Below are 57,671 nucleotides of genomic sequence, written 5' to 3' on the forward strand. Positions count from 1 at the left end.
AACGCGTGCTCGATCAATTCCAGATGAACGCTTTTGGCGCCCGTGCGATGCAGGAGTTCATCGGCATAGGAGCGAACCATTGCGTGCAACGATGCGTTTGCCGCTTGGTAACCCCGTTCAACCGCAACGCGCTCCGGCGCCATCGGCGGCAAGTTTTTCTCGGCCATCTGATGGGCTTCGTCGATCTGATCCACCGGACCGTATAACATGTTGAGATGCTCGGCGAGCATGAAATAACGATGATAGAGCAGTCGGGGCCGCTCCTCGGCCAGATTCGGGAACACATCTTCGCGCTTCGAGCCGTCGGGCATTTCAAGCTGGTACCGCACCAGATGGCTTGCGCCCGGCTCAGGGCCGAAAAAGCGATAGCCGTGGTCCAGATCGGCCATTTCGATATAGCCTCGGAATGGCCTGGCGAGCGCTTGCCACAATTTGCTCTCACCGCCCGATTCCACGCTCAGCGGCGGCAAAACGACGGCCGTCAAATGCAGTAAGAGCAAGAGGGTGACAACGACACGCGGCCGTCGGCCCCACACGATCGGCGGCCGATCGGCTCGAGCGGGAACGAGAAGCTCAGAGACCGGTGCAGCGTGTTGCGCAGCCGAAGCGGCCGGTTGATTTCGGCCGGCCGGCGTCTTCGAACTCGCGCGATGTTGCCTAGACCTTGCCATAAGCAAATTTTATCGACCATGCCGCCGCGGTTTCTCGAAGCAACGCGAAGCGGCCGTTGCAATCGGACGCGGCGAGAGATGGATAGCTCAACGCGAAACCGCAAGCGAGCGTCATACCGCGGTTGGCATTGCGGCTCGCTTGCGGTTTCGCGCGTTGCCATCGACGAAAACGCCCTCGCGCGGCTTTCGCAGCGCGAGGGCGAAGTTTGCAAATCTAATCGATACGGCAATTACACCGATCGCCTAACGAGCGACCGACGCCACTTTCGGAGCGTCGAAGTTGAACGTCAACTCACGGCTGTCGCCGCCCGCAAGCGAAATTGTCTGTTCACGGCTCTCGCCGCCTTTGACAACGCGGACCGTGTAGTTATCCCAAGTTGAACCGGCCGCGAGCTTCGTGGTTACGAATTCGCGATCGGCGCCCGTGGCCGTCATTTCATGGCCGGCGATGAACACATGGGCATCGGCCGGAACATGCAGCAGCACGGCCGTCTTCGGAGCGGCGCCGGTCTTCGCAGTCTGCGGCACTGGCGATGCACCGTTCATGTCGAAGGCCAGGTCGGCTTGCGATCCGGCCGTGAGTTGCACCGTCTTGGTTTCGCTTTGCACTTTGCCGTCGCGAACGATTTCGGCGCGAACCTGATATTCATAACGCATGCCAGCTTCCAATCCATGCGAGACATACTGACGATGTTCGCCGGTGCTGGTGGTGGCATGGCCGTTGACGAAAACCTTGGCGTCGGCGGGAACGTCGACAACGATGTAGCCGGCATCGCCGTCGAGGGCCGATTTGCCGGCTGCCGGAGGAGCCGCGGTCGGCGGCGGAGGCGTCATCGGAGCGGTCGACGGAGTAGGCATCCCAGGGGCGCCCTCCATCGGAGCGGAATAGATTGGCGTTGAATAACTGCCGCCAGACGAGCCGCAGCAACCATAGGAGCCATACGAGCCGTAAGAACCCCAGCCGCCGCAGGATCCACACGAGCCCCACGAGCCGTACGAACCCCAGCCGCCGCAGGATCCGCATGAGCCCCATGAGCCATAGGAACCCCACGACCCGCCGCAGCAGCCCCAGCCGCCATGCGAGCCCCAGCCACCGCACGAACCACACGAACCCCAATGGAACAAGTGGGCTTGGGCCGTATTCGCTTGCAGCGCGGTCATGCCCACGGTGAGGGCCACCCCAAGCAGCAATTTCGACAACATTCGTCTTGCCATGATGTTTTTACTCCCCAATTGGTGAACTTGATGCTCGCGCTAAAAACTACCCTAGCCAAGCATACAAACGCCGGCGCGTAATTCAAGTAGTTTGGGTAATATTTCAGGGTCAAGGAAGCTAGGTCTACTAGATTGACTGTTACGACGCCACCGTGGCCATCGTGCGACCATTGCAATCCGCCGAGGTCGGGGGCGATATTGAGATGGCTGGCCCCCCGTGGCCGAAACGGCTGGACGCGCGAAACCACGAGCGAGCATCCAACCGAGTTGGCGACAGATGCTCGCTCGCGGTTTCGCGCGTCCTCCCCTGCCCTGCCGCAAAATGCCGGCCGTTTTGCGCTCAGCGCCTATTTCCGCGGGGAGGCGACTTCCGGGGCGACCCCCATACGAACGTCGTCGAGAGACAGTTCGCCAGTCGCGCCCACCAGCCCGATATTCATGATCGCCTCGCGAGCCGAACCGGGCACATGCAGCCGCTGGCTCTTACGCTGCCAGTCGAACGTGCCGCGAAACGGTTCGGGATCGAGAAACGTCGTTCCCGCGATCGCGCGGTTCGCGTCGTAAAAGACGATCATCACCTCTGCCTCCAGCCCTGGCTGCGGCGCGCGGCGAATGTCTTTCCCTTTGGCCATGCAAGATACTTCGAGTTCATGCACCTCGCGGCCATCGATGGCGAAGCCTTGCAAGGCCCGGCAGCCGCGGCCGGCAATCGCATTGGAAAACGTCACGTAATTCTTGCCTTCCGGGGCATCGGCGGCCGTCACTACCTTCATCTGCCGGATGTAGTACCAACCGGTCGGCTCGCCGCTGGTGCCGGTGATCTGCTCGAATCCGCCGTTGACCAGATGCGGATGCAGAGGATCGGGCTTGTCTTCGCGGACAGTCGCAGCCGTGCCCGTCATGGGAACGAAAAGCGTCGGCTTGAGAGCTTCCTTGATCAGCTTTCCACCCTGCTTTTTGTACAGGTAAAGCACTTGCTGATAGCGCTCGCCGACAGGAATGACCATCCGCCCGCCTTCTTTGAGCTGATCCACGAGCGGCTGCGGCACCTTGTCGGGCGAGCAGGTAACGATGATCTTGTCGAACGGCGCTTCGTCGGGCCAGCCGAGATAGCCGTCGCCGATCTTCGTGTGGATGTTCTTGTACTTCAGTTGCTTGAGCGTTTGAGCCGCATGTCTGCCGAGCGATTCGATGATCTCGATCGAGTACACATCTTTTACCAGCGGGCTGAGAATTGCCGCCTGATAACCGCTGCCGGTGCCGATTTCCAGTACTTTGTCGGTCGGCAGCGGATCGAGTTCTTGCGTCATGTAGGCCACGATCACCGGGGGCGAGATCGTTTGGTGTGCGCCGATTGGCAGCGACATGTCGTAATAGGCATAGGGAATCTGTTCGGTCGAAACGAACAGATGCCGCGGCGTCATGCGCATCGATTTGATCACGCGCGGGTCGCTAACCCCGGCGGCAATCACTTCCTGATCGACCATCCGATCGCGCGCTTGGGCGAGCGCTTGCGACGAGCGTCCTTGCGCGGCGACCCGGTCGGCGGGGAACGCAAACGCCGCAAACAACGAGACGACCGCCGCGAAACGAAGAAAACGAATTGGCATCGAACGCTTCCTCACGAGTAAGAACTGGAGGCCGACGAAATCGGTCTCTTCCATCATACCATTTTGGCGCAAAAAAGCCCCGCAACGGAATTCTCACGAATTCCGTTGCGGGGCGTATTTTTAATCACCCCCCTGCCCTATTTACTGCGGCACGGCGTTCGGGGCGGGCGCCGCTTGGCCGGGCTGCACTTTCAGCAACTCGATGTCGAACACCAGCGTCGAGTTGGGGCCGATATCCGGCGGAGCGCCGTGCGCGCCGTACGCCAAGTCGGAGGGGATAAAAAGTTGCCACTTGTCTCCTTCGCGCATCAGCTGCAGTGCTTCCGTCCAACCGGGAATGACGCCATTCACCGAAAACGTCGCGGGTCCGCCGTGCTTGGCTGAATTGTCGAACTCCGTGCCGTCGAGCAGCGTGCCGCGGTAATTGGTGGTGACAGTGTCGTTCGCCTTCGGCGTGGCCCCGGTGCCCTGCTTCAGCACTTTGTACTGCAAGCCGCTCGGGAGCGTTTTCACGCCTTCGCGCTTCTTATTCTCGGCTAGAAACGTCTCGCCCGCTTTCTTGCTCTTTTCGGCCAGTTCCTGTTGCCGCGATTGAATCGCCCTTTGCAATTCGACCATGGTTGCGTGCATTTCCTGATCGGTCATCAACGTCTTGCCGGCGAGCGAATCGGCGATGCCCTGAGCAACGATCGTCGTATCGACATCGAGGCCTTGCTGCTTGAAGTCACGGCCGACGTCGACGCCGATCGCGTAGCTCGATCGGTCTTTGAGGGATTTGAAGGGTGAAGCGGTTGGCGCGGCTGCGCCGCCGGCGGGAAGTGCCTCCCTGGCAGGCGGGCCGTTTTGAGCGGCCGGCTGCTGAGCATGCGCCATCGTGAACGCGGCCACGGCCAAAAGCCCGACGCCAATTCCAAGGGTCCGTCGCAAACGCATAATCTCTCCTTATGGAATCGAAGAATTCGAGTTTATTCGAGCCCCCGAAGGCCCGGTTTCGGGAATTCTACCGCACGGGCAGCGAAAGGGGCAGGGAAAATGCCAGGGTTAGGGATTAGGGTGGGGGTTAGGCGTGCGAAACCGCAAGCGAGCATCTGTCGCCAACTCGGCTGGAAGCTCGCTTGCGGTTTCGCGAGTTGGCCCCTGCCCGTGCCCCTTCTTCTCCTGACCACCCATCCTAACCCCTTACCCTATACAAGCCTTGCCCCGGCACTCCCTGCATGGCAGACTGCTCGCATGAAAACAAATCCCGTAAAACGCAAGCTTCGTGAAGGGCAGCCGACCGTCGGCACCTGGCTGTCACTGGGCGATCTTTATGCCTCGCGAGCGATGGCCCGGTTGGGCTTCGATTGGCTGACGCTCGACATGGAGCACCAGCCGATCGACTGGGCCCAAGCGGCGGCGATTTTCGCCGTCATCGCCGAGGCTGGTTGCGTGCCGCTGGTGCGATTGCCCGACGGCAGCCATACCTACATCAAGCGAGCCCTCGACGCCGGGGCTTGGGGCATCGTCGTGCCGATGGTCGACACGGTCGAACAGGCACGAACGGCCATCGCTGCCGCGAAATATCCACCGATTGGAAATCGCAGTCTCGGCGGCGGACTGCATTCGTTGAATTTTGATGCCACCAGCGGCGATTATTTCCGCGAGGCGAACGACGAGATCCTGGTCGTCTTACAAACCGAAAGTCCGCGCGGGATTGAAAACGCCGAGGCCATCTACAGCTTGCCCGGCGTCGACGCGATTTTCGTCGGCCCGGTAGATTTGCGGGCCAATCTTTGTTCGGCCGATGGAGTGCCGGCTGACGACGCGGCACTCGAGGCCGCACTGGCTCGGGTGATCGCCATCGGGAAAAAAACCGGCACGCCGACCGGAATGCACACGATGTCGACCGACGCAGCGCTGGCCCGCGCCGCCCAGGGAATGCAGTTCCTGGCGATCGGCAGCGAACTGCGGATGATGACTAGCGAAGCACAAGCCGTCATTCGCGCGCTGCGCCCGGAAAGGGCGACGCGTGATGTCGCTCGGTATTGAACGGATCGGGCTTTTTGCGAGGCGATTGGTCACGCACACTGGCCCGAAGCGTCCGCGAGGGAGCCCTGCAACGGCGGCATCGTCTCGCTACCTGGCGGGAAATTCGAATGCACGTTGGCTCGAGACGTTAGCGAGGACGCCCCCCGACGGAGCGCAACCTCGCTAACGCTTCGGGCGAGTGTCTGGAATGCCAGCGCGGTTCGCTGGCGCCCAATCACCCGACCCGCTAGCCGATCTCGTCAAGCAGGTTGTCGAGAGCGCCGCTGAGCTTGTCGGGCGTTTCGTAGGTGCCCTGGGCGATTGCGGTGCGGAGTGCGTCGACGCGGTCTTGGCGGATGGCCGGAATGTCGCTGAGCTGGCTGGCCACCTGGCCGGAGTCCGACAATTGCAGTTCGTCGGAGATATTCGACGTGGCCGTCGGTTGCGCGGGGGCCGACGTCGGGCGAAGGCTGTGCGGGGCGTTGACGGATTGCGGGCCGTGGACTTGCGTTGGGCCAAAAATCTGCATGGTGCTTCTCCTGCGGGCGGCAAGCCGGCGGTTTCCAAAACCGCCCTGACCGAATGCGAATGCACTCGGCCGGCTGGCCAACCTCTCTGGATGGACAAGGAACCGGGACTTTGCCGGTGGATAGCTCGGCGAGGAGCGGCTCTGATTCACCTGTTCCTTCAGCCCAAGCCCGACGGGGCTTGCTCAAGAAGAGAGGGCTGAATAAACCTCTTGGAATCAGCAATCTGCCGACATGCTCACGTTACCATCCGAAAAGTATACGTCACTTCCGGCGCCGCTTTCCCTGTCAAGCACTTGCGACTTCGCGCGCCAAACACTTCGCAGGGATTTCATCGGTCGCCACCGGGCTGCGATTGAGGAAATTCGAATTAGGGACTCCTTGGGCCGATGACCACGACTGTTCTGCCACCCTTCGGCGCCGCCTGTAGCGGGTGCAGCAGTTCGCATGCAATTGTCGCTAGCGGCCGGTTCTGCCGAAGAGCGCAGCGGATTATAGGCGGGCGGCGAAAATGGAACAACAGCGAACGAAAGACGGCTACCGGCTTGAGGCTGCAGGCTACCGGACGACGGGCGGTATCCATTTTGGGCGATTTCGCGCGTCCTTCGGCCTGTAGCCTGTATTCCGTAGCCTCTGGGCACACCTTGCGGAACTTAACGCTTGCACGACGGTTAGATCAGATAGCAGGCCGCCCGCCGGCCATCTGCTACACTTACAGGCGGCGAATGGCACCGATGGAGCGCTCTGCGCCGTTCACCGCCGCGCACGGGCGTCATGGTAATCCGCGGTGCCGTTCGGCCGCCTTTTTCTTCGCCGCCGGCGACCGATCTTCGGATCCGGCAAATTTTTTGAGTGGAGCGGGAGAACCGCCATGGGGCGAATCGCGAAAGCCTTGAGCCTAGTGCTGATCGGCTGCGGAATCTGGTCCGCACAGCCCCAGCGCGCTTGTGCCGCCGAGCCCCAACAATCCGCAAAAGCGACCGATCCCGGTGTGTTGTTCGATGAGCTCGATACCGGCCAAAAGGGAACGCTGTCGGCAGACCAACTTCCGCCCGACAAGCGAGGACTATTCGAGCGATTGCTCCGCTTGGCGGGGAAGCCGGCCGGCGGGCAATTGACCCGGGCCGAATTCGTCGCACAGCTCAAATCGATCACCGATCCGCCGCCGGCCGCCGCCAGTAGCTCGCCGGCCGGAAGTTCCAACTCGGAATCGAGCAAGACTTCAAAACTAGACATACCCGCATCGCCAACTCCGGCTCGAAAGCAGATCGATCCCGGAAAGTTGTTCGACCGCTTGGACAAGGACCACAAGGGCAAGCTTTCGATCGACGACGTGCCCGAGCCGCGGCAAAAGCTTCTTAAGCGGTTGCTGCGCCAAACCGGCAAGCCGGAGGATGGCTCGCTCACCAAGCAAGAATTCGTCAAAGCCGTCGATACCCTGCTCAAAAAGGGGCAAACCATCGGGGCAGGCAAGGGAGCAGGCAAGAAAGCCGCGGCGCCCGCTGCCGGCCAAAGCTTCGATGTCGACAAACTCGTGTCGCGCTTGATGCAGCGCAGCACTCGCGCTGATGGGAAATTGACCAAGAGCGATTTGCCCGACCGGATGCAAACCCGGTTCGAAAAGATCGACGAGAACCACGACGGCCTCGTCGATGAAAACGAGCTGCGTGCATGGCTGACCAAGGTAAAACGACAATTGATGGCCGCGAAGGCGCTTGGCGTCGGCTCAACTGCCGGCACAAGTGATTCCCTTGCGACCAAGAGTAGTGAGAAATAGCGACGAGAAATAGTGGGCAGTTGGGCGTGGGCGACAACGATGGCTGCCGCGCGAGCAATAATTGATCGTCGGTCGTCCGAATTTTTCAGTAGGCCTGCGTGGGCCGATGAAGCCGTTTGACCGCTTCTTCGCCGCACAGCATCGCGGCATCTAGCGACCGAATCTTGCGCACGTCCCTGCCGGCTTGGCATGGGGAAGAAAATGCCCGCGCGGTAGAAGTCGCCATAAATCGGCCGAATTTGCGGGTATTTTCTATTTTTTTGAAGTCGGCTCGCTTTTTGCTGCCTAATTGCATCATCGAAAGGCGACTGTCGGGAAAAAGAATGAGTTGGACATTCAAGAGTAGGAGTACAAGCGAGGATGCCGAGTCGAAAGCTTGGCTTCCGTAGCGAACCTGATAGTCGAGTGGTTTGTCCTGAATTTCATAACTCGTGGAGCTTGCAAACACCCAGCAGACGGACGGCAACGGGAGAAAGAAGCAGCGTGCTATGAGCCTCGAATCTTCGCAATCTGACTTAGGCGGATCCGATTCCTTCGGTAACACAGATCCCTCGGGATATGTGGCAGGAGAGACTGTGGCGTTTGAGTCGCTCTTCGAAACATCGACCTTCGATTGCTTCGATCGCGAAATGGACGAACGGGTCGAACAATTGGTCGGTCGCTGGCTTCATCTCGCGGCCCCCAATGCCGGCCGCGGCCGGCGAATGTTTGCCGGCGTTGGGAAACCGCCCAAGAAAAAGGCTTCTTGAGCATCCGACTTTGCGCGGCGGGCCGATTGTCCTACTTGAGCAGGAATTCGCCAATATCTTGATCCTGCACACGTCGCCCCCCAAGGCGGATGCAAATTTCAACCTCGTCACCGGCGCCAAAGGTGGCCATCACTTTAACAATTTCCGGTATGTCCGCGCCTCCTTCGTTAATAAAGAGGGGAGCGTCGGCGTCGAAGGCCATTAGCGCGGGCAGATCGCCATATTTTGCCGCGCCGGGCCAAAATTCTGGATCATCGATCGACTTGATTTTCGCGAATCGAAATCCAGCCGTATCGATTGCCACGCGATCAACCGATTTGCCCGCTTGAACCTTTGCTGCCGCGATCCAAGGGGCGCCCCCATTGACGCCTACAAGGTCGATCCGTCGCGGTGCGTTGCCTCGTTCGATTGCCGGTCCTCCCGGCAATGCTCCCCCAACCGCACTGATCGCGGAAAGAACGTCCCGGACGCGATCGGCAAAAACGGTCGGATTATAACCGTAGGTGAAGCAGGCCGCGTCGCGCGAATTTTTGGGATCGTCGACGCGCCGCGCTTTTCCGAGCCGCGTCGCGCCGGCGGGCAGAAATTCGCCTTGGTAGATCAGATCGACGCCAAGCACGAACGCTCCGCCATCGACTAGCTGTTTCACGCCTGGCTTCAGTTTGCCATCCGGGGCGAAAAGTCCCGCCTTGCCCGCGCCATCGACCCAAATCGCCACACGATTGCCGACCGGGGCGCCGGGCGCGAGCAGCAGCGCCGGCAGCTCTTCGTGCTCTGAAGCGTTACGAATCAATCCCGCGATTTCCTTATAGCCATCGTGCTGGACGGTGCGAACCGTGTCGAACTTCACCGCTCCGGCCAGCGGCAATTCTCGGCCAATCATCGCGTCGAATGCCCCGCCGACCACGCGCCGCCATTCGGCGGCCTGCTTCTTTGCCGCTTCATCCGTTCCGTGCGGCACTAGGGCCGCCATCTGCTTCACTGAATCGTCGGTCATCCATTGTAACAGGGCACGTTCGTGCGCCGGACCGCCGGGTGGACGTGGATGCTCCTTATCCCACACCGACATTTCGGCCACCGTCAGCGGCTTGAAATCCTCTTCGATCACCGGTTCTTCCATGCCGAGCTTGAAATACTTGTTGAGCCACTGATACATCACCTCGCGGCTGACGTAGTTGTAATTGTGCGGAAACTGCAAAAGCGCCTTAGCGGTGAAATCTTTGTCTTTGTCTTTGCCGTATAGGCCATACAGTTTTTTTAGCTCCGGGTAACCCTTGGTCATGATCTCGTGCGTCCAATCATCGGCGGCAAGGCAGCAAAGTGGCCGCGGGGCGATCAGGCCGGCAAGCTCGATATTGCCGGTGCCGACGCGCAGGTAGCAGCAATTCTCGCATGTGCAGCCCCCTTGCATGGCGGTCGAAACCATCACGGCCGGCACCGCCACCTTCACGCGCGGATCGACGGCCGCCAAAAGAAAGGTTTGCGTGCCGCCGCCGCTCGCGCCGGTGACCGCGATTCGCCCAGGATCAACGTCGGGCTGACTAAGCAGAAAATCGAGCGAGCGGACCGAATTCCAGGTCTGGATCCCCATCACGCTTTGCAGGTGCAATTCCGCTTGCACACTGAATAGACCCCAATGCTCGGGAGTGTCCATTTCGGGGCGGCGCTTGGTGAGGTGATGGGCCACGTCGATCGAAATCTGCCCACTGTCGGAATAGCCCTCCATGTCGTAGTGGAACACGATGCACCCCATGCCGGCCAACTCGGCACATCGAGCCTGCAGCGGATAGCGCCCGCCGTCTTCGAACCGTTCGGCCCCTTCGACAACTTGCTTGCGAATTTCGCGCACGCTGGCCTCGCTGAATCGACCGCCGGTCCAATGGCCGTAGGGGCATAGCACGCCCGGCAACTTGCCCGATCGGCCGGTCGGTCGATAAAGATTTCCGCTGACGAAATGGCCGGGAAAGCTTTCGAAATAAACCTTGTCGACCGAGTAGCCCGGACGTTCGACGCGGCCATGCACGACGGCGTTCAGCGGGGTTTTGGTCGGCATCGGCCACAAGCCCGTCGCGACGAGCAACTGCCGGCGAACGCGCTCGGCCCGCCGCTGCCATTCTTCGAGCGACGCGGGGGGCGTAAATGGAAAATAGCTGTTGAAGTTCTTGAGCGGGCCAAGCCGAGCATCGTCGGGCAGTTTGCCTTCGGGCAGAACTCGATGGGACGACGGCTTGGCCGGTTTGACTACGTCATCGGCCGCGCGGCTGGGTCGGACCATGGCCAACGTTCCAATGGCAATCGCGAGCAACGTCATTTGGTGGAATGAACGGCGGCAGAACGAATTGAGCATGACAGCATCCCCGTCAGACAGGATCATACGACTGTTCGTTCGATGATAACCGCTGTTTCGGGGGCGTGCCACGATGCGCGGCTTGGTTTCCGCACTTAACCGAATCTGCCGGCAGGGCTATGATAATGGCAAGAAGCCATTGGCGGCCGTGCCCCGAAGCCCAGGGAAGGCCGGGAGAGCGTCTTCCATTGGTAATCGCTTTCCAGGCCTTCCCTGGGCTTGTGAGCGCATTTTGTAGCGAGCTTGTGCGCCGCCACGTCAATTGCACAAAGGATTGCAACACATGTCTTGGTTCCTTTCGAAGTCGCGAGGCAGATTTTCCGTTGCCGTTGTTTGCAGTTTGGCGGCGATCGTGTTGCTCGCTGCAAGCGCTCGCGCCGATGAGCCGTTTCGGTACGCGGCCGGCAAGCAAGGCTCGGGGCAACTGAAATTGATCGAAGGCTTGCCGGTGATCGTCGCCACCGGAACGCCCGACGAGATGGGTCAGCAAATCGGCGCGCTCTCGGCCCCTGCCCTGCAGTCGCTCTTCGCCCACCAAAAGCAACTTGCCAACGGCTTCGGCATCTCGCAGGCCAAGCCGATCTGGTCGGCGGCAGGCTCGATCATGCTTCCGCGATTTCCGGCCAACGAGCGGCAGGAGCTCGACGCGATGGCCAAGGCCTCGGGCATGGATTCCGACCTGCTCGTGTTTGCAAACGTGATGTACGATTGGTCGCGGCTCGGCGGCTGCTCGGCACAGATGGTCGAGCCGGCTCGCTCCGCCACCGGCGGCATGCTCTTCGGCCGCGACTTCGACTTCCCGACGTTTGGCTTTCTCGACCAATATAGTCTCGTGGTCGTGTATCGAGCGCGAGGCAAACATGCCTTTGCGTCGGTGACATTCCCCGGCTTGGTCGGGGTCGTGTCGGGAATCAACGACGCCGGGCTATGTCTCGCCGAACTCGAGGTGCATAGGTCGAAGGACGATGCCCCGGGCTTTGATCCATCCGGCGTGCCGGTGGAAATGTGCTTTCGCCGCATGCTCGAAGAATGCGGTTCGCTCGATGAAGCGGAAAAGCTGCTGCGATCGCTCAAGCCCTCGACGATGTGCAACCTCGCGATTTGCGATCGAAAGACGGCCGCGGTGTTGGAGATTACGCCGCGGCACGTGGTGCGCCGCGGAGCGGTCGACAACGTTTGCTCATGCACCAATCACTTCCGCAGCGCCGAATTGGGCATGTCGAAGTTTTGCTGGCGCTACGATCGGCTCGACCAGGGAATTCGCGCCAAGTCGAAGCTCGGGCTCGCCGACATGACGAAACAGATGGACGCAGTGAATCAGGGACATCTGACGATTCAAACGATGATCTTCGCGCCGGAAGAAAAGGGCCTTTATCTCTCGTTCGGCCCTGCCCCGTCGTCGGCCCAACGGCTGAAACGGCTCGATCTGGCGGCGCTGTTCGGCGATACGAGCGTGAAATAATCCTCGAGCCTGGCAAGACGCGCGACACCGCAAGCGAGCCGCAACGCGAATCGGGTGCGAAGCTCGCTTGCGGTTTCGCGCGTGGCCGTCTATCCCCTCGCCGTCCCCAGCTACGTCGCGAATTCGGGACGGCGGCGTTCCAACTGCGATTGCAACCGTTGCACGATCGAGCTGTGCATCTGGCTCACGCGGCTTTCGGAAAGATCGAGCGTCGCGCCGATCTCTTTCATCGTCAGTTCTTCGTAGTAGTAGAGAATGATGATCAGCCGTTCGTTGCGGTTCAGCCCTTTGGTGACCAGCCGCATGAGATCGTGTTTTTGGATGCGGCGTGTCGGGTCTTCGCCTTTCTTATCTTCGAGGATGTCGATCTCGCGAACATCCTTATAGCTGTCGGTCTCGTACCACTTTTTGTTCAGGCTGATCAAGTTCACGGCGTTGGCGTCGAGCATCATTTTTTCCAGCTCGGCGACGGAAATCTGCATGTGCTCGGCAAGTTCGATTTCGGTCGGCGAACGGCCCAGCTTGGCTTCGATCGTTTTGACGCTTTCGTTGAGCTTGCTGGCCTTGGATCGCACGAGCCGGGGAACCCAGTCCATGGTGCGCAATTCGTCGAGCATGGCGCCGCGGATTCGCGGAACGCAATACGTTTCAAATTTCACGCCTCGCGAGAGATCGAAGGCGTCGATCGCATCCATCAGGCCGAAGACGCCGGCCGAGACAAGATCATCTAGCTCGACTCCTTCCGGAAGCCGGGCCCAAATGCGTTCGCCGTTGTATTTCACCAGCGGCAGGTATTGCTCGACCAATCGGTTCCGAAGCTCTTGCGTCGGTTCTTTCTTGTAGGCAAGCCAGAGTTGTTGAACGTCTTCCGGTGCAAGCGTCGTGGCCATGCGATCCTCCATGATGGTCTCGGTGCATCCGTCGGTCGCGAGCGAATGGCTCGACGGGGCGTCGGATGTGCCGCGGTTGCCGACTGGCCGCCCTCATGGCGGCTGGCACAATGCGGCATTTCTGTCTCTCGATCTAACTCACTGCGATCAACTTGCGGCGCTTCACTTATGGCGATTTACTTGCGGCAATTTTTCAACGTTCCAGACCGCCCAATCTTTTTCTCAAACGAACCGTCTTGCGTTATTTCTTCGCTACGGCGGATGCCGGTGTGTTCGGTTTTGCGGGGGCGGCCGCGGCCTTCGCCGGCGGTGGATTCGGTTTTGCCGGCTGCGGATTTGGTTTGGCGGCTGGGGCTACGGGATTTGGTTTGGCGATATTAGGCGCCGCTACAGTGGCAGATGTTGTTGTCGCGGCAAGTTTTGCGGCCCCGGCGGCGGGTTTGGCGGCGGGTTTGGCGGCGGGTTTGGCGGCGGCGATTTCCGCTGCCAACCGCGATCGAACCGAGTCGTCCACGATCCAACCGGCAAGTTCTCCAAGGACGAATCCGATTGCAGCAAATGCGAAAAGTGCGACGACCGCCGCCGTAACCGCCGAGTCGGTTCCCGCCCCGCTCATCACGCCGCGGAGGATTTCCGTGAAGAACGCCAGCGGCCCGAGAATTCCGGCGTAGCTGCGCCCCATGCGGTGGCTCTCGCGACGTCAATCTTTTTGCAACCGTCAGAACTTAACGGCCTGTTGCGCGCCGCTGGTCCGTCTTGTTATCGGCTTTCGTGGTTAGCGAATTGAGCCGATCGGTTGTGTTTGTTTGAGTTTTTGGCTCCTTTCTCTTATTGGTCGGCCACAAGCCAGTGTGGCAGCCAGCTTCCTAGTCCACGACAAATTCCCTTACCGCGTGTCGTGTTGCCGCATTCCGAGCCGCCAGCAATCGCTCGGCGATGCGCTCGATAGCTTTGGCAGCCGGCGCGGATGCATGGCCGTAAGCCAACGGCTTGCCTTCCGTAGCGGCAAGTGCGACGGCCGCATCCCATGGGACGCTGCCGGCATGCGTCAACGTCATTCCCAGAAATCGCCGCGCGGCAGCTTCAAGCCGGACATGCACTGCCGCCGACTCGGCCTCGCTGTGCGATTGATTTACCGCGGTCTGAACCGCCGCTCGCGGCAATTCACCGAGGAACAATTTGATTGCCGCGTAGGTGTCCATGATTGCCGCGGCCTCGCCCGTGGTAACAAGGAGCACTTCGTCGGCCATCTGCCAAAACCGCCGCACGACATGATTCAATCCACTACCGGCGTCGAGAATCACCCAGTCGGCATGGCGGCCAAGCTGATCCAATTGTCGCCGCAAACGCTGTTGGCCCGACGGCGAACAATCGGGTACGGTCGAGGGGGACCAGATTCCAGGAACCACTTGAATCCCGCCCGGTCCGGTCTGCAAAATTTCGTGCATCGTGCGCCGGCCGGATAACACATCACCGATCGACTCGGACGATTCCAATCCGCAAAGCAACGTGGCATCGGCGCCGCTCAAATCGGCGTCGACGAGGATCGTGCGGCAGCCCGCTGCGGCCAGCGAAATGGCAAGATTCACAGCCACGGTCGTCGCGCCCACCCCCCCCTTCCCCGCCGAGACAACGATCTTTCGAAATCCTGCCGAAGTTCTGCCGTTCGCATGCCACTGGTGCTCCTCCGTGTGCCACTGGCTCTGCCAGTGTGCGTCGCCGATTGACGATGTGGGCGCACGAGCCGCGGATCGATCATCAATCGGCTCGGAGTGTTCGGCGAGCCGTTGGCGAACCAATTGCCGCAATTCGTCTGCTTGATCTCGCATGACATCATTCCTCGTCACATGCTCTGCCCAAGACCGCACACCAGGGCCCTGTCGCGTTTTTATTGATGATAAAGCGAAGACGGCTGGTGACCGGCAGCTAAAGCCTTGCCGCTCACACCGATGTATCCGTGAGCGGCGTGGCGCTTGCCGCCGGTGATCGTTGGCGTGCAAGCATTCACTGAAGTCCTAAAATCAGGCGGGCCAAGTGACGCTTGTCCGCCGGCCGGATGTCGTCTGGCACGTTTTGCCCGTCGGTGACGTAGCTCAGCGGCAACCGGCTGGAGCGCACCAGCGGCAGCACATGTCCGAGATTGGCCACCTCGTCGAGCTTCGTAAGCATCAGTCCCGTGGCGCCGACGGCGGCGAATTGTTCGGCCGTGCGCGCCAGTGTCGTCGCTCCGGCAACGCTGCTGAGCACTAAATGCACCTCGTCGGCCTCGGCCTCGGCCAGCATCGCTTTCAACTCTTGAATCTTGAGATCGTCGCGCGGGCTGCGGCCGGCCGTGTCCATCAGAATCAGGTCGAGTTGACTCATGCCTGCGACGGCTTCGCGCATTTCGCGCGGCGTCGAGACGACGGCCATCGGCAAATCGATGATGTCGGCGTAGGTGCGCAATTGCTCGACGGCGGCGATTCGGTAGGTGTCAACTGTGATCAGGCCGACTTTGCGTTTTTCGCGCAATCGAAACGTCGCCGCGAGCTTCGCGATCGTTGTCGTTTTGCCGACTCCGGTAGGGCCGACCAGCGCCACAAGCCGCCGCTTGCCCGGCTGCACATCGAGCGGACCGGAAACGTCCAATTCGTCTTCGACCATCCGCGCCAAGCGTTCTTTGACCACCGCCGCGTCGGCCAATTCGCTGCTCGGTGCGCCGGCTTGCACTCGGCCGACCAATTCGCGGGCCAAATCTTCTCCGAGCCCTGCCTCGATCAGATCCGTGAACACCGTGAACAGCGAACCCGGCAGCTCGCTCGGAGCCAACCGTTGCGAGCGCCGGCAGAGATCTTCGACCATCGAATGCAAATCGGTGAGCCGGCCCTTTAATTCATCGCGGAACGCATTACGAGATTGCGGCTCTTCGGGCGCCGGCGGCAAAGCGAGTTCCGGCGTAGCACTCAAATCCAGTCCCGTGGCTTGCGAAAGGTCGAGCCCGCCACGAGCGCGGCGAGGCAGCCGGCTGGGCACGTTGACGCTCGCCGAGGCCGTCACTTCCACGCGACGCATGGCGGGCATCAGGCGAAACAATCCGCTGGAGCGCACATCCCGCGTTTGCAGAACCGATGCTTCGGGGCCCAGTTCGCGGCGCACCATGTCCAATGCTTCTTGCATCGAACGGGCGCGATAGGTTCGAACATCCATGTTGCTAGGGTGAGGGGTTAGGGTGAGGGATTGGTGACGCGCGAAATCGCAAGTGGATGGTCGGCGCCCGTTTGAACCTGTAGCTCGCTTACGGTTTCGCGCGTTTACCTCTTTACTTCGAATCTACCACCAGGCCGACCGATTCGATTTGCGTGTCGCGGGTGATTTCGTTGAAGCTGAGCACCACCAGGCGCGGCAGGGCCGCCGAGGTGAGTTGCTTCAGGCCGGGTCGAATCTGCGGGCTCACCAGCACGATCGGCTGGTGGTTGCCCCGAATCAACTTGTCGATCTCTGCGGAAATCAGCCGGCATGTGACTTCGATCGCCTGCGGCGACATGCGAACAAACAACCCGCGCTCGCTGTGTTCGATGCCCGCCTTGATGCGGTCTTCCAATGCCGGATCCAGCGAAACGACATGCAGCCGATTCTGCTTGTCGCGGTAGCGGGTGCAAATCGTGCGGGCCAGGCGGTGGCGTACATATTCCGTGAGCAGGATCGGATCTTTCGTCCGCGGGGCGTAGTCGCCGAGCGTTTCCAAGATCGCCGCCAACTGACGGATCGGCACCTGCTCGCGAAGCAGGCCTTGCAGCACACGCTGCACCTCGGCCAGCTTCATCTGGCCGGGGATTAATTCATCGACCGTGGTCGGCTGGTTGCGCTTCAATTCGTCGATGAGATGTTTGGTGGCGTCGCGGTTGAGTAGTTCGTCGGCATGGCGGCGGACGGTTTCGGTGAGATGCGTTGCCAGCACACTGGCTGGTTCGACCACCGTGTAGCCGAACATCTCGGCTTGATCGCGTTGGGCCGGATCGATCCACACGGCCGGCGTGTTGAACGCCGGTTCGCGAGTGTCGATGCCGCGGACTTTGCCGCGAGCCAGGCCCGAATCCATCGCCATTAGTTTTGCCGGTTCGACATTTGCCGCCACCACCGGCATGTCGGCGATTTTGATGCGGTATTGACTGGTTTCGAGGCGCAAATTGTCGCGGATGCGAACCTTGGGCATGAGGATGCCCATCTCCGAGGCGATGTTCTGCCGCACACGTTGAATCCGTTCGAGCAGGTCGCCGCCTCGTTTCGGATCGGCCAATCGGATCAGGCCGACGCCGAGTTCGATTTCCATCGGGTCGGTGGTGAGATAATCTTCGATCCGCTCTTCCGCGGGTTTCTTGGCGGCCTTGGCTTTCGTGGCGGCGGCGGCCGTCTCTTCTTTCTTCTGCCGGGCCATGATCGTCGCCATTCCCAAGCAGGCGCCACCGATCAACAGCAGCGGAATGGCCGGCAGATTGGTGAAAATCAGCACGCCCAGAAACGCCCCGGTGACGGCCAGCGCTTGCGGCCGGGAAAACAATTGCCGCATGAATTCGACCGGCAAATTGGATTCGTAACTGCTACGCGTCACCAGCAAGCCGGCGGCCAGCGAGATCAAAAACGCCGGAACTTGGCTCACCAGACCGTCGCCAATCGTCAGCTTCGTGAAGACCGACGCTGCTTTACCGGGCGACATTCCCAACTCGACCATGCCGATCACCAATCCGCCGACGATGTTGATCAGCGTGATGAGAATACCGGCGATGGCGTCGCCGCGGACGAACTTGCTGGCACCATCCATTGCTCCGAAAAAGTCGGCCTGCCGAGTGATTTCCTGGCGGCGACGCTGGGCTTCATGCTCATCGATCACGCCGGCATTCAGATCGGCGTCGATCGCCATTTGCCGGCCCGGCATGCCATCCAAGGCGAATCGCGCGGCCACTTCGCTGATCCGCGTGGCGCCTTTGGTGATCACCAAAAATTGAATGATGATCACGATGACGAAGATCACGACGCCGACGACCAGTTCGTTGCCGGCCACGAACTCGCCGAACGCCAGCACGACGTGACCGGCCGCCAGCAGGCCATCCACGCCAGCGCGGGTGAGCACGAGCCGAGTGGTCGCGACGTTGAGCACAAGCCGGGCCAGCGTCGTGGCCAGCAACAGCGAGGGGAAAATGCTGAATTCCAGCGGTGTGCGGATATAAATCGTCGTCAACAGCACGATCACGGCCAACGTGATATTGGCGGCTAGCATCACGTCCAGCAGCGCAGCCGGCATCGGCACCATGATCACCAGCACACTGGCAATGATCCCCACGGGGAAGATCAAGCTCGTGAGTTGGCCGATCGATGCAGACGCGCTGGGGCGAACTGCGGCAGTGGCTGCCATCGCAACTCCGGAAATCGTGAGACGAGCGAACCGCGACGAGCGAAAACGATGAATCAAGCAACGGCCGAACGGCCTTGGAAGAGGGGCAGAAGTTAATCGAAAGGCGAGGGAGTGTCCAGGGCGGTTTCGCACGCTCCCACACGGCCGAATTGCTGGATGCTACTATGGATTTGAGTTGCCTCGGGATTTCTTCGATTGCCTTGCTGCCCCCGACCCGATTATAAGTTGGTGCTTCCATCGTTGCCCGTCTGGTGATCGTGGCCCCATGAACAGTGCATCAGGAAATTCGTTGCCGGCAGTCTCGGCAAACCCGGGGGCGAGCCCCTCGCGCGCGTCGAAGGCCATGGCCCGGATGCTGCAAACGCTGGCGCCCCGATTCTGGCACGGCATGACGTTCGGCACCTGGATGAAGTTCCTTCTGCGCCACCGCTTTGCTGTCAGTCCGACGGCGCTGCACATCGTCGCCGGCGTAACTCCGATTTCCCTCGGCAATTCGCTGGCTGCCGTCGCCCAGCAAGCCATTTACGGTCGTCGGATCGCCTCGACGACGATCCAGCCCCCGATTTTCATCGTCGGCCATTGGCGCACCGGTACGACGTTGCTGCACGAATTGATGGTGCAAGACGATCGCTTCACGTATCCCACTACCTATGAATGCATCGCTCCGCGGCAATCGCTGACGACTGCCTGGTTTGTCACCCGGTTTTTCAATTTTCTCCTTCCGTCGCGCCGCCCGATGGACAACATGGCGACCGGTTGGAATCATCCGCAGGAAGACGAATTCGCGCTCTGCAATCTGGGCGTCGGTTCGCCGTATGAGCGGATGGCGTTTCCGAATGACATGTCGTCCGATCGATTTCTCGACTTGGCAGGCGTTTCGCCTGAAGAAGTTGCGCTCTGGAAGGCCGCGCTCGAGCGGTTTTTGCAAACAATCACGGTACGCAGCAACAAGCCGATCGTGCTGAAATCGCCGCCGCATACGGCTCGCGTCGGCTTGCTGAGCGAGATGTTTCCCAGTGCGAGGTTCGTCCACATCGTGCGCGATCCGTATGCGGTGTTCAGTTCGACGATGAAGCTCTGGCCGTCGCTCACCGATCTGCAAGCCTTGCAAAGCCCGCGGTACGACGACTTGCGGGAATATGTTTACGGCAGTTTTGAGCGGATGTACCGCGCCTTTTCCGAACAGAAGAATCGCATCCGGCCGGAGAACTTTTGCGAGCTGCGATACGAAGATCTGGTTCGCGATCCAGTGGCGCAAATGCAGAGTATTTACGAGCATTTGGGGCTCGGCGACTTCGATCGCGCTCGGCCGAAAATCGAAGCACATATGCAATCGCAAAAGGACTACAAGCCAAACCGCCACCAAATTCCCGCAGAGCGTCGGGCCGAGATTTCTCGCCGCTGGGGCCCTTTCATGCGGCAATACGGCTACGATTGCGAGCCGCCCGCGGCGCCACCGGTGTTGGATGCTAGCCCGAAGCGCTAGCGAGGGGGGTGCCGCCAGACGGTCCCTCGCTTGCGCATCGGGCTAACATCGGCCGTGCCGACCGTCACCCGGGTTTCGGAAGTGGTTTGCCTTTGAGCTGATAGACATACGCCAGCACCTCGGCCACCGCGGCGTACATGGTATCGGGAATCGGTCGATTGAGATCCACATCTTTGTAGATCGCCTGCGCCAGCGGCTTGCGTTCGACGATCGGCACTCCGCTTTCCAAGGCCAGCTTGCGAATGCGCGCCGCCAGCAATCCCGCTCCCTTGGCCACCAAGATCGGGGCGTTCATCGTCGCCGAATCGTATTGGATCGCGACGGCCAGCTCGGTCGGGTTCGTGATGACCACGTCGGCTTTGGGAACCGTCTTGTTCAGTCGATTAAGCACCAATTGCCGCTGCACGGCACGTCGGCGGGAAATAATCTGTGGATCGCCTTGCAGGTTGCGCATTTCCTCGCGCACTTCGTCGCGCGTCATCCGCAGGTCTTGCTCAAATTTGAGCCGTTGGTAGAGATAGTCCAGCAGGGCAAGAATCACCAGCGCCGCAGCGATCTTGATCGCCGTCCACATGACGATGCTGATCAATAACTTGGCAATCTGCGGAACGTCCAGGGCTGCGGCGGCGAAGATTTCTTTCTGCCTCCCGTATAACACCCAAAACGCGACGGCCGTCACGATCGCAATCTTGACGATCCCCATCCCGAGCCGCACGAGGCTGGAAAGCGAAAACAACCGTTGCAAGCCCTGCAAAGGATCGAGCCGCATCAAGTCGGGCGCCGCTTGGTTCGGCGCCAGCACGAATCCGATCTGCACCAGATGTGCCGCGACCGCTGCCAGCCAAACCACCGCGAAGAGTGGAATTATTGCGGTGCCCAAGCTGGCCATGATATCGCGCGCTTGGTGACAGAAAACGCTCGCGTCGGTGGATAGCCACGCTCCGGCGCCGAGTTGTTGCTGCGTCAAATTCGCCATGAATTCGGCCAAGCGCGAGCCCATCATCATCAGGGTCGAGAGGCCGATGAGCAGGATAATCGCGGCGGCCAAATCCTGGCTTTGCGCAACGCGACCTTCCTCACGGGCCTGCTGCCTGCGATGCGGAGTCGCGTCCTGTGTCTTTTCGCCGCTTTGTTCCACAGCAGTTTAGGGGCGAGGGGCGAGGGGCGAGGGGCGAGTACGAAGCAGTTGGCTGACTTCGTCATTCGACGTACGGCATCGCTTTTCAGTGGCGGCTGATCGCTTCGAGCAGCGATTGCAGGGCGGGCTGAAAATAGTCGGAAACGAGAATCGCGACCGCGCCAATCGAAACCGACAAGGTGCTCAGCACCACCAGGCAATTGATGCCGAAGCCGAGCACCAGGATGTTCAATTGCGGCAGCGTGCGGCCGATCAGGCCGAGCACCAGCGTCGCCAAGAGCAGCGCAATCATTGCCGGCGCCGCGGCACGCACGGCGAGAAAGAAACTGCCGCTCAACAAATTGAGCGCCGCTTGGGCCATCGAAGCGCTGCCGCCCCCCTGCCCTATCGGCATCGTGGTGAACGAGTGCAACAAACCGTCGATCAACGCACGATGTCCGCCGATCACGACGAACACGGCCGTCGCCGTCATGTTCAGCATGCCCGAAAATAGCGGCACTTGGTCGTCGCTCCCCGGTGCGAGAACTTCGGCCAGCGCCATTCCACTCATCTGTGCGATCACCTGCCCTGCCACTTGCATTCCCGACAGCAGAATCACAATCCCCAGCCCGAGAATCATGCCGATCAGCACCTCCCCGGCCATGAGGATTACATAATCGACAACGCCGCCCGGCGCCGGAATCCGGACGCCCCATTGCGTGGGCGTCAGCACGAGCGTCATGGCGACCGCCAGCAAGCCGCGCACTTGGATCGGCACTTCGGTGCCGGTAAACACCGGCACCGTCATTATCAGACCGCCGATCCGCGCCAACACGAACGTGAACAGCAGCACCCAAGTTATCGAGATGGATTCGAGCCAAGGCATCGTGAGATCGCCAACCAGTTCCACGGCAACAGTTCCAGGACGCGATGCCCACGGTTCTGCCTGGGCATATGTAGCCGCAAAACATGCCCACGCCAGACCGCGAGCATGGCAGCGATGCTCGAACCGCTCACAAATTGTTTGGGATATTGGCGATCAAATCGTGCGAATACTGCACCATCTGGTTGATCAGCCACGGCAATGTCAGGCTGAGCACCAACACCATTACCAACAGCTTGGGCACGAACGACACGGCCTGCTCTTGAATCTGAGTGACAGCTTGCGCGAGCCCGATCAAAATCCCGACGATCATGCCCGCCACCAACACCGGCGCGCAAATCCAGAGCGTGGTCAGGATCGCCTGCCGCGTGAGTTCGATGACGAAATCAACCGCTTCGGGTGAATGCATGGTTCGATGCCGAATGACGAAATCCGAATGACGAAACTTGTGGACGCGCGAAACCACAAGCGAGATTCAATCCCGATTGAGATGGCCGCTCGCTTGCGGTTTCGCGCGTTTGCCCTCGCTCATCGCAGCTACGTAAAGGGCTGGAAGCTTTTTAGCAGCATGTCGACGACCAGATGCCAGCCGTCAACCAGCACAAAGAGCAACAGTTTGAACGGCAACGAAATTAAAACCGGCGGCAGCATCATCATGCCCATCGATATCGTGATGCTGGCGACGACGATGTCGAGAATCAGAAACGGCAAGTAAATCTGGAAGCCAATCAAGAACGCCGTCTTCAATTCACTGAGCATGTACGCAGGCAAAAGAGCTTGAAGCGGAACGTCGTTGTAATCCGTCCACTCGGGCGTGCCGGCCGGCATGTATTGGAAAAACATGCGGATATCGCCTTCGTTGCCGGTACGCTGAATTTGTTGCGACATGAATCGCCGCACTGGCTGTATGCCTTGCTTCCAGGCTTGCTCCAGGCCGATGCGACGCTGCGTGTAGGGCAGCACCGAATTATCGTACACTTGCTTCCAGACCGGCATCATGACCATCAGCGTAAGAAACAGGCTGATCGACGTGAGCACTTGGCTCGGCGGCAATTGCTGCGTGCCAAGCGCTTGCCGCAATAGGCCGAACACGACCAGAATCCGCACGAAGCAAGTCGTCATCAAGAGCACCGACGGCGCGAGACTGATCACGGTCAGCAATAGCATGATTTGGAGCGTGGAGCTAAGCCCCTCGGGGCTCGTCCATTGCTCGGGTCCGCCGGCCAGGCCGGCTGGCAACTCGATTTTCGCGCCGGAATTTGCTTGCTGCTGCTGTGCCGCGAGTGGCCGAGAAGAGGCGGCCGTGCTAAGAGCCACTAGTGCGACGACCGTCCAGCAGCGCAACTTCGCCGCCGTTTTTCGGCGTTTCGGTGCGCTCGTGACCTCGGCGGGTTGGCGAGATTTTCTCGGCGGAGTTTTTCGGCGGTCAAACATCGTCGTCCTCCACGTTCAGCGAGCCGGCGAGCGGCCGGATTCCGATCGCCGGACGTGCCGCGGCATTGGCGGGTGTGTCTGCAAATCGGTCGATATCGCGGTCCTTCGGCCCCGGATCCAATTGGTTTGGCCGGCGCAGTTCGGCCAGTTGGCCGAAAATTTGGCGAAATGCTTGCGTAGCCGAATTTGCTTGCGTCTGTTGGCACAGCCCGGCGAGCCGATCGACCTCCGCCGCATCGCTGATTTCGGCCAGCGTTTTCGCCCCATCCGGCGAAACCGCCACAAGCAGAAGCCGATTGCCGAAACGGATCACGTGCATTTGCTGCCGTCCAGCCAGTGGCGCGCGGCCCAGCAATTCGACGACATCTTTCGACAGCAGACGGACTGATTTTGGCGATCCGCGTTTCAACAGCCACACCAGCCCAAGGAACAACCCGATCACCACCGCTAGGCTGCCGAACATGCTCACGATCGCCGGAGCTGAACTCGGCATCGCCGGAATGCCACGGTGTCCGCCGTTGGTATTCGTGGAATTGGCAAAGTCGCCGCTGCCAGGCCCGAGCGGCAGCGGATCGATCTGCGGAGTCGGAGGCAGGCTGGGACGGGTGGGCGTCGCCGCGGATTGATACGTGGCCTGTCGAACTGCGCTATCATCGGAGATGCTGAGCGGCGCTGCGAAGGCATTCGAAGCCGACATGACGAGGGCCAATACAAACAGTGCGGTGGCATGCCTGCAATGGCGAGTGAAATGGCTCGGATACGCAGCACGCATACTCCGTGTGGCGTGGCGCTCCGCGGAGCATTGCGCAACGCCAGCCGCCGACGGCACACCGAGGGTACCTGCTACTCTTGCGAACGGTTTTTCTCGACGCCTTGCATCCATGCTTGTCGATCGCTCCCCTGCCCTGCCTCATCCTTGGCCGACGGCCGGGCCCAATTCGCTGGCCGGACTAACTCGCCGGCGCCGCGTCGCCGACCACCAGTTCGGCCACGCGCACACAAAAATTGTCGTTGAGGATCAAAACCTCGCCGCGGGCAATCAACCGCCCGTTGGCATAAATATCCACGGGATCGCCGGCCAGTTTATCCAATGGCACCACGGCCCCTTTGCCCAGCTTGAGCACGTCTTCCAGATGCATGTGCGTGCGGCCGAGTTCGATGCGCAGATCGAGATCGACATCGCGGATCAAATCGAGGGTCGCGCTCTCCGCGGTCGGCGCGGCGCCGCTGAAATCGGTCAGACGAAACGGCAGCGCGCTGTCGCCGGCTGTGTCGCGTGGAGGATTTTGCACTGAGGCCAACGCCTGCTCGGCTTGGCTGAGTAAGAAGTCGATATCGCCTTGCGCGATCCGTCCCGGACCGGAATCACCGCTTTGCGACGCCGGGCTGGCGGGTCGCGCTGGCCGAAGCGGATGCGCAGCGGCTGGCGGCGCGGCAGCGGGCACGGCCGGCGGCCGCGCCGGTTGCGAGGCGGCATTCTGATTCAGCAGCGCCTCGATCTCATCTTGGCGCAGAACCGAACTGCCCGGTTGCGCCGGCTTTGCTGCCGCGCTCGATGGGTTTGGCGTTGTCGGCGCTACGCCACTCTTCGCTTCGCGCAGCAACTGCTCGACGACGTCTTGCTTGGAAGCTTCAGAACCCTCGGCCATCGGAATCCTTTCCTCTGCCGCACGAATTACAGCCAGCTGCCGGCGCTCGGATCGACGCTAACCAACCCCGCCGCGGAACACGAGGTCCGCGCGACGATCACACAGCGCCGTGGCATGGCCCATTGCGGCACAGCTTCACGCTTGCACAACCTCAGTGTTGTACAACGTCATTGCTGCCCAACATCACTGCTGTACGACGGCGAAGTCGCTGAAAACGATTTCCTTCACCAGCGGCTCGCCCAGCAGCGAGTTGGTTTTCGCCAAAATCTGTCTTTTGATCAATCCCAAACTGGGATCGGCCAGATCGGCCATCGTGGCGTTGCGGATGATGACGATGACTTGGTCGCGAAAGCGGTGCTGGTCTTTCTTGAAGAGTTTTCCGAAAGTACTATTGTCGTCGTCGCCTACTTCGCCCGGCTTGCCGCCTTTGGCATGTTCCTTCTCGCCTGCATCTTTTGGCGCTTTGTCGCTAGCATCGACAGCAACGGTGCCATAGAGGTGAAAATCGATGAGCAGCGTCGTATTCGAATTGGGGTCGAAGGCTGTCAGGCTGAATTTGCCAAGATCGACCTCGCGATTTTCGCCGTGGCCATCGGTGGCCGTAGGATCGCTGTCCTTGTCTTTATCTTTGTCGTCGGCGTGCGCGGCTGCCTCTTTCTTGGCCTCGGCCTTGGCGGCGGAGCCGGGCAAATAGAGCCAAGCCAGCACGCACTGCAGCAGCACGATCCCGCCGACGAAGCCGATAATCTTGCCCTTGGAAAGCTTTTTGCCGCCGGCCTCGGCCCCGGCGGCATTTGAAGTGGCGGATTCAGCCATAGCGTTTCTCTTTCGTATTGGAATCTTCTGTTGGGGCGACCGCGGTTTGGCTGACGCTGGTCGACCGGCCGCCAAAAAACGACCGCAACATTGAGCGATGGCGCACCGGTGGCCAACTGCTACTCAACTGTAGCCCAGATTTACGGACGGATGCGCCCGCCGAGCGGGAACGAGTTCACTTGCCGCCGCTGGAAAGGCCCCGCAAGTCCTCGGTGAATTCGTTCAGCATGAAGATTTCAACCCGGCTGTTTTTATCGAGTTCGGTCGGATCGCGGCCGACGTACACCGGTTCGAACTGGGCTGAAACGCCGATGCGAAACCGTGCCGGGTCGATTCCCAGCAGCACGAGATAATCCATCACCCGGTGGCAGCGCTGATAGGCCAGATCCCAGTTGTCGTTGATTTTGCCGTCGGGCGGAAAAGGGCGATTTTTCGTATGGCCGCGAATCTCGATCTTCTGCGGCTTGCCCGCCAGCTCTCGAGCCTCCTCCTGCAATTGGTCGCGTTGCTCATCGGAAAGATCGAGCGTGCGGCCTTTGAAATAAATGATCCCACCGATGGTCTTCTGATCCCCCGAACGAATAGTGGCGACATGCGTATGGTCGCCGATCAAACCGAGGGTTTTGGTCGCGTGCGGGTCGGCTTTTTGACCGTTGGCTTTCGGCGATAAAGCCGACGTCGGCACCAGCATGTTCGTCGCGGGCGCGCCGACGTAGCGCCCGAACTGCCGGCGCAACGACATCATCACCGGATCTTCCTTCTTGGCGTTTTTGGCCCCCGCCATCGAAAACATGACGACAAAGAACGACATCAGGATGGTGATCATGTCGGCATACGACACCATCCATTCCGGAGCGCCTTCGGCATGGGCTTCTTCAGGCTCGAGCATGGGTTGAAGCCATCGGAATTTGGCGCGACTCGATTGGCCGGTTCTGGCCGCGGTGGGTTGCCGTCAGGCTCGAAAGTCTGACCGACGCCCGGCGGCTAGGCGGCTTCTTGAGCGCCGGGGCGTAGCTTTGGAGGAAGGTAGGTGTTGAGTTTTTGCTGCACGGTTCGCGGATTGTCGCCCGATTGGATGGCCATGATACCGCGGAGGACGATTTCCTTTGCCAGCGCCTCCTCATGGCTCCTCAAGGCCAGTTTCTCGGTAAACGGAATGCACACCAGATTCGCCATCAGTGCCCCATAGAGCGTGCCGATCAGGGCCACGGCCATCGACGGGCCGATCGAATCCGGATCCGACAGATTGCCGAGCATGAGCACCAAGCCAAGCAGTGTGGCAATCATGCCGAACGCCGGGCCGCACCGGCCGATCAATTCGAGGATCCGTTTTTGTTCGCGATGCCGGGTCGACATCGACGAGATTTCGGTGCGCATCACTTCTTGAATCACTTCCGGGCGGGTGCCGTCAACGGCCATTTGAATGCCCAAGGCGACGAATGGATCTTCAATCTGCGCGGCCTTGCTTTCCAGGGCGAGCAGGCCGTCGCGGCGAGCAACCTCCGAGAGGCCAACTAGTTGTTCGATCAGATGATTGAGGTTCTCCGGCTTGTGGAAAAACACTTTCATCAACACTTTCGGCAAGCCCAGCACATTGCGCAGCGGGAAGCCGACGAGCCCCACGCCGATGCCACCGCCGATGACCATCATGATGGCCGGCGGATCGATAAACGAGGCATAGTTGACGCTTCCCTTCCCTTCCATGCCCATCACGACGAGCGAACCCGCCATCATGCAGAAGGCCATCAGCAATCCGGCGACGGTGGCGATGTCCATGCTACGGGTTAGGGTAAGGGGTCAGGGTGAGGATAAGAGGTGAAGGTTGCGAAGAAGGATTGGCATTGAGAGCATGGGTGATCGACGCTTGCACGTGCCCTAACCCTATTCCCTAATTCCTCACCCTAATTCAGGAACCATGTGTTTGGCGCGTTGGTATTCGATCGCCCGTTCGAGCACTTCGTCCATCGTTTCTTGCACGACGACATGGTCGCCGCTGATGAGAGTGATGAACGTATCGTGATGGGCTTCGACATAGCGAATCAAGTCGGCATTGAGGACGAATTTTTCGCCGTCGAGGCGGGTCAGTTTGATCATCTTCGGTTCGCTGGAATTCGGATCGCCGCTCGAGCGGCGAAGGATCCACCCAGGGCGCGCTCATTGGGATCGAATCGCTATTCATCGTTCATCGTTGGGCGTTGCCACCGGCACGCCACAAATCGCCGATCCGCTCCCCGAAATTTTAGGCCACAAAAAAAGCCCTTGGCGGCCAAGGGGGCGATTCAATGGGCGGCGTGATCGAGTGGCCAAATCGATCACTAAAAATATCGCCGCACTCGCGGCCACCGCGCTCCAAGCATAACGATGGTAACGATTGCGATGCCTGGGCGGTCCCCGCTTCTGACGTGACGAAAGAACGTCCCGCGGGAACGCTCACTGCTGCGCAAGCCAGGAGTCGCATCCGGTTTAATCGCCTGGCTAGGGGCTCTACCGCGTCAGCTGCATCAGGTCGTTGAACAATTGATTCGTGGTCGTCACCACCTGGGCATTACCCTGGTACGAAGTCGAGGCAAGGATCAAGCTCACAAGACTGGTGCCGATATCGGTGTTCGACTCCTCCAAACTGCCGGAGACGACGGTTCCGATGCCTTGCGTGCCGGGCGTTCCTTGCACGGGCAGCCCGGAGTTGACACCGGAGGAAAACGTGTTGGCCCCTTCTTGGATCAAGCCGTCGGGGTTCGTAAAATTGGCCAGTTGGATCTGCCCCAACGTGCGCGTCACGCCATTGCTATACACGCCTTGGATGCCGCCATCGGAGCCGATGTTGTAGCTGGTGAGCGTTCCCGGCGCGGAGCCGTCTTGATTGGTGACCGACAGCGTCGGCGCCGTGGTCGAAAGGCCCGACACTTGTCCAAAATTGAGGTTGAACTGCAGCGACTGCGAAGCCACGTTGGTCCGCTGGATCGACACGGTGTCGTTCGTGACCGATTCCACGTTGCCATTGCCGTCGAATGTGACGAGCCCCGTGCCGACGGCGGTGCTATTGCCGCTGGTGGGTTCGTTGTCGGGCGACGATGCAAACCAGCGATACGTCGTGCTATTGCCGTCGACATTTTGCAGCGCCATCGTGATGTTGACGTTCACCGGGATACCCAGCGAGTCGTAGGCAATGAAGTTCGTACTGACCGATTGGCCGACGGCCGATTGCGTTGTTTCGAAATTCAAATCGGGATCCGTCGTGGCGGCGCCGCTGGCGGGCGTCATTTGAAACGCCGTGAGAGGGATGGAGACGGCATTGGCGGTGCCGTTGTTGCTGACGATTTGAATCTGTCCGTCTCCAAGCACAAGGCCCCCTTGGGCAGCCCCGGAAATGTCGCCCGGAATCGGGTTCATCGGATCGGCGCTTGCGGGCTGGATGCCGCTGGCCTGACTGAGGAAATTGACGAGGTCCTGCACCGTCGTCGTGCTGGTGATTTGAAGCTTGGCAGCGCTGAGCGTCGTGCCGCCGACATTTCCGGTGTAGGTGAGCGTGCCAACCGAAAACGGCTGGACATAGCCCGTGCCGTTGTATTCCTGCACCTGCGTCAGCAGCGTGTTCGTCGTGACGGGAGGTCCGTTGAAGTCGAGCTGTTCATAGCCGGAAGAGGAAGAATTCGTAATGGTCGTATCGGACGTATCGTCGACGTATGAAGTGCCGGATGGAACAGTCGCCACGGCGTAGAACGACGACGGATCCGCGGCCGTGTTGCGGTAGATTCGCACTTCGCCGCCGGCATATTGGCCGGTCGGCGTGGGCAAGTCGGATAAAACGACCTGGTCGTTCGACACGTTCAAAGGCCCGATCAACGGCGAAGGCGCACTCTCCGGCAAGCCCGCCTTGACGAAGGTGACATAGTAGCTGTAGTTGCCGGAGATGGTCGAGTTGGAGAATTGGGCGGCGGTTTGCAGCGTCGCGTCGCTCGTGGTGTCGGTATAGCCGGCGGCGGCCTGAGCGTTGGTCAGACTCGCGTCGAGATAGTAGGCGGGTGTCGCACCGCTTGCGCTCTGATTCGTGGTGCGATAAATGTCCACTCCGACGTATTTGCCGGTACTGTCGGTCGGGATATTGCTGAGATCGACGCTCACGTTCGAGTCGCCAGAGGGCACAGTGACACTGAAGCTGATCGGGTCGCTCTGCGTGCCGTCGGCGGTCACGTAAACCGCCTGGTAGCTGTACGTGCCCGCTTGTAGCGAACCGACGTTTGACGTATCAACGGCGGTCGTCGGGGCGGTTTGCGGTCCGACGGCGATCGCGGCCGTAGCGCCCGCCGGCGGTGTGGCATAGCTCGAATCGCCGAGCACCGCGCTTTGAACGATTTGAGCCTGGTTGGCCACTGCCCCGGTTGGTGGAAGGTCGCCTTCGAGGGCGACATTCTGCGTCGCCTGGGCGACGGTTGAGGTTCCCAGCGGAATCGTGAGCGGCACAAGTTGCGTCGTATTCAGATTGAAATCGTCGTCGACGCCGTAGCCCAATAGCGAATCGCCCGACGCGGTGACCAATTGGTTTTCCGAATTGGTTTGAAATTCGCCGTCGCGGGTGTAGAGCGTTTGGCCTGCGTTTCCTTGAACCATGAAGAAGCCATCGCCCTGGACGGCCATGTCCGAGGGGCTGGAACTCGTTTGCAACGTACCCTGAGAGAAATTCGGAGTGATTTCCGCCACCTGCACGCCCAAACCGATCTGGCTTGGGTTGGTACCGCCGGAGTCGCCCGAGGGAGCCGACCCCAAACTGGTCGTTTGAGCGAATTGCGTTGCGAACACGGGCGACGAGGCCTTGTAGCCGATCGTGCTCGAGTTGGCGAGATTGTTGCCGATCACGTTGATCGACGTTTCCGCCGCGTTCAATCCCGTAAGCGCGGTGCTGAGTGCGGATGCTAAACCCATGATCGCGTCCTTTGACTGGCAAGTTGCCGCCACACCTGCCGGTTCCACCGGAAGGCACGACGTTGTTCTTTTTTAATCGTCTTCGACGCCCGGCTCCGCCAAGCGCCGAGTACGGATCGCTATCTTCTCGATCCCATCGGCAATCGACCAAGCTACGAACTGCCTCCCGTGGCTGCCGCGGCGGCGCTCGCGGCGTTGTTCACCACGTTCGCCGCGTTGGCGGCGGCCGTGCCGCCGCTCGACAATGCCTGCTCCACGGCGGCCAACGTGGATGCCGCCGCCGCATTGTTGCTCGTCGACAACACGCCCGTGACGTTCGCCAACGGAACGGTTTGCGTTCCCACTTGCAGCGAGGGTGTGCCGTCGGAAATACTCACCTGACTGACGACTCCCGACGCGGCATTGCCATTGGAATCGGTGCCGGCAATCGTTGCGCCGATCATTGCGGTCGCGTTCGACAGTGCCTGGCCGACCTGCATTGCTTGCAACGTGGTTGTCAACTGGTTGCTAGCGGAAATTTGCTGCATATCACCGATCTGTGTCATCAGGTCGGTGTTCGACATCGGATTCATGGGATCCTGATTCTGCATTTCCGCCAACATCATTTGGAGAAATTGGCTCGTGTTGACCGTCCCCAGCGTGTTCAAGGCGGCGGTGGTCGAAGCATCCAGACCGGACGAGTTGGTGGAACCGACACTACCGGTAGACATAGCTCGTTCCTTCGATTCGGAAGCAAGGTTCGTTCAAACGACGACGTTTAGTTGCCCGCTGCCGCCGAGCAAACTGGAAGTATCGGAACTTGGAGTTGCCGCTTGGCTGGTCGCGGTAGTCGAATTGGTTCGTGGCACATAGATTGGCGATTGGTTCTGCGAATTGGCAAAACCCGAACCGGATGCAGTCCCGCCGCCGGACTGATCTTTCAGGTCCACATCGAAGTGATCGATTTTGATATTTTGATCCGCAAGGCGCTGGCGCAAAGCGGGCAGATTGTCGAGCAACATGTTGCGGGCGGCAGCGGTTTCGGTCTCGACATGCGCCGTCATCGCTCCGCCGCTCATCGTGATTTCCAGTTTCATCGAACCGAGTTGCGGTGGGCTGAGGCGAAGCCGAATCATTCCCCCTTCGTCGTCGGCAGCTTGAAATGCCTTTGCAACGCGCTGCACGAATCGCACCCGATCTACTTCGCCGCCGTTCGAGGCGCCTCCGGAACTGGCGGCATTTGAGGCCGACGACGCCGCTGCCCGGCCCGTGTTTGCCGCAGTTGGAGTTCCGGCGGCATTCGCACCGCTCGCGGCGGGGTTAGCAACTGTTCCGGGCGCGGAGGTTGTCGCCGAGGCGGCTGGTGCGGTACCGGCCTTGGCCGCCACGTCGCCGGCGCCGTTCGTGCCGCCCGATGCGGCCGCGGCAAGCACCGCGCCCGCGGCGCCTGCCGCCATCGCGGCGCCAACCGAAGCAGCTTCGATCGCCACTCCCGCGATATTGTCATCCGCGGCCGACGAAGAGTTTTCCGCCGGAGATTGTTTTGCGGAACGTGAGCCGCTGGACGCGGATCGCGACGAGGCGGAAACGGCTTCGTCGTCAGTGGATACGCCGTCGCCCGAGGCGAAGCCCGACGCCACCGTCGCATCGGCATCCGCAACTGATTGAGCATCGTCCGCTGCGTCGTTTGCAGTTGGCTCGGTATCCGAGCCGGTTCCGTCCGGTTGATTTGTCGCAGCGGCGCTCTGCAGCTTGGCGTCGGCCGCCGGAACCGGCTCGGCAGTGGCAGATACAACGACAATTGTCGTGGTAGCAGCCGTCAACACGTCAGCGGTGCCGGTGGTGGCGGCATCTGCGTCCGAATCGCTGTGAGGATGAATCGTGCTCGAAGCTTTCTTGGATTGGCCGGACGCTTCGGCGCCCGTCCCCTTCCCTGCCGAGCTCGTCACGGACGGAGCGACCTCGCTCGCATTGGACGCGGTGGCCGTCTTCGCCGCGGCGCTATTGATGGCGGCGGCACTTATCTTGCCCCGAGCGGCGGCAGCCTTGGCGGCAGCGATCGCGTGCGACTGTGCGGGAGAAGTGGGCGTTGCCGTTTTCGGATTCGTGCCGGCTGTCGTCCCGCTCTCTGTCGCAGCATCGCTTTCGGCGGTATCGGACTGCCCAGATGGATCCTTCGGTTGCGATGGACGGCTGGTTTGGCCCCCCTGCCCTGTCGGATTGGCCGGCGGATTCGCGGAACTCGCAGGAGCTTGAACAGGACTCGCGGGCGGCGAGGCTGGGTTGCCTTGCGTCTCCGATGAACCTTGCGATTGCGTGGATTCATCCGGATGGGCGCCTGTGTTCGAATCTCGATCTGCATTTTGCACGGCACCGGCTTCCGTCGACCAACTATTTTCGGTTTGCAAGGAATTGACGTGGGCCGCTAGATCGTTCGACGACGAAAAGTTAGACGGGCCTGTATCGCCAGCCGACTCGGCCGATGTGAAGTCGCTCACGGCCGTGTTATACGGCGAGCCATACGACGCGTCGTCGGGAAAGCTGTCTTGGGCAGTGGTCGAATCGTCGAACGCATTCGACGCCGTGGTCGGCGAATCGTTGAACGCGGGATTGGTGCTCCAGAGGCTTTGGCCCGGGTCAAAAGCTGTCTGATCAAAGGCCGTCGGATCGGCGGTCGCCGGATCGGAGCCTGCCGCGTCGAACAACGGCGAGCTCAAGCCCAGCTGAGAGGCGCGTTGCAATGCGTCGTCGAACGTGCCGTCGGCAAACATTGCACCCAAGCTGAGCGTGGTTTGCCCCAGCGGTGGGAAAGCAGTCGAATTGTCGAGGGCAAAAGAAGACATGCGTTCGGATCAGGCTCGTTCGAGGCTATTTCTGTTGCGGATTGAACTTCTTCAGTTCCTGCTGTGTTTGATTAATCGACGTTATGTCGGGAATTCCCTCGCGGATCAGCCGCAGGATTTCCTCGAGCTTCTTGGCTTCGTCTGGGGTTTTGAACTCGCCGATGATCCGGGCCCGCTTGGTGATCGTAATGCCTGAGAGAATTGCGACGACCTCGTTTTGCTCTCCAGCATCGATCATGGCCAGGATTTCTTCCTTAGCCTGTTTGGGCTTGATGTTTTCCCAGATCAACTGCATGTTCTCCCGGCCATCGACGATCGCTTTGTTTCTCCTTTCGTCGAGCACTTTTTCGAAGCCCGTTTTCAAGAGTTCGTACTGCGCCCGTTCGTCGGTCAGTTTGCGTTGCTCGAATCGCACCCGGTCGAGGTTGCTATCGATCGCTTGTTCGCGCAGCTCGAGTTGTCGGCTTTGTATGGCTCGCTGCCGTTCGACTTCATCGAGCGAAGGTTGCTCTGCCGCCTGTGGTGCTTTGGCCACTTGTTCGACTGCCTGAGCAACGGGCTCGGTCCCCCGGGCGACTGCCGCCATTCGGTCGAGTTTCTCCTCGTCCAAAACACCGTGCGTCCACAAGTATCCGAATACGATTGCCGCCGTGAGCACGGTGGCCACGCACAAGTACACGAACAGCGCTCCTCCCGTCGAAATTAGTTTTCCCATTACGGCGTCTCCTTCCGGTCATGCCGAAGGACCGCCAGTTCGTCGAGCCGCTTGAACTCCTTCAGGGCCTCTTCTTCGTCGTGTCGCTGTTGCTGCGAGTCGCGCAGTTTTTCCAACACCCGCACGTCGCGGTCGGCCGCCACGAGCGCCGCGCGCCGTTTCTGCATCTCGGCGACGACCGCCTGCCGCTGTTGATCGGCCGATTGGCGTTGTGCCTTGAGGATCATTTCGTATCGCGCCAAGTCCGTTAATAAATCGACGTCGACACTTCTTGCGCGCGCAGCGTCGACATACTGGCGGCGTCCGGCCGTCAGTTCGTCGTCGATCGTAGCGATTCGTTCGAGGATCAATTGCTCCGCACGCTGCGCGTCGGCGAGATGCGCGCGACGTTCATCGCGCCACGCTTCGCGAAGCCGCAGGAGTGTCGCCAATCGAAATTGAAAATTCGCCATCCTTGCCGAACCATGCCCTCACTAGATTGGTTGCGATTGCCTCAGCCGTTCCGATGTGTACCACTGGCTCCGTCAGTGTCTCGTCGCAACACCGTTCGGCCCAGCACCTGACATTGCCAGTGGCACACGAGCCACGTTCTTTCTCTTCTCCTCAGTCCTAGAGCGTAATGCCTCCGCCAGTCGCGGCTGCCGGCGCGGCGTTCGCCGTTGCCGGCGCAGCGCTGACTCCCGCGGCTCCTGGCGGATGCATCATTCGATTGTGCAGCCGCACAAGCGCTGCCACGGCGTCGGCCAGCTTTACCGGCTCCTCGACGCGTTGCCGCAGAAATCGATTCATCTCGTCCTGCAAATCGATCGACAAATCGACGCTACGGTTGCTTCCCCGCCGATAGGCGCCGATCGAAATCAGATCTTCGTTGTCTCGATGCGCGCCGAGCAGTTCGCGCAGCGCGAGGGCCGCGTCTTGATGTGCCCGCGGCGTAATGTCGCTCATCAATCGACTCAAGCTGGTCAGGATATCGATGGCCGGATAATGCCCGCGGCCGGCCATCTTGCGTGACAACCAGACGTGGCCGTCCAACAGCCCGCGCACCGCGTCGGCGATCGGCTCCTGCGGATCGTCGCCTTCCACCAACACCGAGTAAAAGCCGGTGATGCTTCCGCGCGTTGTCCGGCCGGCGCGTTCGACCAGCTTTGGCAGCAAACCGAACACCGAGGGCGGATAGCCGCGCGTCGTCGGTGGTTCGCCGGCGGCGAGACCGATTTCGCGCTGGGCCATCGCGAAGCGAGTGAGCGAATCCATGATCAATAGCACGTCGCGGCCGGCGTCGCGGAAATATTCGGCGATGGCCGTGGCCGTTTGCGCCGCTTGGACGCGCAACAGGGCCGGTTCGTCGCTCGTGGCGACGACGACGACGCTGCGGGCCAAGCCTTCGGATCCGAGATCGCGTTCAAGAAACTCGTTCACCTCGCGGCCACGTTCGCCGACCAAGGCGATCACGTTCACGTCGGCCGCCGTGTAGCGCGACATCATGCCGAGCAGCACGCTTTTGCCGACGCCCGATCCGGCGAAGATTCCCATGCGCTGCCCGCGACCGCACGTGAGCATTCCATCGAGGGCGCGGATCCCGGTGCCCAAGGGCTGGTCGATGCGCGGCCGCTCGAATGCGGGCGGAGCGGCGCACTCGCGCGGCGTCCGATCGCCGAGGGCCGGCTGCGGTCGGCCATCGATCGCCCGGCCATGGGCGTCGACCACGCGTCCCAATAGCCCGTCGCCCACGCGCAGCCATCGCGTCGTCCCCAGCAGCCGCACGCGGTTGCCGCGGCGCACGCCGTTCAAATCGCTATAGGGATAAACGAGCGTGATCGCGTCGCGGAAGCCGATCACTTCGGCCCGCAGCGGTGTGCCCGTCTGCCGCTCGATCTCCACGAGCGCGCCGACCGGGGCCGGAAAATCGGCCACTGCGGCCGTCATGCCCGAGGTGCGAACGACGCTGCCCACCAGGGCCGTCGGCATGACGCGATCAAGCTGAGCGAGAAGGGATTGCATCAGGAGAAGGGGTGGGGGTGAGGGGTGCAGGGTTAGAATGGATCGCTTACGCGTCGTTGGCGCGGGTCAGTTCTTGTTCGATTCGGGATAATTGGGCTTCGAATTGCTGATCGATCGAGCCGTGCAAGGTTTCAACCCGGCAGCCACCGGCAGTAATCTGCGAGTCGGCAAGAATCTCGGCGCCGCCGATACGGCCGAGTTCTTTCGTCAATCGGGCAATATTCGGTTGCAATGTTTCGTGGTCGTCGGGATTCAAGAGAATCCGCACTTGCGAGCTGCCCGCCGCCATTTCCAACGCCTCGCGCACCAATTTCGATGTCACCTCGGGAAGATCGGGCGTTTTGCCACGGACAACTTTGCCCGCAATCGCGGCAGCCAGTCGCACGGTGCTCCGCTCCCATTGTCCGAGCCATGCCTGTTTGGCATCGGCGATATTGTTGACCACCGTCTGCAGGGCCGGCAGGAGCGTTTGCATTCGCTTGCCGACTTTGTCGTCCAACACTTTTTCCGCGGCTCGCATGGCCGCCTGCCGTCCTTCTTCTTCTGCCTGGCGACGGATCGCGTCGGCCTGCCGCTGCGCATCGGCAATGATTTGCGCCGCTTGGGCACGAATCTTGTCGAGGTACTTCGTAGCCTGCTGCGTCACATCCTCGAGGTTGAACGCAACCTGCTGCGGACCCCGCAACGAACCGCCGGATTTAATGATCGTAGACATCAAGAATTCGTTCTTCGGTCGTCAATCTTTTTTTATTCGTTCCTCGTCCCTCGTCCCTGCCTGTCAAGCTGCTACGCTAATCCGCCGCCGCAAACCCAAACTGATCCGTCCTTCGGCGTCCAAATCGACCGCCAGGTCGGCGAGCGCTTGCTGTGCGTCTTCAACGTCGGCTAACCGTGTCGGGCCGAGATGCACCAGCGCCTTCGACAATGCTCGGCCTTGCTCGCTGGGCAATTGCTGGGTGATTCGCTGAACGAGGTCGGCCCTTGCGCCGGCCAACGCCAAAACGATGAATTCCGGATCGGCGGCCCGAAGCACTGCGACCAGCGCTGCGTCGTCGAGTTGGATCAAGTCGGCGAACAGGAATCGGTCTGGTCGAAGTTTTCCGGCAAGCGTGCGATCGTGGCGCGAAAGATTTTTGAGAATATTCCGCCGAGTGCCTCCCGATGCTGCCGACAAAATTTCCGACACGGCCGCCAGGCCCGCCGCCCGCCGCCGTCGATCTTGCACCTGCTGCGAGAGCCAGGACTCCAAGCCCCGCTCGACTTCGCGCAGCACCCGAGGATCGGCTTCGTCGAGGTCAACCAACCGGCGAATCACGTCGACTTGCACGTTCGGCGGCAATTCAGCCAGCAATTCGCTGGCACGATCCGCGGGCAAATGCGATAGCACGACGGCAATCGTTTGGGGATGTTCGCGCTTCAGAAACGGCGTGAGTGTTTCGTATTCCGTTTCGCGCAAAAAGCGGAATGGTGGCTGGTCGCTCGGCCGTTCGGGCTCGGAATCACGAGGGGCGCGCTTCTCTGAATTCATGCTCGGCAACGCGAGCCGGCGCGCCAAGTCGTCGTCCAATTCAATGCCCGGCGGATATTTTTGGGGGATCAGCGGACCGATGCGAAAGAACTCTTCGATGATTTCGTTCTGCTCGATGGGATCGACGTCGCTGAGCCGCAAGATTGCATGCCGCACGTCTTGGGCCTGCCGTTCGCCCATCTGCGCAAGCAATATCTCGGCCGTCGAGGAATCGAGGCTGGCGACGAGAATTGCGGCTTTTCGCAGCGAGTGTTGGCGGAATTTCATGATCGAGCGGCGGAAATAGGGTGGTGGATCAAAGCAGGCAGGGTTGGGTTCGGGCTACCGCTACGGGGCGAAGCGCGAAACCGCAAGCGAGCGGCGGAACGGGCAGCGGTGGATTCAGTTATGGCGGTTCGTGAGTCTGTGGGAGGTTTAGGTAGCGCTACCGATCCAACTGCGGAGGATATTGGCGGCGGCGTCGGGGTCTTCGCGAACGATCTCGACCAGTTCGTCGCGCATCGACGGACCGGATTTCACGCGGCGCTTTAGCTTGGCGGCGGCTTCTTGCACTTCCGCCGTCGTCGCTTCCTGCCCTTCCGAAGCCTGACTTTGGGCGATTGCGGCGGGCGACGCTGCGGGAGCCGATCGGGGTGATTCCGTCGCCGGAACGGATCGTACCATCGAGCGCAGAACTAGCAGACTGACCATGCCCAATCCGAGTGTGCCGAGGGTCGACCAGTATTGCCCTAGCCACGACAATCCCTTCTCCGCGACCGACGGCGGCTGAATCGGCGTCGAGGGGATATGCTGGAAGGTCATCACCGTCACCAACGGCGTTACTTCGATCGGCGCCCCTTCCGTGCGCGGTGGCAGCGGGATCAATTGGGCCACGAACTCTTGGATTTTCTTTTTTTCGTCGGTCTCGATCGTGGCTAATGCGTTTACGTCGGGCTTCTTAAGTTCTGTGCCCGGCGGAGCGGGATGTTGCTCTTGCCAGATTTTTTCGTAGTAGCTGCTGAGCACGCCCACCGTGACCGTGACGCGGCGTGGCGTGAGCGGGGCCCGGCGATTCGTGAGCGTTTTGGTCGAGACGACACTTTTTTCGCGGCGATTGGTCTTTTCGTCTTCCGACTTCGGGCCTGTCGCGGCGGCTTGTGAAACCGAAGCGCCGACGTTCGTGCCCCCCTGGCCGGCCAATCCGGGCCTGCCGCCCGGCTGCGCGGGGCCCAGCGTGTTTGTCGTGGCGTTGGTTTCCGACACGTCGATCGGCACAGGCTTCGGATCAACTGTCTCGTCGGTTTCCTTCATTTCCAGTTCTGGATTCAAATCGACGTTCACTTTCACATTCACGCCCGGGATGAAGGCCAGCGCGCCGCGAATCTTTTCTTCCCATTCCTCTTCATACACACGCTTATTTTCATAGTAGGGATCCTCCGTGCCGGAACTGGGGGCGCCTTCGCCGCCGCCGGACCAACTCTTGCTCGAGTTCAAATCCGCGACAACGACATTTTTCGGCGATAGCCCGCTGATCGCTCCGGCAACGACCTGGCGAATCGTTTGCACGCGTTCCGGATCGAGCGCATCGTTGCCGACCGGCTTCACGCTCACGGTGGCAGTGACAACCTGCTTTTGATTCAGCCCCGAGTCGGTCTCGCTATCGTAGAGCACCGAGGCGGCTTCGATGCCGCGCATCGAACTGATGACCAGATTCAATTCTCGCTCCAGAGCAATTTTGATCATTTCCTTCTGGCGGCTCATGGGCGTGAGACCGCTGATATCGCTGACGCTCGATTGGATGTAGTCGCCGAAATTCTTCGGCAGTGCATTGGCATCGGCGAGCGCGCCCATGTAGGCCGACTGCTGGTTCCGCGGCACATGGATGCGGTTGCCGTCGACGGTGAAATTGCTCAGGTTTGCCTTGCCGAAGGCGGCCAGCATTGCCGGAATTTGAGCGGCGGGAAACGCTTCACCGTTCATCAAGAATTCGTCGCCGCCGGTGACCGTATGGTTGAACAAATACGCCACGCTGACCACGATCACCACCAGCAACATTCCGGCGACGATCCGCGCTCCAACGGTCATCGAGCGGAAGAGATCGAGCAGTTGGGCGTAGGCTTTCGTGAGAAAATCCATGATCGTGATTGGCTCGGGTTCGGAAGGTGATTATCGCGGCCGCAGTTGTTACGCGCGAAACCGCACGCATGCTGCGATGCGGGTTTGCTGTGGCTAGCTGATTTGTTTTCTAAATGCGGATGTTTTTGAATTCGTCGTAGGCGCTGGAGAGCTTGTTGCGGATCTGCATCATCATGCGGAACGCCATGTCGGCTTTTTGCACGGCCGTGAGCACCGTGGCCGGGTCCGTGTCGCCGCCGGTGAACATTTCTTCGACGGCCTTGTCCGCATCCTGCTGCATCGAATTCACCTGCTGGATCGAGTTCAGCAAGAAATCTTTGAACGACGGGCCGTCGCTCGACGACGACGCGCCGGACCCGGCGGCCGCGGTCGGGCCGGTCAGCGGCGGAAGAGGAATACTGTTTTGAAAGTTGATCGGATTCATGCGGTGTGGTTCGTGGTTCGGGGCTCGTCGTTCGGATTACAAGCCACGACCCGCGGCGTTTATCCAAGGATCCGTAGCGCCTGCGAAAACATGCTCTTGCTCGCTTCCATCACGCCGACATTCGCCTCGTAGGCCCGAGTGGCGTTGAGCGAGTCGACGAATTCGGTGTTCATATCGATGTCGGGATATGCGACGTAGCCCTTGTGCGGGCCCTCGGTTTGGGCATCGGGATTGCCCGGCTGATAGCGCCATAGCGGCGGCTGCTGCGAGATTTCAACCGAATCGACTTTCACGCCCAGCGCCCCTTCGGGCGAATGCACGTCGCTGTCGGGCTTGAACACGACGAATCGCGGTTGGTAGGGGGCCACCTGGCCCGCTTCGTTGTGTGTCGTCGAAAGGTTGGCGATGTTGCTTGAGATGGCATCCAGCCGGATGCGCTGCGCCACCAGCGCACTGGTGCTGATGTTGAGAGCTTCGAACATGCGACATCCTTGTCTGTTCGTGGTCGCGAAAAGTGGGATTGTTTTTCTATCGCTGGCGGCCGGCGGTTGCCGATGATGTTGCCGCCTGACCTCTCATCCTTTGCTCTTCAAGCCTGAAGTTAAGCACGCTCGCTGATCACGGCCTCGAACGTATGAAACTGAGTCGTCATCAGCGACAAAGCCAGGTTGTATTGCATCATGTTTTTCGCCAACTCCGACGCTTGTTGCTCGATGTCGAGATTCGTGCCGTCGTGATACACCAGCGTATGTGCCGTGGCGGCGACGGATTGGTAGGCTTCGGTGGTTTCGTCCGTCGAGCCATCCGATGGATTGCTTTCGGCCGAGCGGCTGGCTTCGACTGCCTCTTTCAATTGCGTTTGAAACATCTCCGGCGACAAATCGGCAGCACGATAGCCGGGAGTGTCGATATTGGCAATGTTGCCGGCCAGCACATTGTGCCGGGCGGCGGTAAACCTGACGACGTGTTCCAACACCGGGGAATCGAATATCGAAAGCGACATGGCGGCGGCCGATTGCTAGGACGGAAAACCACGGATTTCAAATTCAGCCGATGCACTCGCCGGCAAGTGCAAAGAAGCAGCGGGCAAGCGGCATGCCGAAGTTCATGGGCCGAACTTTTGCCGGACCGCCGTAAATCGTTTCGAAATTCATAAGCAGCATTGGCGGCAAATGGTTCGGTCGCCGATCTTGAATCAGGTCGAAAATCTCATGGATGTCGATGGTGTTCAACTCAACACACGCTAGCAGCAGATTCTGCGCGTTTCGGCCGGCGAAATCTGCCGGTTCATAGGAGTTCAAGCTTTAGCGTCCCGGCGGCAACACGCTCAAGCGTGAACTCCAACTTTGGTCGCGGACCTGCCGCGTTTTTGCCATTGGTTGCTTACATTCGGTTCTTTGCTCGCGGTGCGTAGCCATACGCTTTGAGTTTGCCCGAGAGCGTGCGGATTCCGATTCCGAGGGCTTGAGCCGATTTGGCCCGGTGGCCATCGAAGCGTTCGAGCGTGGCCTCGATCAGCTTCCGCTCCATCTCCTCTAGATTCAGGCTCGGCTCGATGGCTGCGGGCATCGACCCGATTGCCGCCGTCGCGAGCCCACTCGTTGTCGCCCCGCTCGTCGCCGCAGGCCGCGGAGCATCGATCAACCAATCGCGCAATTGGTCGGCTGCGATGGGCAGGCCGAGATTCAGCACGCTCGCGCGGGTGACAATGTTTTCCAACTCGCGCACATTGCCCGGCCAATGGTATTCGACGAGCAATTGCATCGCGTCCGGCTCCATTTCGCATACCGGCCGGTGCAACCGCTCGGCGGCGCGGCACAGAAAGTACTCGACCAACTGTTGCACATCCTCGCGCCGCTCGCGCAGCGGCGGAATCGTGATCGGTAGCACGGCAAGGCGGTAGTAAAGATCTTCACGAAACCGGCCGGCCGTCACTTCCTCTCGCAGATGGCGGTTCGTCGTTGCGAGCACGCGCACATCGACATCGCGAGTCGTGCTCGAACCGACGCGCTCAAACGACCGCTCCTGCAAGACGCGCAGCAGCTTCGCTTGCAGCGGCAATTCGATCTCTGTGATTTCGTCCAATAGAATCGTGCCGCCGTCGGCCAATTCGAAGCGTCCCGTGCGGGGACTCTCAGCGCCGGTAAACGCGCCGCGCTCATGGCCAAAAAGTTCGCTTTCCATCAAATGGGCCGAGAGCACCGGGCAATTCAGGCTCACCAGCGGGGCGCCGCGACGGTCGCTCGCGGCATGGATGGCCCGAGCGACCAGTTCCTTCCCCGTTCCGCTTTCGCCCCCGATCAGCACCGTTTCCGACGTGCGGGCCACTTGGGCGATCCGCATCCGCAGGATTTGCATCGACGCGCTTGTGCCGATCATCACCGGAGCGCCTGGGCCCGCGGTCGGTTCGATGTTTCCCTTCCGATCGAGCAGGCGGCCATGCTGAATCGCTCGGGCCACCAAGTGCTCGAGCTGATCGACGTTGAAAGGCTTCTCGATATAATCAAACGCGCCGTGCCGCATCGCATCGACGGCCGAAGCGACCGAGGCATGGGCCGTCACCATCAGCACCTGCGCCCCGTGCGGACGCTGCTGCAGGTGATGAATGAATTCCAAGCCGTTCATGCCGGGCATTTGCAGATCGGTGACGATTACGTCGAAACTTTCGCGCTCGAGCACTTTGATGGCTTCGACAGCGCTGACGAGTGTTTCGACTTGATGACCTGCGCGGCGGAGCACGTCGGCCATCGATTCGCGGGCTTGGCGGTGGTCGTCGACCACCAAGACCCGCGCGCCTGAGCTTGCGGCGCTCGATGAAATGGCGCCGGCCGAGTTTGCCGTCGGCGTACAACCGTTCGCAGACGTGGCCACCAACGGCGCTGCGGCTGGCTGGGCTGGCAAATCCATCGACGGCATGACGCATGGCTTTGTGGTCATTTACGTTGCCTCCTGTCGGCGGAACGGAATGCGGAGCGCGAACGCGGCCCCGCCGAGTGGGCTCTCCGACGAACTGATTTCGCCGCCGTGGGCCGCCGCGATTCGCTCGACGATGGCAAGCCCCAGGCCGGTGCCGTTACTCTTCGTGGTGAAGAACGGTTCGAACGCCCTTTGCCGCGCCTCGGGTGAGAGCCCCGGCCCGCTGTCGGCCACTTCGATCGATAGATCCGAGGGGCTCGTCGATGCTTTGACGACGAGTTGTCCGCCCTCGGGCATCACATCCAGGGCATTCAGCAGAAGATTCAAGATCGCCCGGCGGATCATATCGCGATCGGCGACGACCACTTGCCCTGTGGCAGCGTCAAGCCGCGATTGGATTCCTTGCGCGGCGAACTGCGGCGCGAGCGAACCGACGATGTCTTCAAGCAATTCGCGAATCGCGAACGGTTGCCGTTGCGGGTCGCGGTCGGCGGTGAAATTCAGCAAATCGCTTACCGTGGCATCCAAGGCCGTGAATCCGGCAGCGATCTTATCGACCAACTCGCGATTGCCCTCGTCGGCCGATATGCTGCGCCGCAGCAAGCTCAAGTAGAGCGTGACGGGAACGAGGCTGTTGCGAACCTCGTGGGCGATGTGCGATGCCATCTGGCCCAAATCGGCGAGGCGATTTTTGCGGGCCAACTCGCGATTCTTGACCTCCAGCTCCTGCGTGAGCCGCTGCACTTCCGAACGAAGCGCTTCGTGTGTCTGCTCGAGGCGCACGGTGGCTCCATGCCATGCCGCCAGCACCGTTTGCAGATCGGCGCTGCCGTCGAGCGGCAGCGGTTCGAAAATGGTTGCCGCTTGCGTCATACGATTAGCCTTCGGAAGAAAGGTCGAGTTGACGCCGTTCATTTTGTGGCGGCTGCGCGTACGCGTGCCGCACTTGCGAAGCCTGATGCAGTCCTTGCAACTGCAATGCCGCTTCGTCGCGCCGCAGCGCAAGCCGCGATTCGCCGGTGCGCTCCGCTTCGAAAATTTCCGTTCGTAGCGTCTCACACTCCGCCGCGATCCGCGCGCACCGATCGCGATCGCCGGCCGAGCGCCAAATGCGAGTTTCCGGGTCTTGGGCGCGGAATGGATCGAGCTGCCGTTCGATCGATTGGAGTTCGGTCAATATTTTTTGTTTGCTCGCCAACAGTTTCAACAGTTGCGTCAGATCGTTGACCTCGATCAACTCCAATTGTTTGCGGCCCAACTGCCGCACTTGCGACAGCAGATGATGCTTTCTGCCGATCAGATCGGCCAAGATTTCGGTATCGAAAGGCAAGGGTGAGGGTGAGGGGTTAGAGTGAGGGAGTCAGACCGGAAGACGGAAAACATTTATAGGTTGGCGTACCAGTTTAGGACTCGACTCCATTCGTCGCGGTTGTAGAGCGTCGTATCGGCGAATTTGGCCCCGGGGCTGATCCGCTCCAGCATCACCTTGGCCTGCGCCATCGTGTTGCGCGCTTCGTCGGGTTTGCCCAAGCGGCGATAGCAGGCGGCGATTTGCATCAGGGCTTCGAGCACGATCGGCTGACGCTGATAGTGGTTTGTCGCGGCAGAATAGGCATGGATGGCGTCTTCGAAACGGCCCATTTCGAAGAGCGTCGAGCCGCGGGCGAAATAACAGTTTCGCAAGATCGATTGCTCCAACGTATCGAGCTGGCGCTGCTCCTGCCGAAGATTGAGGAGCTCTTCCACTTTCTCATACTGTTCGAGGGCGGCAGAAAGAAGTTGCTGCATTTCTTTGGCGTGATCGATGCGCGACGTTTCGATCGCGTCGGTTTCCAATTTCTCGCGCGGCACTTTTGCGCTGCGGCGATAGGCCTCCGCCACGAGATAGCGGGCCTCAATCTGATTTGGCGAATCCGGATACCGCTCGACGAATTCCTCCAATTTGGGAATCGCCTCGGCATCACGCCCTTCCGATTGCAACAGATTACCGTAGGCAAACAGAGAATCGCGCCACTCGAAGCTCTTCGGCGTCAGATAGCCGTCGTCGAGATTCGCGAGCAGCAGGCGTTCGGCCTCCTTCATGTTTCCTTTGTCGATCTGCGCCTTTGCGGCCAAAAGCCGCGCTCGATAGGCGGCCGAATCCGAGGGATAGACGGCGATGCATTCGCCGAGGGCGTCGAGCGCTCGGTCGTAACGCCGAAGCGACAATTCCGCTTCGCCGAGGTTCAGCAGTGCCCGCGGACGGCGATGGCGCAATTCGTATCGCAGATATTCATCGAGCATGCGCACGGTGCCGCGGAAATCGTGGCCCGCGAGCAGGCATTCGGCGCTATTCCATACATCTTCGGTGTACGTCCGCGTGGCCAATTGAAGTTCGGCGAGTTGAGCATAGGCTCCGCCGGCTTGGCGCAATTCGGCTCGAGCGTGGCGGGCAATTTCCCGGCCTTCGACGCCGGCTGCATGTTCGGCCTGATCGCCCAACAGCGAGGCCCAGGCCTCGTGCGCCTGGGCGATCAATTCCACTTGCCGCTCGCGCGGAAACAAGGGAAACGTCGTCGACGCCAAATCGATCGCCTGTTGATATTTGCCCGACTTCAAATAGGCTTGATACGCCTCGGCCAAGCGGACGCGGAGGTCATCCAGCGAGAGGATCGAATTGTGATATTCAGCCGGGTCGCCGACGGCCTCGACGGCCCGGCGATAGGCGGCGGTCGCATCGGTGTCTTGATCGAAGCGTCGCAGCAGGTCGGCTTCTTGAAACGCCGAGGCGACGCCTTCGATGCTATCGGGATAGCCCTTGCGAATGCGGCGGAACTGATCGAGAGCGGCATGATTGTCGTTCATCGACAGGAAGCATTCGCCGATGAGGTACATCGATTGTGGCACGACGCGTTCGGCAGAGCTGCCGCGGTTTTGGGCCTTGCGGAGCGTGGCGATGGCGTCGCGAAATTGCTTTTCGACCGCGCGGCGGGCGTCGGCCGTGGCGCCGGCGGGCAGAGCGGCTTTCGCTTTTTCCGCGGCCTGCTTGAGAAGTTGGCCGCGGAGAACGATCGCATCGGTGAACGAGGCTGAATCCGGCGGAATCTTTTCCAACAACGCCAAGCACGCTTCCTTTCGGCCGCTCTTGAAGAGGATCTGCCCCTTGGCCAGCAGCCCCTGATCCCGCTCGGCGGGCGAAAGGCCTTTGTCGGCCAGATATTGATCGATCTGCGCCATCGCTTTTTTCAAAACCGAGGGCGAGCCGTTTTGATAAGCGACGGCTGCAAGCCAGTGGAGTTCACGAGCATCATCGGGATCGCCGGCAAGCGCCTCTTCGAGCACTTTGCGGCTGGCGTTGTATTGCCGGCTGAGACAGAGACTTTTTCCTAAGAGGAACAAGCCCTGCCCCTCGCGGTCGAGCGGAAAGCCCATGCGGTGCGATTCTTCCAGATAGTGAGATGCGACGAGATAATAGCGTCGCTGGTCTTCCTCCCAGAGCGTGTCGGCTTGCATCGCCTCCGCGGCGCCAAGGATGAACGCCGGACTGCTGGCTTGTTCGTCCGTCAGATCGGAATTGCGCGCCAAATGTGCTTGCCGCTTGGCTTCGAAATAAGCGCCGCGGTCGAGCGCGGCCCAGGCCCTGCCCAAGTAATCTTCCTTCGCAGCCGGTCCGTTCGACTTGGCCGCCTTGTAATGCAACCAACCGACGACGAGGATTAAATTGGCGGCGACGGTGAGCCCGCCGAACAGCACGGCAAGCCGCGTGCGACGCGAGACCTTTCCCAGTCGGGCCCGAACGCCGGCCAACAGCCGGGCCGACATTCCGCCGGCCGGCTGCTCCGCTTTCGGAGCGGCGTCTTTTTTTGGCTGTTTGCGTTCCATCGCCTACAGGCTTTGATCAGCCTTCTCCAGCCGGCCTTCCTTGGCCGGCGATTTCGCTCGGCTGCATTTCACGTCCGGATCACGGATGATTCGTTCCACCGCTTCTGCGAGTGAGGGCAGGGCCGTCCTTTAGCTCAGCCGCGGATTGCAGCGGCCGAACAATGCTTTTCGACCGGGCTTGGCGCGTGCGACACAATCTCAAGCGGAAATCTGCGCGTGTCACCTGCGCGAAGCAAACGTCCGGTGATGTCCGAATCACAGCGCCACGAACGCGGCACAAAATAAGACGAGACAAATCGGGCCGGGTTTGTACACGAATGGCCGACCGGATGTCAATGCTCTTTGTGCCGCCGGTTGCCGCCGGGATCGGTAGATCGGCAGCAACGGCAACTTGGAAAGCGTGGGCGATGCTGGAAGGCAAGCGCGCCCGTTTTGGCGTGCGACGCGCGAAACCGCAAGCGAGCGACGTTGCGAGCAAAGATGGCCGAGCAAGTCGGCTTGCGTCGGTCGCAAGCTCTTACCCCTTGGCACGGAGGCCTTCCCGGGCGCCGGTTACCTGTTCCATCAGCCAACGATCCATATCGGCGAGCATTTGGGGTGTGAGCGCGTCGTCGCCGGGATACTCGCGCAGCACGACCGACATGCCGGCAGTGTGAAGGAGTCGCAGATCGTGGCAGACCGTCTCCGTCGGATAAAGGCTGCCGGCGCGGCAGCATGCGATAAACACCTCCAACCGGCGCACGTCGTGCAGTTGGGCAAGCGGAGACCGGCCGCTGGGGAATGGCCCGGACAGCGATAATACGCCGGCAAAACATTGTGGATTGCGCAGAGCGATGCGAAAAGCCATCGTTCCGCCCGAACCATAACCTGCGAGAAAGCAGCGGTCTGGCGCGACGTGGAATTTCTCGGCGGCCGCATCCAAGCATTCCATCACGCGCAACTCGGCAGCCTGGATGTGTCCTTCGGTTTGTCGCCAACCGTGGCCGGCCGCGGAAGCGGCATCGACGGAAGCGCTCGCATCTGAAATCGTGGCAGTTGCCACCGTTGCTATCTTGCCCGGTGCGATCGCGGCCGCGCCATTCGGAGCCACGATCGTGCCGCGCGGCGCCACGGCCACGTAGTTTCGCAAGCTGATTGACGGCATAATGCGCCGCAATTGCTGCTCGTCGTGGCCCGGTCCGTGCAGCCAGACCAGAAGCGGATAGGCGTAATTCGGTTCATAATGCAGCGGTGCGAAAAGAGAATAGGGCCCGCGGCCCGAAATCGCCGGCCTCTTTGCCGGAAGCATAACTCCAACTCCTGAAACGCTCGATAACGGATTCGCGAGGGCTGATTCCGGTCGGATGCGATTCATAGGCACCTGTTCTGCTGCGTTTCGAGAGCGGAACACCACGAGTCTGGACTCTAACTTAGCCGGTCGATCGCTGTCAACGCCGCGCGAAATGCTAGCATCGCCGCGTTAGCCGCGACCGGCCGACTGCGTGAGGACCGAAGCCGGCTCGCGATTCCGCGGCAAGCAAGGCCATCAGCCGGTCAAAGCCGCCATCGCCTTCACCAACTCTTTCACCGCATCGATGCTTTTTTGAAACGCGGCTCGTTCCTCGGAGTTCAATTCGATTTGCACGACGCGCTCGACGCCGCCGGAACCCAAGATCACCGGCACGCCGACGAAATAGCCGCCGACGCCATACTCCTTGTCGCAATAGGCCGCGCAAGGGATCAATCGCTTCTTGTCGCGAACAATCGCTTCGACCATCTGGGCGGTCGCCGCGGCGGGAGCATAATAGGCGCTGCCGGTTTTCAACAACCCGACGATCTCCGCGCCGCCGTTGCGAGTACGCCGGATAATTTCATCGAGCCGCCGGCGATCGAGAAGTTGCGCGACAGGAATGCCGCCGACCGAGGTGCAGCTTGCCAGCGGAACCATCGTGTCGCCATGGCCTCCCATCAAAAGCGCGGAGATATCCTCGACGCTCACGCCCAGTTCCATCGCCAAAAAAGCGCGATAACGGGCCGTGTCGAGAACCCCGGCCTGACCGAGCACGCGCTGCGGCGCAAAACCGCTGACTTGATACGCCCGCTGCACCATCGCATCCAGCGGATTGCTGACGACGATAATCACGGCATTCGGGCTGGAGTTCTTGATTTCTGCCGCAACCGCGCCGACGATCTTGGCGTTGGTCGAAAGAAGATCGTCGCGGCTCATGCCGGGCTTGCGGGCGATTCCGGCGGTGATTACGACGACGTCGCTCTCGCGAGTGTCGGAGTAGCTGGTGGTGCCGACGAGCCGGGAATCGAAGCCTACGATGGGCGAAGCTTGCATCAGGTCGAGCGCTTTGCCGGCCGGCATGCCTTCGGTTTGGGGGATATCGAGCAGAACGATATCGCCCAATTCGGCGGCCGCGCACCAATGGGCGGTCGTGGCGCCGACATTGCCCGCTCCGATGATCGAAATTTTCGCTCGACGCATGAAATCTCCCTTCCTAGGGTCGATGCCCGACTTGGCTCGAGCGTGCTTTGTTCTCGATAGACATTTCCAGTTCAAGGCCAACAGTAATGCAACCCGACTGTTTTGCAAAGGGGGGCCGTGGGAACGGCACAGCCATGAACCCGCGATACTTCAGGTGGGGCGCCAATTAGGTCGGACGTCAATTTTGTTCAAGGGGATGGCGGTTCAATTTGAACGTCGTCGAACGTCATCGCGGCGATGCCGCCGGCACCGTGGAGAATATTTTCCGGATTCCAATCGGCCTCTTTTAAGTAGGTGATTTTCCGCGCGGACGAAGCAGCTTTCAGCTTTAGCTTGAGGTTACTCCCGACGGCCTGGCCGGAAATAATCAATCCCGCCTTGCCGTCCAAATAGAACTGGCTTTTCAATGCATCGTGCCAGATTACTTTTTGATCGAATTCGAGGACAATCTCGTCCTTGTCGGCGTTCGTATAGCGCGCTTCGTGAAGGTCGGGCGGTGTGATCGAGGCGGCGGCCTTGCTACCGTAAAAATCTCGTTCGATCAGTGGTTGCATGAGCGCGGCGAATTCCGCCCAGCCGGCAAGAGGATAATGGCAGCCGCCGGCCGGTTTGATTCCGAGCGTCGACATGATGCTCATGTTCGAATACAAATGCGGCAGTGTGCGTTGCACTTCGCGCAGCCGGTCGCCCGATCCTTCGCGGCCCCCCATGGCACAGGCATTCGGCCAAATCTGAAAGATGTAGTAATGGGAAAGATTGGGGAAATCTTCTTTCCACGCGGCCGACATATCGACAAAGTATTGCTGGTACGTCTGCCAGCCGAATTTGCCCGTCGGACCATCGGCGCCCTGGTCATTTTCACCTTGATGCCAGAGGATTGCGCGAATGCCGTGCGTCAGCTTTGCTTGTTGAATGCGCCATAGCATGCGGCCGTAGATCGTGTCCAAGTCGGCGTGGTTCGCCGGTGAGGGTTGATGCTGGTCGATTCGCGTTCCCCCGACGGCACCATTGATGATGAAGATTGGAATTTTCTCGCTCTTCACAAGCCGCCTTGCAAGCTCCATTCCCCAATAGCCAAGCTCAGCTTTGTCGCTGGGCCGAGCCTTCCAGACGGGATTGCACCACAGGTTTTGCGACACATCTTGCGCGCCGCCCGCGGGGCTGCCATAGCTGCGAATCCACGGGCTGATTTCGCGCGGCGATTCTTCCCCGGTGTCGGTGGCCAGGGCATTCGACTGGCCGTCGATGAGAAAAGCATCGCCACAGAGAAGGTTTTTTGCGGTGCGGCGCACGGTGTCGGTCCCATCGATCCGTGCGCCGAATTCAACGCGGTATTCGATCAGTCCCGGTTTAATCTTTAGCGCAAAGGAATACGACTTGTCGGCTTTGAGCGGCTTGAATTCGTTTGTGACCAATCGATCGCCGGCATAGAGCTTCAGAAACACACCCTCGGCCGGACGGTCGAGCACGCCATTGTAGTAAAGTGTTCCTTCATTGTGGTCGTCGCGGGCATAAAACTGATTGTCTTCGGGTTTTTCATCTTCCAGCGGAACTCTCTCGATCCACGGGTCCTTTGCGGGCTCGGTCACTTCGATTGTTGCCGATGCGATGGTCGCCGGCCCGCCGTTGTCGATCGCTGCCGTGACGGTGATCGGGCCGGTGAATTGCGAGCGTTTGAGAATCAGCCGGTCGGGAGCCGCCGCTTTGAGCACGGCGCCGCCCGATACAGTCCACTTGTAATTCAATTGGCCGGCTCCCGCGGTTTGCATTGCCGCAAGATTTGCAATCTCCGGCACCACCTTGATGCGATCGCGGCCATTCCATGCCGGCGGCGCTCGCAAGGTAAACTCCGGTTCGGGAATTGTCTCCTTGATAATCGCCGGAATGTCGACCGTTTTTGCTCCGGAAGCAAATATGGCCTTGAATTGCAGCGAGCAGGCGGTGTCTCCCACTACACGGCCGGCGTCGAATGTGTACGAGAATCGATCGACGGCCACGACATTTGTTTCGCCGTTTCGCTTGAGAATCCAGTACACTTTCTTGGCGCCTCCGGCTCGCGCCGTCAGCGTCGCATGCTTTCCTTCGCCGATCGTGACCGCCGATGGCGAAACCGTGAGAAAATCACCCGGCTGAGCCAGCGTGCCGACGAGCGTTTGGAGCAGCTTTTGGTTTTCATACTCCAATTTCACCCAGTCAGCCGACCGGGCGACTTTCGAAATCCGAACTTCGGCAATATCGCCGGAAAAGTTGTAGTTGTTGTACCAGCCGCCGATCCACATCCGCACCGGGCTGCGAATATTGAGCACGGGATTGGCATTCGCCGCGATTCCGTCGAGCCGGCCGTTCACGTAAAGCCGCGAATCGGTGTTGGTATACGTGTGAACCACATGAATCCATTGCGACGTCGGCAGCCGGCCGACCGACGAAACATTGCCGCCGGAGAAATAGCAATCCATACGCATATGCGGCGGGCTGGCCAATTGCATGACGACCTTGCCCCGCGCTTGTTCATTGCCCCAACCGACGATCGTCGCATTCGAGCGATCGGCGCGAAACCAAACCTCTGTCGAATGCGGGCTGGCCCCCACGGGAAAACCGGCGACCTTTTCGCCGCAAGAAATGCCCTTGCCGACTTGGAAATGCCGGGCCCCGGCAATGACACCTGGACTTGCCGTCGTGCCGGCATCGATTGGTGCAAGCGAGCTGACCTCATCCTTCATCGGATTCTTACGGTCGCTCAAATGCATGACTTCCAGGAAGCCGTTCGACGAATTGAACACCGCCGCGCCGTTGGATTCGCCGGCCGCGTCTGAATTGCCCCAGTGAAGCTCGATTTCTTGGCGCGAATTTCCGTGGATCACGGGGAGCCGCACCCAAATGGCCGCCGTTCCATCCTCGGCATCCCACTGCTCGATTTGATAGCTCAGCGGCTTGCCATCCTGCGAGAAGCGGATATCCGCCCCGTCGGACTTCGCCTGATGGAAATCGAACGATTCCTTGTTCAATCGCACAAGGACCGGGAATCCCTCTTCCCTTGCCGTATCGGGCAGGTTAGCGCCGTCAGGAGTGGTCAGAACGGCGAGCGAGCCGGAATGCCGCCAACCGTCATATTGCGCGAAGGCCGATTGGAGTGGCAGCAGTAAAACGACGGCGAAGATCAATTTCTTGGCCACGGAAATTCGTCCGTCGCTGGTGAGGCGGGTTCCTGCTACCGCTTGCTCATCCCGGCCATGACCGCAAATGTGCCCGCGGCGGCAACGGTTGCCAGCAATAGGCCGCCGAACATTTTTAGCCAGCCGAAACTGTCGCCCGAATTCAAGAAAACCTGAAACCCGATAACGACCAGGCAGAAGACCATGATCGAGACCAGAATTGCGTTCTTTGAGTCATCCATATCGGTTGCCGGGATCGACGGATGAATGGGAGGATTTATGGAGGTGAGGGGTGCCCCAGGAAAGGCTGGGGCAATGGTCGCCAAAGGGACCGTCTGGTGGGGGCCTTCCCTGGGCCTGGGCTGCTCTGCGATTTTGCAAGCATTTCGTCAAACAATTTCGTCTTTGACGATCGCGACGTAGTGCGGCGTTTTTTGCGATGCGGTCAGTTCGCCGGCTTTCTTGTCGGCCTGCTTGCGCTCGCTGTATTCGAAGAGGTGGACACGCTTGCCGGTTTGATTGAAGATCCCCCAAAAAGCCTTGCGGCGAACTTCTTTGGCCGTTTTCGCTCGACTCTTGCGGGCAGTGGCCCGCTTGGGCGCGGCCTTCTTGGCCTTTTTCTTTGCGCCGCCTTCTTCCCCATCGTCGCCATCGCCTTCATCGGCGTCTTCGACTTCGTCCGCCGCTTCGGCCGCTTCCGCCGCCTCGCCGGCAGCCCGCAACTCTTTTCGATTCAATATTTTGCGAGCCATGTCACTCTCGAAAGGAAACTGGAAATGGTTCGACGCGCCAAATTTCGCCCCGATTTTTCCGGGCCGACGGCGTCTATATTAGCGAATCGCGAAGCGGCGGGCTAGGAGCGGAGCGTTGGCGCGGAGCAATAATTTCAGTCGGCAAAGGAACGGCAACTCGACGGGCGCTTCGCGCTTCTCTTAGCTTGCCGCTTCATCGGCCGCCGCATCGGCCGCGGGAACAATTGGCGTCGCGCCGGGCGGGGGCGTCCCGCCGCCAGCGCGAACGTAGCGACTTCGCTCGCGCGCATATTCGTCGGCAGCGGGCAGATCGGCGGCCGGGTTGCTTGCCGGCAGATTCGCGGCCTCCGTCGCTCGATCGAAGAGCCGCTGCAAGAACGGCCGGCACCAACCACAACCTGTCCCGGCCCCGAAGCATTCGCTGATCTGGCTGGCGCGCCGTGGCCGCTCGACGCGCAAGAAATTCTCCACTTTCCGCTTCGTCACATGAAAACAGAGGCAAAGTTCGTCGTCGGGAAGCATGACGGGGGAAGGGCGATGGCGGACTGAGCAAAAATCGGAATAGATGGCATTGTGCAGTTTACCCGATTTTTTGTTCCGACGTCCGCGAATGCTTGGCGGCATCGCGACTGGACGGAAACGAAGGTAAGCTTTGCACCCTAGCAAGACTCGTCGGCGCTACTCTGAAATGTGTCGACCGAACTGGTTCTCCGATGCGAATCCGAGCTGCCATCGCGGGATCTCGCCGCTGTCCATCGGCATTTTTCGGTTGCCTGTTTCAATCGCGCTTGGACGCCTATCGAAAGGCCGGACCGCACGACTGCCGATGATGAAGCGATGGTGCTTCCGGCGGCGGCATCGATTTGGCGTTGGAGTCAGCGTGAAGACCGCACCGAGCGGGACCTGTCGATCCGACGATATCTTTGCAAACCAATAATCATTATCGTCAAGTGCCGATTCCCTTCGCCAAAATTACGGCGATTAATTCGACATTCGCGGGGGCCGCCGCCAAATGCGCTGACTAGGTTTGTCGGTCTTGGATCCGCGCTTTCGCTAGACAGTCGTTCTGCTGCCGGTTTAGAATCGAATAGACCGTCCTTGTCTTTTGCCATCGATAGGCGCTGCATGAGCTTTTCCTTCCGAACCGTTTGGGCTCTGCCGCTGGTTGTCGCTGGCCTTGCGCTTGTCGGTTGCGGGCAAGAGAAGGCGGCGGAGACGGGGCCACCGAAGCCGGTGATCGCGGTGAGCATCTTTCCTGTCGCCAGTCTGGTCCAGCAACTGACCGACGATTGGGCCGAGGTGGTGACACTCTTGCCCGAGGGGGCCGAGGAACACGATTTCGAAATGACGGCCGATCAGGTGCGTCAGCTCAGCCGCGCCGACCTGCTCGTGCTGGTGGGAAATGGCCTGGATACTTGGGCAGAGTTGAAGCCCGGGACGACCGCCGGCGCGAAGCAGCTCGCCGTTTTGCGAATGGGCGATTTGCTCAAAGATTTCAAAGCCGATAATTCTGCGAAACAAATGCCGGTCGCAAGTAAGCCGTCGGTTGCGCCGGCGGCTCCGGCGAACGCGATTCCGCCCGCGTCAGGTCCTGCCGCGGCGTCGGAAAATCTCGCCGCTGCCGACACCCGGCCCGACAGTGCCACGCGCCTTGGGCCGCCGCCTCCGCCGGTGCCGGATGCAGCCGCTTCGGCCGCGCCGAACAATCATTTGTGGCTCGATCCGGTGCTCGTCGCTCGGTTTGTCCAGGCGATTGCACATCCGCTGTGCGAGCGCTATCCGGAGCATCGGGCCGAAATCGAAAAAGCGGCGTCCCGGCTTCTGGACGACGTGCAGCGAATTGACCAAAATTACCGCCACGAGCTATCCATGGTGCGACGGCGCGAGCTTGTCACGTTTCACAATGCGTTCGACTTGATCGCCAATCGCTATGGCTTGCTCATCGTGGCCCGGCTCACGGACATCGAGGCCGATCCGCACGGTGGGGTGCCGCCCGACGCCTACCTCGGGGCGATCAAAGCCATCAAGAAATATGGCTTGATGGTGATTTATTCCGAGCCCGAGTTTTCCGCGCAGGAAGTGGCCGGGATTCGGCGCGAAACGGGCGTTGAATTGCTGACGCTCGATCCGCTGGGCGGCCCGAAAATCGACGGCTACCGCACCTACCAGGAAATGATGGAATCCAATCTGAAAACGCTCGTCAGGGGGCAAGGGCTTGACACACCCGGTCCCGAGCTCCCTGTGCCGGTTCTTCCCGACACCGCGAGGCGAACACGGAGCACGGATCCTGATTTCGATGTGCCGCTCCACATTCCGTCCGGCGAAAAAAAACAGAAGAAGAGCGGCCGGCCCGATCTACTCTCGGACCCCGACTTGCGGTTTCCGCCGATTGTCGCGCCGCGCATTGAACCGTCGGGGTCCGGCGATTCCAATCCGGCATTTCCGCATTCGCAGCCGTGACGGATGAAATGCAGCACGCGGAGGTGCGCAGACGCGGGGGAAAAGAAGAATGCACGGAATGGCGGCGATCGAACGAATAGGAACGCCGTTGGCTACGAATCTTCATCACGACCGCCCCATTGGCCCGGAACCGTGCCCGCATGGCAGCCTGGCCGAGCATCGGGCCGGGTCCGACGCGGTTTGCCTGGACGGTGTGAGCTTCAGCTATCCTTCGACCCGCGGGTCAGCGGATCGCTCGCTGGCGCTTCGCGATGTGACTCTGCATGTCGAGCAGGGCTGCAGCCTGGGAATCATCGGCCCAAATGGCGCCGGAAAAACGACGCTATTGAAAATCATTCTTGGCTTGCTCGAAGGATTTCGCGGCACCGTCCGAGTGCTGGGAATGACGCCGCGAGAGGCTTGCCGCCGGGGCGGGCTGATCGGCTACGTACCGCAGCGCCACGATGCCGAATGGCGATTTCCGCTCACCGTCAGGCAAGTGGTGCGCATGGGGTTGATCGGCAAAACCGGTCCGCTGCAGTGGTATTCGCGCGCTGATCGGCAACATGTCGAATTGCTGATGGAGCAACTCGGGATCGCGCCGCTGGCCGATCGCCCGATCGGCGATTTATCCGGGGGCCAGCAACAGCGGTGCTTCATTGCCAGGGCACTGGCCGCCAAGCCAAAAATCCTGATCCTCGACGAACCGCTCGTCGGCGTCGACGAGGCGGGGCAACAGCAGTTTGCCGAGTTGAGCCGCCGGCTGCACAATGGCTTGAATCCGGCGGCGAAGGGGCCGCGTGCGGCGACCGGCGATGGCGGTAGTTCGAGCACCGATTCGAAGCTGACTCTGGTGATCGTCAGCCACGATATTCGCGCCATTGCCGCGAGTTGCAGCCGCGTGGCTTGTCTCAATCAAATGATTCATTATCACGATTCGCCGGCCGGCCTAACCGAAGACGTGCTCCGCGAGGTGTTTCAGCACGAAATTTCGTCGGTCCTTCGCGCGCCAAAAACCCCTCCGCACGATTCGCTCCCCAGCATGCACGATCTGCAAGATAGCTTGCCGAAACCGCCGGCCGATCAAACGGCGAAGGAAAACATCGTTGGGCGGAAATAATCGATTGGCCATGCTCCAGCGATCCACGGTCGTAGCTCCCGAGCCGCTATTGGCATATCTGATCGGCTCGCTCGGATTGCAGCGCAAAACCGCCAAAACGCTGTTGAAGCACGGGGCCGTCGCCGTGAATGGCCGGACGGTGCGGCAGTTCGATCAATCGCTCGCGGTCGGCGATGAAATTGCGGTCAGCGATGCGCGAACCGCCGCCGCCGCCGACCGATTGAGGCATGCCCGAATCAAACCGGTCTTTGAAGACGACGCTATGATTGTCGTCGAAAAACCCGCCGGTCTGTTGACCGTTGCCACCGACAACGAGAAGACCGACACGCTGTTCGTTCGGCTGAACGAGTACTTGCGAGACGTTACCCGCACCGCCCGCGCCCCAACTTCGGATCAAGCGCTGGTGG

Annotated in this window: 53 protein-coding genes (2 of these 53 cut by a window edge); 8 read left to right on the plus strand and 45 right to left on the minus strand. The window is 60.4% G+C overall.

Annotation, left to right across the window (positions count from 1 at the left end; translation table 11 throughout):
* The 4 genes from VHX65_07085 to VHX65_07100 form a co-directional block, all read right to left on the minus strand.
* A protein-coding gene (locus tag VHX65_07085) for a hypothetical protein (protein HEX3998294.1) crosses the window boundary here: on the minus strand, window positions 1-500 show its 5' portion. Its footprint begins 100 nt before the window's first position; 500 of the gene's 600 nt are visible here — the first part of the coding sequence; it begins with the start codon at window positions 498-500; its stop codon lies off the left edge, out of view.
* Between the two features lie 414 nt (window positions 501-914).
* Window positions 915-1,529 (minus strand): TIGR03000 domain-containing protein, encoded by a 615-nt coding sequence (locus VHX65_07090; protein ID HEX3998295.1) that lies wholly within the window; start codon window positions 1,527-1,529, stop codon window positions 915-917.
* 704 nt (window positions 1,530-2,233) lie between these two features.
* Window positions 2,234-3,496: a protein-L-isoaspartate(D-aspartate) O-methyltransferase gene (locus VHX65_07095; GenBank protein ID HEX3998296.1), complete on the minus strand. Its 1,263-nt coding sequence runs from the start codon at window positions 3,494-3,496 to the stop codon at window positions 2,234-2,236.
* 141 nt (window positions 3,497-3,637) lie between these two features.
* Window positions 3,638-4,423, minus strand: a complete 786-nt coding sequence (locus VHX65_07100) for an FKBP-type peptidyl-prolyl cis-trans isomerase (protein HEX3998297.1) — start codon at window positions 4,421-4,423, stop codon at window positions 3,638-3,640.
* Between the two features lie 303 nt (window positions 4,424-4,726).
* Between VHX65_07100 and VHX65_07105 the strand changes: the two genes are divergently transcribed.
* Entirely contained in the window at window positions 4,727-5,524 is a 798-nt protein-coding gene (locus VHX65_07105; GenBank protein ID HEX3998298.1) for an aldolase/citrate lyase family protein, read from the plus strand.
* Window positions 5,525-5,750: 226 nt separating this feature from the next.
* On the opposite strand, the gene VHX65_07110 is transcribed toward VHX65_07105, so the two are convergent.
* Window positions 5,751-6,032, minus strand: coding sequence for a flagellar biosynthesis anti-sigma factor FlgM (locus tag VHX65_07110; GenBank protein HEX3998299.1), 282 nt, complete (start codon window positions 6,030-6,032; stop codon window positions 5,751-5,753).
* A gap of 869 nt (window positions 6,033-6,901) precedes the next feature.
* On the opposite strand from VHX65_07110, the gene VHX65_07115 reads away from it, so the two are divergent.
* The gene (locus VHX65_07115) at window positions 6,902-7,807 is read left to right on the plus strand and encodes an EF-hand domain-containing protein (protein ID HEX3998300.1); all 906 of its coding nucleotides are present in this window, start codon (window positions 6,902-6,904) and stop codon (window positions 7,805-7,807) included.
* An 85-nt stretch (window positions 7,808-7,892) separates the two neighbouring features.
* Here VHX65_07115 and VHX65_07120 read toward each other — a convergent pair whose 3' ends face one another.
* Window positions 7,893-8,147: a hypothetical protein gene (locus tag VHX65_07120; protein HEX3998301.1), complete on the minus strand. Its 255-nt coding sequence runs from the start codon at window positions 8,145-8,147 to the stop codon at window positions 7,893-7,895.
* Between the two features lie 91 nt (window positions 8,148-8,238).
* Here VHX65_07120 and VHX65_07125 point away from each other — a divergent pair, with 91 nt between their 5' ends.
* On the plus strand, window positions 8,239-8,556 hold the full coding sequence (locus VHX65_07125) for a hypothetical protein (protein HEX3998302.1): 318 nt from the start codon (window positions 8,239-8,241) through the stop codon (window positions 8,554-8,556).
* 31 nt (window positions 8,557-8,587) lie between these two features.
* Here the strand turns inward: VHX65_07125 and VHX65_07130 are convergent, their stop codons facing one another.
* A complete protein-coding gene (locus VHX65_07130; protein ID HEX3998303.1) occupies window positions 8,588-10,903 on the minus strand; it encodes an acetylxylan esterase in 2,316 nt (771 codons plus the stop codon).
* Between the two features lie 283 nt (window positions 10,904-11,186).
* On the opposite strand from VHX65_07130, the gene VHX65_07135 reads away from it, so the two are divergent.
* Complete coding sequence (locus VHX65_07135; GenBank protein ID HEX3998304.1) at window positions 11,187-12,365, plus strand: C45 family peptidase; 1,179 nt, start codon at window positions 11,187-11,189, stop codon at window positions 12,363-12,365.
* Between the two features lie 110 nt (window positions 12,366-12,475).
* Here the strand turns inward: VHX65_07135 and VHX65_07140 are convergent, their stop codons facing one another.
* The 5 genes from VHX65_07140 to flhA all read right to left on the minus strand — a co-directional run bounded on the left by VHX65_07140 (window position 12,476) and on the right by flhA (window position 18,644).
* Window positions 12,476-13,255 (minus strand): FliA/WhiG family RNA polymerase sigma factor, encoded by a 780-nt coding sequence (locus tag VHX65_07140; protein ID HEX3998305.1) that lies wholly within the window; start codon window positions 13,253-13,255, stop codon window positions 12,476-12,478.
* A gap of 241 nt (window positions 13,256-13,496) precedes the next feature.
* Window positions 13,497-13,937: a hypothetical protein gene (locus VHX65_07145; protein HEX3998306.1), complete on the minus strand. Its 441-nt coding sequence runs from the start codon at window positions 13,935-13,937 to the stop codon at window positions 13,497-13,499.
* A gap of 184 nt (window positions 13,938-14,121) precedes the next feature.
* On the minus strand, window positions 14,122-15,084 hold the full coding sequence (locus VHX65_07150) for a P-loop NTPase (protein ID HEX3998307.1): 963 nt from the start codon (window positions 15,082-15,084) through the stop codon (window positions 14,122-14,124).
* A gap of 175 nt (window positions 15,085-15,259) precedes the next feature.
* The gene (gene flhF, locus VHX65_07155) at window positions 15,260-16,441 is read right to left on the minus strand and encodes a flagellar biosynthesis protein FlhF (protein HEX3998308.1); all 1,182 of its coding nucleotides are present in this window, start codon (window positions 16,439-16,441) and stop codon (window positions 15,260-15,262) included.
* Between the two features lie 112 nt (window positions 16,442-16,553).
* Window positions 16,554-18,644, minus strand: coding sequence for a flagellar biosynthesis protein FlhA (flhA, locus tag VHX65_07160; protein HEX3998309.1), 2,091 nt, complete (start codon window positions 18,642-18,644; stop codon window positions 16,554-16,556).
* 265 nt (window positions 18,645-18,909) lie between these two features.
* Here flhA and VHX65_07165 point away from each other — a divergent pair, with 265 nt between their 5' ends.
* Window positions 18,910-20,130, plus strand: coding sequence for a sulfotransferase (locus tag VHX65_07165; GenBank protein HEX3998310.1), 1,221 nt, complete (start codon window positions 18,910-18,912; stop codon window positions 20,128-20,130).
* A 64-nt stretch (window positions 20,131-20,194) separates the two neighbouring features.
* On the opposite strand, the gene flhB is transcribed toward VHX65_07165, so the two are convergent.
* The 33 genes from flhB to VHX65_07330 all read right to left on the minus strand — a co-directional run bounded on the left by flhB (window position 20,195) and on the right by VHX65_07330 (window position 54,227).
* Entirely contained in the window at window positions 20,195-21,268 is a 1,074-nt protein-coding gene (flhB, locus tag VHX65_07170; GenBank protein HEX3998311.1) for a flagellar biosynthesis protein FlhB, read from the minus strand.
* Window positions 21,269-21,353: 85 nt separating this feature from the next.
* Window positions 21,354-22,157, minus strand: a complete 804-nt coding sequence (fliR, locus tag VHX65_07175; GenBank protein ID HEX3998312.1) for a flagellar biosynthetic protein FliR — start codon at window positions 22,155-22,157, stop codon at window positions 21,354-21,356.
* Between the two features lie 103 nt (window positions 22,158-22,260).
* Complete coding sequence (gene fliQ / locus VHX65_07180) at window positions 22,261-22,539, minus strand: flagellar biosynthesis protein FliQ (GenBank protein ID HEX3998313.1); 279 nt, start codon at window positions 22,537-22,539, stop codon at window positions 22,261-22,263.
* Between the two features lie 128 nt (window positions 22,540-22,667).
* Window positions 22,668-23,564, minus strand: a complete 897-nt coding sequence (fliP, locus tag VHX65_07185) for a flagellar type III secretion system pore protein FliP (protein HEX3998314.1) — start codon at window positions 23,562-23,564, stop codon at window positions 22,668-22,670.
* Window positions 23,557-24,261 (minus strand): flagellar biosynthetic protein FliO, encoded by a 705-nt coding sequence (locus VHX65_07190; protein ID HEX3998315.1) that lies wholly within the window; start codon window positions 24,259-24,261, stop codon window positions 23,557-23,559. Before VHX65_07190 ends, fliP begins: the two co-directional genes overlap by 8 nt.
* Before the next feature lie 253 nt (window positions 24,262-24,514).
* Window positions 24,515-25,213 (minus strand): flagellar motor switch protein FliN, encoded by a 699-nt coding sequence (fliN, locus tag VHX65_07195; GenBank protein ID HEX3998316.1) that lies wholly within the window; start codon window positions 25,211-25,213, stop codon window positions 24,515-24,517.
* A gap of 183 nt (window positions 25,214-25,396) precedes the next feature.
* Complete coding sequence (locus VHX65_07200) at window positions 25,397-26,029, minus strand: flagellar basal body-associated FliL family protein (GenBank protein HEX3998317.1); 633 nt, start codon at window positions 26,027-26,029, stop codon at window positions 25,397-25,399.
* Window positions 26,030-26,204: 175 nt separating this feature from the next.
* Entirely contained in the window at window positions 26,205-26,918 is a 714-nt protein-coding gene (locus tag VHX65_07205; GenBank protein HEX3998318.1) for a flagellar motor protein MotB, read from the minus strand.
* A 95-nt stretch (window positions 26,919-27,013) separates the two neighbouring features.
* Window positions 27,014-27,805, minus strand: coding sequence for a MotA/TolQ/ExbB proton channel family protein (locus VHX65_07210; GenBank protein ID HEX3998319.1), 792 nt, complete (start codon window positions 27,803-27,805; stop codon window positions 27,014-27,016).
* Between the two features lie 120 nt (window positions 27,806-27,925).
* Window positions 27,926-28,123 (minus strand): flagellar FlbD family protein, encoded by a 198-nt coding sequence (locus tag VHX65_07215; GenBank protein ID HEX3998320.1) that lies wholly within the window; start codon window positions 28,121-28,123, stop codon window positions 27,926-27,928.
* Window positions 28,124-28,513: 390 nt separating this feature from the next.
* Complete coding sequence (locus VHX65_07220; protein ID HEX3998321.1) at window positions 28,514-30,949, minus strand: flagellar hook-basal body complex protein; 2,436 nt, start codon at window positions 30,947-30,949, stop codon at window positions 28,514-28,516.
* 152 nt (window positions 30,950-31,101) lie between these two features.
* Entirely contained in the window at window positions 31,102-31,659 is a 558-nt protein-coding gene (locus VHX65_07225) for a flagellar hook capping FlgD N-terminal domain-containing protein (GenBank protein ID HEX3998322.1), read from the minus strand.
* Window positions 31,660-31,692: 33 nt separating this feature from the next.
* Entirely contained in the window at window positions 31,693-33,771 is a 2,079-nt protein-coding gene (locus VHX65_07230; GenBank protein HEX3998323.1) for a flagellar hook-length control protein FliK, read from the minus strand.
* 25 nt (window positions 33,772-33,796) lie between these two features.
* Window positions 33,797-34,486, minus strand: coding sequence for a hypothetical protein (locus tag VHX65_07235; GenBank protein ID HEX3998324.1), 690 nt, complete (start codon window positions 34,484-34,486; stop codon window positions 33,797-33,799).
* On the minus strand, window positions 34,486-34,938 hold the full coding sequence (fliJ, locus tag VHX65_07240; GenBank protein HEX3998325.1) for a flagellar export protein FliJ: 453 nt from the start codon (window positions 34,936-34,938) through the stop codon (window positions 34,486-34,488). Before fliJ ends, VHX65_07235 begins: the two co-directional genes overlap by 1 nt.
* A gap of 157 nt (window positions 34,939-35,095) precedes the next feature.
* Window positions 35,096-36,487 (minus strand): FliI/YscN family ATPase, encoded by a 1,392-nt coding sequence (locus VHX65_07245; GenBank protein ID HEX3998326.1) that lies wholly within the window; start codon window positions 36,485-36,487, stop codon window positions 35,096-35,098.
* Between the two features lie 46 nt (window positions 36,488-36,533).
* The gene (locus VHX65_07250) at window positions 36,534-37,202 is read right to left on the minus strand and encodes a FliH/SctL family protein (GenBank protein ID HEX3998327.1); all 669 of its coding nucleotides are present in this window, start codon (window positions 37,200-37,202) and stop codon (window positions 36,534-36,536) included.
* A 63-nt stretch (window positions 37,203-37,265) separates the two neighbouring features.
* Window positions 37,266-38,282 (minus strand): FliG C-terminal domain-containing protein, encoded by a 1,017-nt coding sequence (locus VHX65_07255; GenBank protein ID HEX3998328.1) that lies wholly within the window; start codon window positions 38,280-38,282, stop codon window positions 37,266-37,268.
* Between the two features lie 147 nt (window positions 38,283-38,429).
* Entirely contained in the window at window positions 38,430-40,130 is a 1,701-nt protein-coding gene (locus tag VHX65_07260) for a flagellar M-ring protein FliF C-terminal domain-containing protein (protein ID HEX3998329.1), read from the minus strand.
* A gap of 109 nt (window positions 40,131-40,239) precedes the next feature.
* Window positions 40,240-40,554, minus strand: a complete 315-nt coding sequence (gene fliE / locus VHX65_07265) for a flagellar hook-basal body complex protein FliE (protein HEX3998330.1) — start codon at window positions 40,552-40,554, stop codon at window positions 40,240-40,242.
* Between the two features lie 59 nt (window positions 40,555-40,613).
* A complete protein-coding gene (gene flgC, locus VHX65_07270; GenBank protein ID HEX3998331.1) occupies window positions 40,614-41,036 on the minus strand; it encodes a flagellar basal body rod protein FlgC in 423 nt (140 codons plus the stop codon).
* A 119-nt stretch (window positions 41,037-41,155) separates the two neighbouring features.
* The gene (gene flgB / locus VHX65_07275; GenBank protein HEX3998332.1) at window positions 41,156-41,557 is read right to left on the minus strand and encodes a flagellar basal body rod protein FlgB; all 402 of its coding nucleotides are present in this window, start codon (window positions 41,555-41,557) and stop codon (window positions 41,156-41,158) included.
* 43 nt (window positions 41,558-41,600) lie between these two features.
* Window positions 41,601-41,855 (minus strand): hypothetical protein, encoded by a 255-nt coding sequence (locus VHX65_07280; GenBank protein HEX3998333.1) that lies wholly within the window; start codon window positions 41,853-41,855, stop codon window positions 41,601-41,603.
* 82 nt (window positions 41,856-41,937) lie between these two features.
* The gene (locus tag VHX65_07285) at window positions 41,938-43,491 is read right to left on the minus strand and encodes a sigma-54 dependent transcriptional regulator (GenBank protein ID HEX3998334.1); all 1,554 of its coding nucleotides are present in this window, start codon (window positions 43,489-43,491) and stop codon (window positions 41,938-41,940) included.
* Entirely contained in the window at window positions 43,492-44,343 is an 852-nt protein-coding gene (locus tag VHX65_07290; GenBank protein ID HEX3998335.1) for a HAMP domain-containing sensor histidine kinase, read from the minus strand.
* A 4-nt stretch (window positions 44,344-44,347) separates the two neighbouring features.
* Window positions 44,348-44,800, minus strand: a complete 453-nt coding sequence (locus tag VHX65_07295; protein HEX3998336.1) for a hypothetical protein — start codon at window positions 44,798-44,800, stop codon at window positions 44,348-44,350.
* Window positions 44,801-44,853: 53 nt separating this feature from the next.
* Window positions 44,854-47,331, minus strand: coding sequence for a tetratricopeptide repeat protein (locus tag VHX65_07300; GenBank protein ID HEX3998337.1), 2,478 nt, complete (start codon window positions 47,329-47,331; stop codon window positions 44,854-44,856).
* A 517-nt stretch (window positions 47,332-47,848) separates the two neighbouring features.
* Entirely contained in the window at window positions 47,849-48,619 is a 771-nt protein-coding gene (locus tag VHX65_07305; protein HEX3998338.1) for an alpha/beta hydrolase-fold protein, read from the minus strand.
* Window positions 48,620-48,856: 237 nt separating this feature from the next.
* A complete protein-coding gene (mdh, locus tag VHX65_07310; protein HEX3998339.1) occupies window positions 48,857-49,801 on the minus strand; it encodes a malate dehydrogenase in 945 nt (314 codons plus the stop codon).
* Between the two features lie 188 nt (window positions 49,802-49,989).
* On the minus strand, window positions 49,990-52,974 hold the full coding sequence (locus VHX65_07315) for a DUF2341 domain-containing protein (GenBank protein ID HEX3998340.1): 2,985 nt from the start codon (window positions 52,972-52,974) through the stop codon (window positions 49,990-49,992).
* A gap of 35 nt (window positions 52,975-53,009) precedes the next feature.
* On the minus strand, window positions 53,010-53,195 hold the full coding sequence (locus VHX65_07320; GenBank protein HEX3998341.1) for a hypothetical protein: 186 nt from the start codon (window positions 53,193-53,195) through the stop codon (window positions 53,010-53,012).
* Window positions 53,196-53,342: 147 nt separating this feature from the next.
* Window positions 53,343-53,705, minus strand: a complete 363-nt coding sequence (locus VHX65_07325; GenBank protein ID HEX3998342.1) for a hypothetical protein — start codon at window positions 53,703-53,705, stop codon at window positions 53,343-53,345.
* Between the two features lie 180 nt (window positions 53,706-53,885).
* Complete coding sequence (locus VHX65_07330; protein HEX3998343.1) at window positions 53,886-54,227, minus strand: (2Fe-2S)-binding protein; 342 nt, start codon at window positions 54,225-54,227, stop codon at window positions 53,886-53,888.
* Between the two features lie 603 nt (window positions 54,228-54,830).
* Between VHX65_07330 and VHX65_07335 the strand changes: the two genes are divergently transcribed.
* From VHX65_07335 to VHX65_07345, 3 genes are all read left to right on the plus strand, one after another.
* A complete protein-coding gene (locus tag VHX65_07335) occupies window positions 54,831-56,165 on the plus strand; it encodes a metal ABC transporter substrate-binding protein (protein ID HEX3998344.1) in 1,335 nt (444 codons plus the stop codon).
* Window positions 56,166-56,253: 88 nt separating this feature from the next.
* Window positions 56,254-57,264, plus strand: a complete 1,011-nt coding sequence (locus tag VHX65_07340) for an ABC transporter ATP-binding protein (GenBank protein ID HEX3998345.1) — start codon at window positions 56,254-56,256, stop codon at window positions 57,262-57,264.
* 10 nt (window positions 57,265-57,274) lie between these two features.
* A protein-coding gene (locus VHX65_07345; protein ID HEX3998346.1) for an RluA family pseudouridine synthase crosses the window boundary here: on the plus strand, window positions 57,275-57,671 show its 5' end (the start). Its footprint extends 512 nt past the window's final position; the window shows 397 of its 909 coding nt (coding positions 1-397); the start codon lies at window positions 57,275-57,277; the stop codon falls past the right edge of the window.

It is taken from the genome of Pirellulales bacterium (genome assembly GCA_036267355.1).
GTDB lineage: Bacteria > Planctomycetota > Planctomycetia > Pirellulales > DATAWG01 > DATAWG01.

What these genes read in the sequence shown, in the direction of transcription:
- VHX65_07090 (HEX3998295.1), bottom strand. Translation starts at nt 1,529, where the DNA reads ATGCCTACTCCGTCGACCGCTCCGATGACGCCTCCGCCGCCGACCGCG.
- VHX65_07095 (HEX3998296.1), bottom strand. Translation starts at nt 3,496, where the DNA reads ATGCCAATTCGTTTTCTTCGTTTCGCGGCGGTCGTCTCGTTGTTTGCG.
- VHX65_07105 (HEX3998298.1), top strand. Translation starts at nt 4,727, where the DNA reads ATGAAAACAAATCCCGTAAAACGCAAGCTTCGTGAAGGGCAGCCGACC.
- VHX65_07110 (HEX3998299.1), bottom strand. Translation starts at nt 6,032, where the DNA reads ATGCAGATTTTTGGCCCAACGCAAGTCCACGGCCCGCAATCCGTCAAC.
- VHX65_07115 (HEX3998300.1), top strand. Translation starts at nt 6,902, where the DNA reads ATGGGGCGAATCGCGAAAGCCTTGAGCCTAGTGCTGATCGGCTGCGGA.
- VHX65_07130 (HEX3998303.1), bottom strand. Translation starts at nt 10,903, where the DNA reads ATGCTCAATTCGTTCTGCCGCCGTTCATTCCACCAAATGACGTTGCTC.
- VHX65_07135 (HEX3998304.1), top strand. Translation starts at nt 11,187, where the DNA reads ATGTCTTGGTTCCTTTCGAAGTCGCGAGGCAGATTTTCCGTTGCCGTT.
- VHX65_07140 (HEX3998305.1), bottom strand. Translation starts at nt 13,255, where the DNA reads ATGGCCACGACGCTTGCACCGGAAGACGTTCAACAACTCTGGCTTGCC.
- VHX65_07145 (HEX3998306.1), bottom strand. Translation starts at nt 13,937, where the DNA reads ATGGGGCGCAGCTACGCCGGAATTCTCGGGCCGCTGGCGTTCTTCACG.
- VHX65_07150 (HEX3998307.1), bottom strand. Translation starts at nt 15,084, where the DNA reads ATGCGAGATCAAGCAGACGAATTGCGGCAATTGGTTCGCCAACGGCTC.
- flhF (HEX3998308.1), bottom strand. Translation starts at nt 16,441, where the DNA reads ATGGATGTTCGAACCTATCGCGCCCGTTCGATGCAAGAAGCATTGGAC.
- flhA (HEX3998309.1), bottom strand. Translation starts at nt 18,644, where the DNA reads ATGGCAGCCACTGCCGCAGTTCGCCCCAGCGCGTCTGCATCGATCGGC.
- VHX65_07165 (HEX3998310.1), top strand. Translation starts at nt 18,910, where the DNA reads ATGAACAGTGCATCAGGAAATTCGTTGCCGGCAGTCTCGGCAAACCCG.
- fliQ (HEX3998313.1), bottom strand. Translation starts at nt 22,539, where the DNA reads ATGCATTCACCCGAAGCGGTTGATTTCGTCATCGAACTCACGCGGCAG.
- fliP (HEX3998314.1), bottom strand. Translation starts at nt 23,564, where the DNA reads ATGTTTGACCGCCGAAAAACTCCGCCGAGAAAATCTCGCCAACCCGCC.
- VHX65_07190 (HEX3998315.1), bottom strand. Translation starts at nt 24,261, where the DNA reads ATGTCGGCTTCGAATGCCTTCGCAGCGCCGCTCAGCATCTCCGATGAT.
- fliN (HEX3998316.1), bottom strand. Translation starts at nt 25,213, where the DNA reads ATGGCCGAGGGTTCTGAAGCTTCCAAGCAAGACGTCGTCGAGCAGTTG.
- VHX65_07200 (HEX3998317.1), bottom strand. Translation starts at nt 26,029, where the DNA reads ATGGCTGAATCCGCCACTTCAAATGCCGCCGGGGCCGAGGCCGGCGGC.
- VHX65_07205 (HEX3998318.1), bottom strand. Translation starts at nt 26,918, where the DNA reads ATGCTCGAGCCTGAAGAAGCCCATGCCGAAGGCGCTCCGGAATGGATG.
- VHX65_07210 (HEX3998319.1), bottom strand. Translation starts at nt 27,805, where the DNA reads ATGGACATCGCCACCGTCGCCGGATTGCTGATGGCCTTCTGCATGATG.
- VHX65_07215 (HEX3998320.1), bottom strand. Translation starts at nt 28,123, where the DNA reads ATGATCAAACTGACCCGCCTCGACGGCGAAAAATTCGTCCTCAATGCC.
- VHX65_07220 (HEX3998321.1), bottom strand. Translation starts at nt 30,949, where the DNA reads ATGGGTTTAGCATCCGCACTCAGCACCGCGCTTACGGGATTGAACGCG.
- VHX65_07225 (HEX3998322.1), bottom strand. Translation starts at nt 31,659, where the DNA reads ATGTCTACCGGTAGTGTCGGTTCCACCAACTCGTCCGGTCTGGATGCT.
- VHX65_07230 (HEX3998323.1), bottom strand. Translation starts at nt 33,771, where the DNA reads ATGTCTTCTTTTGCCCTCGACAATTCGACTGCTTTCCCACCGCTGGGG.
- VHX65_07235 (HEX3998324.1), bottom strand. Translation starts at nt 34,486, where the DNA reads ATGGGAAAACTAATTTCGACGGGAGGAGCGCTGTTCGTGTACTTGTGC.
- fliJ (HEX3998325.1), bottom strand. Translation starts at nt 34,938, where the DNA reads ATGGCGAATTTTCAATTTCGATTGGCGACACTCCTGCGGCTTCGCGAA.
- VHX65_07245 (HEX3998326.1), bottom strand. Translation starts at nt 36,487, where the DNA reads ATGCAATCCCTTCTCGCTCAGCTTGATCGCGTCATGCCGACGGCCCTG.
- VHX65_07250 (HEX3998327.1), bottom strand. Translation starts at nt 37,202, where the DNA reads ATGTCTACGATCATTAAATCCGGCGGTTCGTTGCGGGGTCCGCAGCAG.
- VHX65_07255 (HEX3998328.1), bottom strand. Translation starts at nt 38,282, where the DNA reads ATGAAATTCCGCCAACACTCGCTGCGAAAAGCCGCAATTCTCGTCGCC.
- VHX65_07260 (HEX3998329.1), bottom strand. Translation starts at nt 40,130, where the DNA reads ATGGATTTTCTCACGAAAGCCTACGCCCAACTGCTCGATCTCTTCCGC.
- fliE (HEX3998330.1), bottom strand. Translation starts at nt 40,554, where the DNA reads ATGAATCCGATCAACTTTCAAAACAGTATTCCTCTTCCGCCGCTGACC.
- flgC (HEX3998331.1), bottom strand. Translation starts at nt 41,036, where the DNA reads ATGTTCGAAGCTCTCAACATCAGCACCAGTGCGCTGGTGGCGCAGCGC.
- flgB (HEX3998332.1), bottom strand. Translation starts at nt 41,557, where the DNA reads ATGTCGCTTTCGATATTCGATTCCCCGGTGTTGGAACACGTCGTCAGG.
- VHX65_07285 (HEX3998334.1), bottom strand. Translation starts at nt 43,491, where the DNA reads ATGACCACAAAGCCATGCGTCATGCCGTCGATGGATTTGCCAGCCCAG.
- VHX65_07290 (HEX3998335.1), bottom strand. Translation starts at nt 44,343, where the DNA reads ATGACGCAAGCGGCAACCATTTTCGAACCGCTGCCGCTCGACGGCAGC.
- VHX65_07300 (HEX3998337.1), bottom strand. Translation starts at nt 47,331, where the DNA reads ATGGAACGCAAACAGCCAAAAAAAGACGCCGCTCCGAAAGCGGAGCAG.
- VHX65_07305 (HEX3998338.1), bottom strand. Translation starts at nt 48,619, where the DNA reads ATGCTTCCGGCAAAGAGGCCGGCGATTTCGGGCCGCGGGCCCTATTCT.
- mdh (HEX3998339.1), bottom strand. Translation starts at nt 49,801, where the DNA reads ATGCGTCGAGCGAAAATTTCGATCATCGGAGCGGGCAATGTCGGCGCC.
- VHX65_07320 (HEX3998341.1), bottom strand. Translation starts at nt 53,195, where the DNA reads ATGGATGACTCAAAGAACGCAATTCTGGTCTCGATCATGGTCTTCTGC.
- VHX65_07325 (HEX3998342.1), bottom strand. Translation starts at nt 53,705, where the DNA reads ATGGCTCGCAAAATATTGAATCGAAAAGAGTTGCGGGCTGCCGGCGAG.
- VHX65_07330 (HEX3998343.1), bottom strand. Translation starts at nt 54,227, where the DNA reads ATGCTTCCCGACGACGAACTTTGCCTCTGTTTTCATGTGACGAAGCGG.
- VHX65_07335 (HEX3998344.1), top strand. Translation starts at nt 54,831, where the DNA reads ATGAGCTTTTCCTTCCGAACCGTTTGGGCTCTGCCGCTGGTTGTCGCT.